Source organism: Natroniella sulfidigena, from assembly GCF_023223645.1.
Lineage (GTDB): Bacteria > Bacillota > Halanaerobiia > Halobacteroidales > Halobacteroidaceae > Natroniella > Natroniella sulfidigena.
This window is the reverse complement of record NZ_JALKBY010000001.1, coordinates 1-57,671: the sequence shown is the minus strand read 5'-3', so window position 1 is coordinate 57,671 and position 57,671 is coordinate 1. Positions and strand designations below refer to the sequence as shown.

The window sequence follows — 57,671 nt, the reverse complement described above, 5'->3', positions numbered from 1 at the left end:
AGTCTTCTCTACAACCCTTCCACCATACATAACTGCCACTTCATCTGCTACTTCAGCTATTACTCCTAAGTCATGAGTAATTAACATAATTGCAGTTTCAAACTCATCCTTCAACTCTTGCATCAATTCTAAAATTTGAGCTTGAATAGTTACATCTAAAGCAGTCGTAGGCTCATCAGCAATCAACAGTTCAGGATTACAAGCCAAAGCAATAGCAATCATCACTCTCTGTCTCATTCCACCACTCATTTGATGGGGATGTTCATGAACTCTTTGCTCAGGCGAAGGAATCCCTACCTTTTCCAACATAACTACCGCCTTCTCTAAAGCCTGTTGCTTATTTAATCCTTGATGTAATCTAAGCACCTCAGAAATTTGATCACCAACGGTATAGACAGGATTTAAAGATGTCATTGGTTCCTGAAAGATCATTGAGATCTCATTACCTCTAATCTTTCTGATTTGATCTATAGATTTATTCAGTAAATTCTGACCTTTAAAGTTTATTTCTCCACCAACAATTTCACCAGGAGGATTTGGAATTAACTGCATAATTGATGATGCTGTTACACTCTTTCCTGAACCAGATTCTCCAACAACTCCTAATGTCTGTCCTTTTTCAATACTAAAGCTAACGCCATCTACTGCTTTAACCGTTCCTTTAGATGTAAAAAAGTATGTCTGTAAATCATTCACTTCCAAAATAGTATCTCCCATCTAGTTCACCTCCCCTAATCTCTCATCTTTGGATCTAATACATCTCGCAATCCATCTCCAAATAAATTTAAGCCTAAAACAGTAATCATAATTGCTAAACCAGGAAACCACATCATGCGTGGATCACTTCTTAAATAATCTCTACCAGCATTCAACATTAATCCCCAGCTTGGCATCGGTGGCTGAGCTCCTATTCCTAAAAAGCTCAATCCAGCTTCAGCTAAAATAGCACCAGCCACTCCCAACGTAACCGTAACGATAATAGGTGCTAAACAGTTAGGAATTACATGTTTAGTCATAATTCTAAAATCTTTAGCCCCTAATGACCTTGCGGCTTCAATATACTCTTCCTCTTTTAAAGACATAACTTCTCCTCTAACTATCCGTGCTAAACCCGGCCAGGTTACCAATCCTAATGCAAGAAAGACCTGTTCAATACCTGGATCTTGAAAGACAGCCATAATAGCAATCGCAAATAACAAAAATGGAAAAGCTAAGAACACATTGATGAAATAAGAGATTACATCATCAACTATTCCTCCATAATATCCTGCCACTGATCCTAAGGTAATTCCAATTGCCAGTGCAATAAGCTGAGTTATAACTCCCACAATTAATGAAATTCTAGTCCCATAAATAATTCTACTTAATATATCACGCCCTAGTCTGTCTGTTCCTAACGGATATGATAAGCTTGGCCCTTGCATTGATAATTCAGCTTGTCCATCCTCCATTACTGGAGAATAGTACGGATCATGTGGAGCAAGCAATGGAGCAAAAATAGCAACAAAAATAACCACTAAAGTAATTCCTAAACCGATCATAGCCATCTTATTCTTCCGTAATCTCCTCCAAGCATCCTTCCACTGGCTGTATTTTTCAACCTCTTCAGTTTCTATACTTTCCTGTCTAACTTCTGGCTCAACATTCACTAGTACCCCTCCTTCTTACTTTCATTGGAATTTAAAGAATATTTATCGATTAATCATATCTAATTCGTGGGTCTAATACTCCATAACTTAAATCAACTAATAAGTTAACTATAATAAAGACTGCTGCTAAAAAGAGGACTGTTCCTTGTATCAAAGGAAAATCACGTCTAAATACTGCATCTATAGCCATTCGACCTATACCTGGCCAAGAAAAAGTAACCTCAGTTAAAACGGTTCCTCCTAATAAATAACCAAGCTGAGTCCCAATTACTGTAATAACTGGTATCATAGCATTTCTCAAAGCATGCTTGATAATAACTATTTTTTCAGCTAATCCTTTGGCCCGAGCTGTCTTAATATAATCTTTATTGATTATTTCCAACATGCTTGAACGTGTCATTCGAGCAATATAAGCTGCTTGTCTACTTCCTAAAGCTATTGCAGGCAAAATCAAGTGTCTATAACTTCCATAACCTCCTACTGGTAAAAGGTTAAAATTAACAGCAAAAATCACTATTAATACTAATCCAAGCCAATAAACAGGCATCGAAACTCCAACCATTGCTCCACTCATAAAGATATAATCCCAGAAGGAATAGGGCTTGACTGCTGAAACAATACCAGCTGTTACTCCCATTATAATCGCTATCGCCATTGCACTAGTTGCTAACATGGCCGTGGCAGGTAAACGAGATAAAATCATATCCATCACTGGTCGCCGAGTAGTATATGAAATACCTAAGTCACCTCTAGCGGCATTTCCAATAAACCTTCCATATTGCATAATTAATGGATCATTTAATCCCATCTCCTCCCTAATCGTCTCCATCGTATCAGGATCTGCATTAGTACCCATTGCAATCCGAACTGGATCGCCGGGGACAAAGACAAAGTTCAATAAAAAAGTTATTGTTGCAATACCAATCAATATCGGAATCGCCATGGCACCTTTACGTATAATATATGTTAACATTTCTACCACCTTTCTATAAGTAATTTAATATATTTATACAGCAAGTAAAAAATCAATCCTCTAGTTAAATTCAATACCTTAGAAGTTGTCCAATTAATAATTATAAATAATCATAATATTAGAAATTTTATTCAAATGAAAATTGGATAGGTCATTCCCTTGAAGACTTAAACCAGTCACAACCCTGGGTTATTTATCTAATATTTGAAATATTGAGAAAAAGGAAACAAAAGTCAGTCGTCTTACCACTGCATTCATAACTTCTCGCTTAAAGCTTGCCACCCCCTAAAAAAATATCAATTTATCTTCTTCATTTCTACAAAAAAGAACATTTTATTATAACATATATTATTATATATAGTTCTAAAACATTTGTCAAATAATTGAATTTTTATTAATTCTTTTGCAAAATTATTCAACTAGTCAGTATAAATATAACGATAAATTGAATAAGCCCGTGCAACCTTACTGACATAATTTCTTGTTTCAGCAAATGGAATCTGATTAATAGTTTCATACTCTCCATCCCACTGCTTTTCGTGTAACCACTTCTTGACGTTCCCTTGGCCCCCATTATAAGCAGCAATTACCATCGTTCGATTATCAAACTGTTGTTTCAATTCTGCTAAATACCAGCTTCCATATTTAATATTCAGTTCTGGTTCATACAGATCATCAACAGAAAATTCTTGATCATCCAGTTTTTCAGCAATCCATACACCGGTCGGAGGCATAATCTGCATCAAACCACGAGCACCTTTAGCAGAAGTGGCCTGAGGTCTGAATTTACTTTCTACATAAATAATCGAAATAATCAAGTAAGGATCTAAATCATACCTTTCTGCTTCAGAAAATATTAACTCCTGATAATCGAGAGGATAGACTAACTCCAAAATATCTTTATGTACTATAAATAATAGGCTAAATAATACTAGAAAGATTAATAGCCAAGTTATCTTTTTAAATTCAATTTTCATAGTTAACACTCCAATACTTACCGTTAGAATAATTACTTTAAAATATTATTGCTTAAAATTTAACAATATTCATTGTTAAGGTTAATTTCATTCCACAACTGCCTTAACTCTTCTTTCAACTCTTGTTCACTGAGATCATTATTAATAATCAAATCAGCATAATCTTTTTTTTCTGCAAGGGGCATCTGAGATTCAACTCTAGCCACTGCAGCTTGATAATCTAAATTATTTCTAGCCATTAACCTTTCAATTTGAGCTTCTCTAGGAAGGTATACTAACCAGACCTCTTCAAATAAATCTTCCATTCCAGCTTCTATCAATAATGGTACTTCAACTATAATTATTTCCTTTTTCTGCTCTAACCTTTTTAAAGACTCCTCTATCTCCTTAATAATAATCGGGTGGGTTAATTGATCTAATTTCTCTTTAGCATTAGGATCATTAAAGATAATCTCACCTAGTTTATTACGGTCAATCTGCTTGTTAGTCAACAATATCTCTTCTCCAAAATATTCAACAACCTTCTGCCAAGCCTCCTGTTGAGGCTCCATTAATCGATGGGCAATTTTATCAGCATCTAATACTGTAGCCCCTAATTGCTCTAAATAATCAGCTACTGTACTCTTTCCACTAGCAATCCCACCCGTTAAACCAATCTTCAATTTAAATCCTCCCTCGTATAATATAATAATTAAATGATTTTGAACTTCCTAACCCCTAATTACTAATTACTAGTCACTAATCACTAGTTACATAATTACAATAATTGAATCAACCCTAGTAAGACTAAGATTAACCCTGGTAACAACTTAATTTTATTGCCAAACCTACTCAAATTAATACTCTTACCCAATTGAATCCCTAGCAACAGTAATACAAATTTAGAGACAAAAGTAGCAATCGAAGTAAATACTGGTTGATAACCTGCCAAGCCAGCTCCAATCCCACCACCAAAGGCATCCATTGCTAAAGCAATCCCTAAAAAGATAGCCTCTTTTTTACTGATAGCTCCTGAATAATCAAAATCAGCCTTTACTGGTTCTTGTAAGATATTGATAATCAGCCCTAATGAACTGATCCTGATACTCACCAATTCTTTAAAATTTAACCCATCCTCTTCAGTTTGATCACTCCTACTTGCTAAAAAGATATGTAGTGATTGATAGAATAGCCAGATTCCAATTACAATTAAGATTAATCCTCCAATTCTTTCAGCCCAAGCTGGAGAAATAAATAAGGTCAATACATTCCCTACACTCATTGCAAGCATCATTGTAAAACCAGAAGCAATACTGATGATCAGTAGTGGTAAAATATTGATCTTGATCCCTTTTAAACCATAAGTAATCCCTACTGTAAAACCATCCAAACTGACTGCAAAAGCTAAAATAAAAGCAGCAATTAAGTTAATAATCATCCCCCCTTTTTCTTTTATGTATATGCCAAGGAGGGATAGCCTGTGATTAAATAGCCTCTTCCCAACGCTGATAATATTTTTCCAATTCTCTTTGGATTTCTTTATATTCCTCAGTCAAATCGGCTACTCCCTCAGGGTCATCATAAATATCTTCAGAACCCAACTTAACCTCTAATTCTTCAACTCGCTCCTCTAATTCCACTATCTTCTCTTCTAATCTCTCTAAGTCAACCTCATCTTGCTTCCTAGTAACCTTTCTTCCCTCTTCTTGCTTCCTTCTTTCTTTTTTAAGTTCACGCTCTAAACACTTCTGTTTTTTTAGTTCTGCTCTATAATCTGAATAATCACCTAAGTATTCAATCAATCTACCATCTTCAAGTGAGAATATTTTATCAACCAATCGATCTAAAAAGTAGCGATCATGAGAAATAACTAAGATAGTTCCTGGATAATCAGCCAATGCTTCTTCTAATAATTCCTTAGCATCAATATCTAAATGATTGGTCGGTTCATCCAATAATAAGAGATTAAAATCTTGAATAGATAATTTGGCCAATGATAACCTTGCTTTTTCCCCTCCACTCAACATTTCTACCTCTTTAAAGACATCATCTTCCTTAAATAAAAAACGGGCCAACACCTTACGAGCTTGACTGGTAGTCACTCCTTTAACCTTCTGTAACTCTTCAATTAAGTTATTCTCTAAGGTTAAATCTTCATGCTCCTGTCGATAATAACCAACCTTGACCTTACTGCCCCACTTAATTTGGCCTTCTTCTGGCTTGATATCTTCTAATAACAAGCGAAAGAGGGTCGATTTACCACTGCCATTCGGGCCAACTAAAGCAATCTTTTCACCCCGATAGATCCTAAAGTCAATTCTTTCAAATAATACTTCACTAGCAAATGACTTCTTCAAGCCTTCTACTTTTAGAACCTCTTCTCCACTAGTAGTCTCCAATTTAAATTCAATCTTAGGTCGCTCTAACTTAGGAGGTGGAGGTATCCTAACCATTCGATCTAATTGCTTCTGCCTACCTCGAGCTTGCTTAGCATCAACCCCAGCCTTATTCTTTCTAATATAAGCTTCCATCTTCGCTATTTTTTCCTGTTGTTCTTCATATTCTCGCTGCCAAGTCAATAACCTTCTTGGTTTTTCTTCCAAATAAAAAGAGTAATTGCCCTTATACTGCTCAAACCTACCTGCTTCTAGCTCCCAGATGCGATTGACAACTTGATCTAAAAAATAACGATCATGAGCAATTACTACAACTGCTCCCTCATAATCTTGTAGATAATCCTCTAACCATTCCTTAGCCGCTAAGTCAAGATGGTTTGTCGGCTCATCTAATAGTAATAAATCAGGCTGTTGTAACAATAATTTAGCTAATGCAGCCCGTGTCTTCTCTCCTCCACTGAAAGAATCTAAATTTCTTGACCAATCATCTTCAGCAAATCCTAAACCACGCAAGACCCCTTTGATCTGGCTTTGGTATTGGTAACCCTCTTTCCTTTCATACTCTTCTCGCAAGCGACTATATTTATTCATCACTTGCTCTAGAGCATTTCCCTCTACTTGACTCATCTTAGCCTCCAGTTGATTCAACTGCTCCTCTAACTCAAATAAGTCCTGATAAACTCCCAACAATTCATCATATAGCTTATTATCCAGATCAAGCCCAAAATCTTGGGCCAAATAACCAACTTCCAAATTATTAGCAGTCATAATCTCCCCTTGATCTAAAAATTCCTGACCAATCAATACCTTCATCAAGGTCGATTTGCCAGTTCCATTGGCCCCAATCAAACCGATGCGATCCCGCTTTTGAATCTGTAACGAAACATCATCAAAAATTAATTTCTCTGGATAAACTTTAGTTGCTTGCTTTAACTGTAATAATGCCATTCTAATTACTCCTCCTGTTGTTGACAATCAGGGCAGAAATAAGAACTACGCCCCCCTACCTTAATTCGTCTTAAACTACTATCACACCTCTTACATTCTTTACCTTCTCGATCATAAACCCGCAAATAATTCTGATAACTACCAGCTTGTCCACTGGCATCGACATAATCCCACTTAGTTGTACCCCGATGCTCAATTCCCTCACTCAACACCTGCCTAATTGCCTGATAAAGCTCTTCAATCTCTTTTTCAGTCAGAGTATCAGCCGTCCTTAAGGGATGGACTTGAGCTAGATATAGACTCTCATCGACATAGATATTACCTAACCCAGCTAAAAACCTTTGGTTTAATAGTAGTGGTTTGATTCTTCCCCGCCGAGAAGAGATCATCTCCTTAAACCTCTCCACTGTAAACTCTTCTGTCAGAGGTTCTGGTCCTAACTTAGTCAGACTACCAGCTTCTTGTAAGTCATTGACCAAATAAGTTCTGGTAAACTTCCTCTTACTACCTAACCTCAACTGATCACCATCCGCAAATTTCAAAAAGATATAATCATACTTATCAACTGGATCATCTTCTGTAGCATAGACAAAACGCCCGGTCATCCTCAAATGGGTCACTAAATAATAGTCATTATCAAATTCAATGATGATATACTTCCCTCTTCTACGAACCTGTTCAATCCGACTTCCTCTTAAGATCTCCTTAAATTCATCTACCTCAGGCTTAGCTATCAACTTTTCATTCTTGACCTCTACCTCTGTGATTACTTGGTCTATAATCAATGGCTGTAATGTATCGACTACCGTCTGTACTTCTGGCAATTCTGGCAATTTAATACCCCCTCGTAAGAGCAATTAATAGTTAATAATGAATAGTGAATGGTTATAAAAACAGTTAACAACTGATAACGAATAATGAATAGTTAAGTTCAAAACCTTTAGATTATATTTATAATTCATATGCATCAACTTAATACATAATTTTCTAATCATCTTACTTTTATTGATATAAAGCTTCACTTTATATCAATAGTTTATAGTTGATAATTGATAGTGGATAGTTAAAACCATAAAACATAAAAAGCACATTACCCCTAGTTATAAAGGCTTTAAAAGGGTTAAATTTTGAATTTTAACTATCAATTTTAAACTATCAATTATCAATTGAAGTTACACAATATTGTAATTTACTTTAATTTTTCTGTAACAAAGACCATAACTCTGGTTGAGCCTTCTTTAGTGATAAGGGCTTAAAATCATGATTAACAAATGGGTGGACTGTACTACCTGTCGTCAATAACTGCTCATCTTCAGCTCGGACAATTTTATAATTAAAGGTGATCTTAGTCCGTTTTAGCTCTTCAACTTCCGTATAGATATCGACCAAATCATCATAACGGGCTGGAGCATGATAGTTACAATGTGATTCTACTACTGGTAAGACTACCCCTCGCTCCTCTAATTCCTTATAACTGATTCCTAGCTGGCGTAACAGCTCAGTCCTTCCTATCTCAAACCAATGTAAGTAATTGGCATAATAAACTACCCCCATCCTATCTGTTTCTTGATAAGTAACTCTGATTTGATGACTAAATTCCATTTCTATGCCTCCTAATCAATATTCACTAACTAGTAGGGGCCAACGCCCCTACCAATCAGTAATCAAACTCATCTAATAGTCCATTCAATTCTTGATTTAATTCGATTGAAGCCTCTTCGTAACCATTAAAACCTTCTTCCTCAACTGCCGAAGTCGTAGCACAGGAAGTACAACGGACAGTTAGATAATCAGAATTAAGTCCCACTACTTCATGTAATGTATCCTCATAACAGATTGGACAATTATATAACCTTAAATCCACTCTGACCACTCCTTTCGTTTATAGCTTGCACAATTTTGAAAGGAGTATACAGGATTTAAGAACCACTAATTGCTAACTCTTTAACCCTAAAGGTAGGAGTAGCAAATGAACCGATCAATGGATTGAATTTAAGATCATTTCCTAATTGATCAATATCCTTTAAAAAATCGATTAAATTACCAGCTATCGTTATCTCACTGACAGCTCCTTTAATCTCTCCATCTTCGATCCATTGACCTGTCGCTCCTACAGAAAAATCACCTGAAATTGGGTTGGCCCCTCCAGTTACTAAACCAGAGACCTTATGGACATAAAAACCATTATCTACCCCACTAATAATATCTTCAGGATCTTGATCACCTGGTGCTAAATAGAAATTACTAGGTGATACACCAGGAATTCCTCGATAAGAACCCCGTTCAGCATTACCAGTAGATTCGACTCCATCCTTATTGGCAGTATAAGTATCATAGAGATAATTGGTCAAGACCCCATCTTTGATAATATCGGTTGGACTTGCAGGAACCCCCTCACTATCGAAAGGAGCTGTTGCTAATCCTTCTTCTAATAGACCATTATCGATAAGATTGACATTTTCAGCTGCTACAGTCTGATCTAACTTATCAGCAAAGAGAGAACGCCCTTTCTGTACTGCCTCTGCTGTCAATGCTTGGGCCAAGACATACATGAACATACTTCCAACCTTGGAGGTAAAGACAACCGGTGCCTTTTGGGATTCAACCTGTTTGGCTCCTAATAGTTCAATCGCATTTTGAGCTGCCTCTTCTCCAGTAGCAGTCGGTGTTAATTCAGCTAATGAGCGACCATATGAAAGAGCGATTCCCGTCTGTTGGTCATCACCTTGGCTAGCCTTAACATAAAGGTAAGCATAGCAATCATTCGTCTTATAACTTTCATAGAGCCCATTCGAATTGGCAATTGTTACCTCTGCGACAAAGTCACCATAGTTAGTACTTAAGACAGCATCGATCTGATCACTATAGTTTAAAGCTGCTTCTTCCATCTCTAAAGCTATTGCAATCTTATCTTCAACCTCACTCTTCTCTAAAGCTGGATCATAAATATCAAGTTGTTGATACTGATAATCCCCCTTTGGTAAAGTACGATATTGATCTGGTGTAGCTACTTCAGCATTAGCAATTGCTTCTTTAATCGCTTCTTCTAATGCATCTTGATTGAAATTAGCAGTATAGGCAAATCCCATCTTATCATCAACAAAGATTCTAATCCCTAATCCTTTAGCATGAGCTGCCTCTAAAGACTCTACCTCCCCTTGATAAACTTCAATGTCATTAGTAGTTGAAGTCTCATAATATAACTCAACATCCTCTGCTCCAAGTTGTTGGGCTTTAGTAATTAACTCTTTCAAATCAAGACTCATCTTACTCACCTTTCCTTTCTGTACCACCAACAGTAATTTCATCAACCAATAATGTCGGTTGACCAACTGCCGCTGGAATGCTTTGACCTGCTTTACCACACATTCCAGGGGCCAACTTGAGATCATTACCGACCATCGAAATCTTCTGTAAGACATCTATTCCTCTACCGATCAAGGTAGCTCCTCTAACAGGTTCAGCTAGTTGACCATTCTTAATCAAGTATCCTTCAGCAACAGTAAAGACAAACTCTCCAGTCGCCGTCTCTACCTGTCCACCACTCAACTTCTTAGCATATAATCCATCATCAACCGCAGTGATAATATCATCTGGCTCACTATCACCTGCTTCAATAAAGGTATTGCTCATCCGTGGAACTGGCAGTGATTGATAAGAGTCCCTTCTTCCATTACCAGTTGAAGCTCGCTCATCCTTTCGAGCAGCCTTTAGATCATACATATAATCCTTTAAGATCCCATCTTCAATCAATACTGTCCGCTCAGCTTGTTGGCCCTCATCATCGATCCCAAAGGAGCCCCAGCCATTCTTAATCGTTGCATCATCGACAGCAGTTACGACTTCAGAAGCAACCTGCTTACCAACTTGCCCAGCAAAGACAGAAGAATTCTTCTGAACAAGATCAGCCTCTAAACCATGACCACATGCTTCATGGAATAAAACTCCACCAAAGCCATGATTGATTACCACTGGCATCTTACCAGATGGAGCAGATTTGGCCCCAAGCATCGTTACCGCTTGTCTAGCTGCTTCCTCACCCAACTTCTGTGGCGGATGCTGATCGAATAATTCAAATCCAACCTGTAAGCCTGGACTTTCACTACCTGTCTGAATCTTCTCACCATCACTAGCAATAGCCTTGACTCTCATTCTAGTATGAATCCGTTCATCTTCAATATATAAGCCATCAGAATTAGCAATCATAATCTCTTGAGTATTATCAGCATAACTAATCATAACCTGCCTAATACTATCATCATAATTTAAAGCAGCTTGATTTGCTTCTTTCATTAACTCTGCTTTCTTCTGCTTAGCAACATCTTCAGGCCTAATCTGAACTGGATGAACTTGATTAATAGTCCCTTTTCTCAAGTCTGTAATTGTTACTTTATTTTGACCTTGACTTGCTGCTCCAGCAACCTTAGCAGTCTGTAACAAAGCCTCTTTCGATAGATCATCTGTATAAGCATAGGAGACCTTATCTCCACTTAAGACCCTAATTCCAACCCCCAGATCATAGCCTGTCTTGACTCGTTCTAGCTTGGAATTCTCCAGTACCAAGGAATTACTTTTAGAATTCTCAAAGAAGACCTCTGCAAAATCACCGCCTCCTTCTAAAGCAACCTGTAATAACTGTCTGATCAACTTAGTCGATAACATCTATTTCGCCCCCTTCAATCTCCTTCATTTGATTCCAATTAGCACCGTACTTCAGATCAACCTCTAACTCAACATCCAACTCAACTGCTTGCTCCATTCTTTCTCTTACCAGCTGAGCAACCTCCTCTAATTCAGCAGTAGGAACCTCTAAGACCAACTCATCATGAACTTGTAATAAAATTTGACTGCTAAACTCTCCATTATTAATCAAATTGAAGACATCAATCATCGCCATCTTCATAATATCGGCTGCAGTCCCTTGAATTGGAGTATTGATTGCCATTCTTTCTGCAAAACTACGTTGATGATAGTTTTTACTATTTATCTGTGGTAAGTAACGTTTTCGATCAAAGAGTGTTTTGACATAACCCTTCCTTTTAGCTTGTGCAATTGTAGTATCAATATACTCCTTAACCTGGGGGTAACGCTCAAAATAGAGCTCAATATATTCTTTGGCTTCTTGATTACCGATATTAAGTCGCTTAGCCAATCCCCAATCACTGATCCCATAGGCAATTCCAAAATTGACTGCTTTAGCTTTACGTCGCTCTTCTCTACCAACTTCATCTAGAGCCAACCCAAAGATCTCACTGGCAGTCTTAGTATGTATATCGATCCCTTGCTGATAGGCTTCCTTCAACCCTTCATCTTGGGAAATATGGGCCAACACCCTCAACTCTACCTGAGAATAATCAGCAGCAAGTAAATGCTTACCCTCTTCAGCAACAAAGACCTGCCTGATCTCACGACCTTCCTCAGTTCTGATTGGGATATTTTGCAGATTAGGCTCTGCACTGCTCAATCTTCCAGTAGCAGTCACCAATTGATTGAATGTAGTATGGATTCTTCCCGTCTCTTGATTGATATAATCACTTAATGGGTCAACATAGGTTGATTTCAACTTAGTATAAGTTCTGTACTCAGAGATCAATGGAATAATATCATGTTGGCCCTCTAGCTTCTCTAAGACACTAGCACTGGTCGAATAACCCGTCTTCGTCCTTTTAATGACAGGTAAGCCCAATTTTTCAAATAAGATAACCCCTAATTGCTTCGGTGAGTTGAGGTTAAACTCCTCTCCTGCCAACTGAAAAGCTTGCTCTTCTATAGTAGCAATCTTTTCAGCCAACTTAGTCGACAATCGCTCTAGTTCCTCAGAGCTAACCTTGATTCCTGTCAACTCCAATTGGGCCAACATACTGACCAATGGCAATTCAACCTCTCTAAACAATGATAGCAATTCATTCTCTTCTAATTTAGCAACTAACTCCTCTTCCAAATCAAATAAGAGGCTGGTCTGTAAGACCAATGACTCCTCTTCTGTAACTTCTTCAATCTCCCGTTGCAGATGGCTTGTTACCAACTCTTCAAATTCCTTCTCCTTTTCACTAGGCTTTAACAGATAATCAGCTACCAATGGCTCAAAGCTAAGCTTCTTAACCTCAATGCCCTGCTGCAATAAATATCTAATCTGTTCTTTGGCTTCTACCATTAAGACTTCCTTAGTTGTGAAAATATCTTCTAACCAATTCAATAATTCATCAGTAGCCAAATTACAATAAAAACTCTGCTCTAGAGTAGCCACTGCAACACCTGCTAACTCCTGTTTTAGCTTTGGCCCGGTCAAATCTAAAGTGATAGCAACCTCTTTTGTTAGATCTAATTTTTCTAACTCTTCTTGGTTCTCGATTAATTGATAGTCAACTACTTCTAACTTCTGATGACCACCTATCTGAGAGATCAAGCTACTGAACTCCAATTCCATAAATAGATCATAGACTTGTTGATTTTTATAATCCGATAAAACCAATTCAGAAAAATCAACTTCTAGCGGTACATCCACCTTTATTTCTGCTAGCTTCTTACTCAATTTGGCCCTATCTGCTTGCTCCCTTAAGGTAGCCTTTCTCTTTTTACCCCCTACTTGATCTATATTAGCCAAGACATTCTCTAAAGAACCAAACTCTTTTAATAATTTAGTAGATGTCTTCTTACCAATCCCATCAACACCAGGAATATTATCAGACTTATCACCCATTAAGCCCTTCTTATCGATTAACTGTTGTGGCTCTAATTCATATTCTTCTCTAAACTTTTCTAAATCATAATCAACAATATCACTGATTCCCCGCTTATTATACATCACTTGGATATTCTCAGTAATCAATTGTAAATTATCCCGATCACCGGTTACAATTGTAACCTGATAGCCTTCCTCTTCTGCTTTCTGGGCCAAAGTCCCGATTAGATCATCCGCTTCATACCCTTCCTTTTCAAAAATCGGTACCTCTAGTGCCTCTAAGACCTCTTTAGCTATTCTAAATTGAGGCTTCAATTCATCAGGTGTCTCTTTACGATTTCCTTTATACTCTTCATATTCTTGATGGCGAAAAGTAGGTGCCGGTAGATCAAAAGCAACCCCTAATAAATCCGGCTCCCGCTCTTCTAATAAACTGAATAACATCCTAGTAAAACCAAAGACAGCATTAGTCACCGTCCCATCAGATTTGGTCAAAGTAGTCGGTAAAGCATAAAAAGCACGATACAGCAAACTATTCCCATCCAGTAAAGATAACTCTTTTTTTTGCAAAAATAACTCCTCCTTAATATATATGCCTTACTAGCAATTAATTAGCCTTAATTTTTATGTGATTTAAGATAATTCTGAACCTAAATTTAATTTAACGTTTTAGACCTTACTCAAACTTAGACTTAGCCTTAAACTCAAGAACTTAAGCTACTAATTTTATTTCATCAAAAAACAGCTATCTCCTTTATTCATAGATATAAAGTGGCACCTTGCCACTTTATATCAGTTGACAGTGAACAGTTGACGGTTGACAGTAGGTAGAAAAACCATTAAAACCCTAAAATCTTAAACCATGTTAAATATTGAATACATACGTGCTTTAAACGACTTATTTTTTAAGATTTTGCATTTTAACTGTAAACTGTAAACCGTCAACTGTAAACTATAATGTGGCACAAAAGTGCCACATTATTATCATACCCACTTTAGGTTGATAATATAGAAACTGCCTACCTCTCCACAAATTACAATTAGAATTTGATAGATATTATCGATAAATTATGTTAAGATTTTAAGTACAGATAGACCATATTAGAGAGGAGTACTTACTAAGAATGCCGAAAAAAATTATACTATCAATTCTAACATTAATTCTAGTAGTCAGTTTTAGTTTACCTGTCATGGCTTTTCAACCGCAAGATGTATCTAATGATCACTGGGGACTAAATTATATTAGTTCATTGCTTGATCAAGAGATTATGTATGTTTATAATAATGGAAATTTTGAACCAAACCAAGCAATTACTCGAGGTGAGTTTGCTTATTCTTTAGCTAGAGCGATGGATTTAGAACCAGCTATCGTTTCAGAATTAACTGATATCAGTGATCATTCTGCTAAAGGTTATATTTCAGCTTTAGTTCAAGAAGAAATTATTACTGGTTATCCTGATGAAACTTTTAAACCACAAAATCCAATTACTAGAGCAGAAATTATTGCAATGCTCAGTCGAAGTCTAGGACTTGACCAAGAGGAGAACAGTATTAAAGTTGAAGGTGATTATTATTCAGACCTTTCTGATGAATACTGGGCCAAAGAACTGATCAACCTATCTTCTGAAATTGGAATGATCGAGGGTTATCCTGATGGAACTTTTAGAGCAGACAATCATGTCACTCGAGCAGAAAGTGCAAAGTTATTGACCGAATTAATGAACTTTGAAGTAATTACAGGAGATATTGTGGAGACATATCCTATCTCAGGCAAAATCAGAGTCAATTCAGAACAAGGAACTGAAACAGTTGATGTTGATCAAGACAGTTTAATTGGCAGAAATAATCGAATGGTCGACTTAGATGAAATGCTAAAATCTGATCAAGTATATTTACTCTTTGATCAAAATAGAAATAGAGCTACCTATGTTAAAGCTTATGGCTTAATTACCCAAGAAGATTTAGCTAGTCAAGCAAGCGAGTTAACTGGTGACTTCTTCAGTCCTGATGAATTAATCTCGATTGCTGATGGAGACTGGCAAAGTGTTACACCACGATTACGACAAGAGGTAACTAACAATTTACTTGAAGAAGGGCTATCAACCGAAGAGGTAACTGCTTTATTGAATACTGATTGGGATCAATTAGAAGATTTAAGTAGAGAGCGTTTAATAGAATCCATCTCTATCAGTACCAATATCTCAACTGCTTTAATTGAAGCAGCTATTGAGCAAGATTGGGATAAAGCACAGGATTTAGCTAGACAAGATGCTATTAACTCTGCAGTTACACAGATTTTAACTAGTAGCTCTTTATTATCCTAACTTATTAACAGCTAAGGCAGATGCCTTAGCTGTTTTTCATATAACCTTATGAACTTGTTTGATATTTTGAACCTGCTCCAACTTCCTGCTAAAATAATCTCTAGCTAAATCAAATCTATTCTTCTGTAATGCCGAAATAGCCTTATCACCATATACTTTCCATTCTTCTCTACAAGTATATTCCAAGTCACTATAACCCATAAAACCTAAAACATCCTTAAGTGGATAACCAAGAAAGATGCCAATCTCATGTGGAAAGCCTCCACTACCTAAATCATAATTTTTCAACTTAGTAACTAACAAATCAAGATATGATTTAAATTTATATTCTTCAGGGTAACCTAATTGCTTCAAAAAATTAAGTACCTTAACATTATCTAACTGTCTATCTAAAGCAGTTTGGTGATAAAACAAAGTTCTCCTCCGAGTAAACTCTTTATCTAATTCTATAACTCTTATTTGATCATAATAACTTAAGACTTCATTTTTACACTTTTTCCACAGCTCATAATTACCTTTATCTACCTTTATATTCTTTAATTCAGCAGGTTTGGCCCCAATTATTGTAGCTCCAATACTCTTTAAAGTATATCTAATAAAATCAGTCTCTAAATTATTATTTATATCCTCACCTCCAATAAATGCTCTTAACTAAACTATAAGAGCATTAGTAAATACTAACTCTTTCTCTACTCCTTAATTCTAGTTTTCCTACATTCCATCTAATTAATTCATAAAAAACTAATAACTTTCCAATTAAACATCTTGCTGTTATAACTTTTTGAAAACAACCTCATCTAACTTAAAATATTAATTTCGAACAAACCAAAATTAAATTAAATTTATCCTTGCAATTCAAAAACCTATATGTTATTATATTAATTGTTGAACAGGAAAGAGCCGAAGTGGCGGAATTGGCAGACGCGCTGGATTCAAAATCCAGTGATCCTTGCGATCGTGTGGGTTCGACTCCCACCTTCGGCACCATTTAACTTAATAGAGATTACAGCACTTACCGCTAAGGTAAGTTTTTTTGTTTTTATACATAAACCCTGCCGAAATCCTGACATTTACTATTTAATTATTGCTCTGAGGTTAGATTTAAATCAATACCATCTTTTTACAATAAATTGTACTACAATCATAAAAATCTACCAACTACTCTGCTGATGGATTTTATTAGTAATAACCTATTAAATTAATCTTTTTTATCTTCTCTCTATTCTTGGAATTCACCAATTCTTAAAAAATAATCAACCAATTTTGCCGTTTTTGACTTATGATGGATTTCCTTATGATCATAGGGTAAAACTACAAAGTCACTCAATCCATTATACTTAACAGAATCAACCCTCACCCGCCCATCATTTGCACCTTCTAATAATTGACCAAGTAAAAGATTATTCTTATTTCCTGCAATAGCTCCTATCTCAACCTCTTTAGCAGAAGACAAATTTAACTCTTTTACCTTCTTAGATTGTAATGAATCTAAAGTTTTAAAAACATCTGTAAATGGCTTTATTGTTGAAGCGATTTCTGCTAAATCACTCCCTTGATTTGGAGTAGCAATTAATACAACCCTACCTAAATTAAAGTTTAGCTTACTTTTAGCCAAGTAGTGTCTAATTACTAATCCCCCAGTGCTATGACCAACAAAGTTAATTCGTTCTCCTTCTTCTAAACTATCAATAATCTTTTTAACTTCTGTAGCAAAGACTTCAGTGGCATCCCTAATCTCTTCAAATCTTAAAGGCAAATCAACTAAGAAACCCTGATAACCTTCTTTTTCTAAATTATTCTTCAATGACAACATATCGCTTTGATCTTTATTATAACCATGAACTAAAATAACTTTTTCAGCCATAACTACTCCTTTCAGCTTAAAAAAGCCAACAAGTTTAAACTTGTTGGCTAGTTGATCTACTATTTTTCTAAATTGGTTACTTGATCATACTTTCTATCCAAATTCATTATATTCCTCTAGATTATTCCTCCAACATTAACTTTTCTAAACGTAATGGCTCAATGTATTCTCCATCCTTGAAAGCTCTCATATTTCCTCCTGATATTTCATCTATCAATACAATCTCTCCAGAATCTCCTACTCTACCAAACTCAAACTTGATATCATAAAGTTCAAGTCCTTTTTTACTAAGTTCATCTTTGACTACATCTGCAATCTTTTGTGTTAATTCCTTTACTGTTTCATATTCATCAGCAGTTAATATTCCCAACATATCTAAAGCATCCTTAGTTATCGGTGGATCTTTACGCTCATCATCCTTAAGAGTAATCTCCACAAAAGAGTCTAAAGGTTGTCCTTCTTCAACATACATACCATACCGCCTATAAAAACTCCCCACTGCTCTATGGCGACAGATTACTTCAATCCCTTCTCCAAATACCTCTGCAGGCATTACAGTCATAGTTGCCTTCTCAATATCTGCATCAATATAATGAGTAGGTATTCCTTCTTCTTTTAATCTTTCAAAGAATAACTTTGTCAATCTCAATCCTGCTTTACCTGCTCCTTCTATTGTCAATCCAACCTCATTTGCTCCAGGATCAAAGACACCATCCTCACCTGTTACATCATCTTTAAATTTCAACAAATAGTTTCCATCCTCTAAAGCATATACATCCTTCGTCTTCCCTGTGTAAACTAAATCCATTAATACCACCCCTTAATTTTAATATTATATACTAAATCATCGCTACTACTAATATGATGACCTCTCAACTCTACCATTTCAAAAATAAATTTGTTTTTTATTATACCATATAAAGAGACTAAGTTCATCCTTTATCTCTACAGTATCCCATTTTATCTTCTTATTTCTATAAAAACTAAGTCTGCTAAAGCAGGAATTAAATATTTTTTGATGAAAACGGTACAATAAGATAGTATATCCAAGAATAAAATCACCTTTGGTTATAGCCTAAGGCTAAGCTTAAGTAAACCATTAAAAACCTTAAAAATAAAAGTCATCCGCAATCTTTAAAAATCATAATTTCCTAAACAATAAAAATGAATATAGGAGAATAAAATTATGGAATTAATAACCTACCAAGAAGTATTAGAACAAGAATCAATAGGCTTTATTGATGTTAGAACACCTGATGAATTTAAGGAAGCAACCATTCCTGGAGCAGTCAACATTCCTATCTTTAATAATCAAGAACGGGCCAACATCGGAAATATCTACACCCAAAAAAGCCCTGCTCAAGCTAAAATGCTGGCAGTGGAGTTGGTGGCACCTAAAATACCTAAACTGTTAAAGAAGATTAAACCATTAACCGAAGAATATGAAAATACTATCATCTTTTGTGCTAGGGGTGGCTTAAGGAGTGAAAGCATCTCTCTTTTTTGTGAACTAATAGGGCTTAGCGTTTATAAATTAAAGGGGGGCTATAAATCTTATCGTCGATTCATTCTAGACCAATTAGAAAATTACAAACTAACTAGTAAATTATTAGTGATTCATGGCTTCACAGGAGTCGGTAAGACTGAGCTTCTCTATCGCTTACAGGATAGTGGACTCCCTATCATTGATCTAGAAAAGTTAGCTAACCATCGTGGTTCAGCCTTTGGCAGTATTGGATTAGGACAACCTACCAATCAAAAGCAATTTGACTCATTACTTTGGGAAGAATTAGAAAAATTAAGCGAAGCACCTCTAATCGCTATTGAATCTGAAAGTAGGAGGATTGGTATTTCCGTCTTACCAGACTTCTTATTAGAATCAATGGAAAATGGTATCCATATTTTAGTTAAGTGCTCATTAGAGAGTAGAGTCGAGCAGATCCTTACTGAATATTCAGCCAGTTACACTGAAGAAAAAACAGCTTTCATAGACCGAACTTTAGAGTCTATTTCAGTAGTCAAAAAACATCTGATCAAGAAGATAGGCAAAAAAGGCTATCAGAAGCTGATCAACCATTGCCAGAGAGGAGAGCTGGAGGAAGTAGTTAAGATTCTGCTCAGAAAATATTATGATCCTCTCTATAAGTATTCCCAGGAGCAAATCAATGACTTCTCCTTGATAATTGAAGATGACAACTTAGAGAATATAACTAACCAATTGATTAACTTTACCACTGAGCTAGAGCTGAATTAAAAAATCTAAGTGAGCTGTTGGCCCACTTAGATTAATATCTAAAGCCACTTTACTTTATTATTAGTCATTCATCTTCTCTTCTAGCTTCTTGTCAGAAGCTGCAATGATCTCCTCTAAGCCAGTTCGACCTATATTGATATTATTTTCTTCAGCTGCTTCACTAGCTGGAGAGCCCATCAGCACTTGATCACTAAACTTCCCACTTATTTGTGCTACACTATCTTTAAACTCACTTTGTTGTCCTTCCTCTACCTCTACCTGAGGCATATCAATTCTGCCTGCTTTTATATTTCCTTCCCTTGTATTTCTAGGATCAAGGTTAGCAATAATTTCTTCTGCTACATCATCTTCGGGAAAGCTCATATTTCTCTCATTCTTATCCTTATCTTCTTTCATTAAAACACCTCCTATAATATATCTTACAAATAAGGTGTACTAAAAATACTAAAACTTTTATCATTATATTTAAGCCAATTCCATACCATAAAAAACAGTATAGACACCTAACCATTATATTCTCCAATTATTCTTGCAATATCCTCCTTGAAGTTTTTCGGCTTTTCTAGATCAGTATCTACTTGAAATAAAGCTTCTCTTCTTGCTTCTACACTATACTCATTTGTCCCTCTAAGACCAAGATTATCAATGCTTCCCTCTACTTTTTCATTCTCCTCTTCCTTCATTTAAAATCACCTCCTACAGTATATTCTACAAATAAGAGGCAATAAAAATACTAGTACTTTTTATCATCTAAACTACTTCCATAACTGCCATAAAAAGTAGTATAGTTCCTGCTATATAATCAGCCCGATTACCAATCCAGCCTGTTAATCGCCCTCCTAATCGAGATCCAGACCAGATAAAAAACATACTAGCAGCTCCAGTAGCAATACTAGTAAACAATACTGGATAATCTTGCAACCCACCAGAAAATCCTAAAAACAATGAATTTACCCCTAAAGCCAACCCCAGAGTTACAATTGCATACCACGACATATACTGCCTTTCTGTTAAGTTCTCTTCAACTTTTTCTTGAGCCTCTTCTTGGTCATCACCAGTATATCCCTCCCAAAGAAACCATAGACCAAACAAAACAAAAACAGTAACACTGATATATATATCGATTCTTTCTGGAAAAAATCGAGCAAGTTGCTCTCCAATTAACAGACCAATAGCCATTGTTAATCCTGAAATAGTAGCTATTCCAAAGATTGAACGCACAGCAAGTCGCCCTTTCTTTAAACCCATAGAAAAACCTATACTTAAATCATCAAGCGTAGAAGATATTGCAAGTAAAATTGCTGCTACCATTAATTACTCCTCCTCAATCTAAAGTTATTTACTTTTATATTTCTCCATTTTGTTTTTATTTATTAAATTTTTAATAATAAAACCCGGGCCAACACCATCTGGCATCGGCTCGGGAATTAAGATTAATTCTTCTTAATATATTGAGCTAACTTCTGATCCTCTTTTTTAATATGTTCTAACAACCATCCGATAGCCATCTTATTTAACTTCATCAATGATGTAATATTATTTGACTGCTTATACTCTGTAATAACTTCTCCAACCGTACTTTTAAAAGCATCATGTAGCTTCTTATGTTCTTCATATTCAGGATATCCATAACTACGTTGAATCTCCTCTTCATCATTAAAGTGTTGCTCAATATATTCTTGTAAAAAATCTAATACCTCACCAATCTCTTCACCCGACTGTTGCTTTTTATAAACTTCAAGCAAGTAATTAGCCTTTTCAAAGATCCCTCGATGCTGCTCATCAACCTTTTCTATCCCAATCTCATACTTACTACTCCATTCATTAGCCAATACCTGATCTCCTAAATCAAATTGCCCAAGTATCTTCTTCACCTTTTTAACTTTATCTTCTAGCCCTTGTGATGAATCTTTAATCTCTTTTGACATATCACCTATATCATCGGCAGTCTCCATTAATCCTTGACTATGCTGGGCCAAATCTTGAGCAGCATAAGCTATCTGTTCAATCTGGACTGCAGTTTCATCAGTCGCTTCTTCGATCTGGAAGAATAATCGATTACTTTCTTCAGTAATTTGTTGGCCCTGTAGTGTCTTCTCTTCCACCTCTTTAATCGACTTAATAACCTTCTTAGAATTACTCCTAGTGTTATCGATCAACTCCTTAATCTCAACAGTAGCTTTCGTCGTCTCCTCTGCTAACTCTCTAATCTCCTCTGCAACGACTGTAAAGCCATGTCCTTGATTCCCATCTTCATTACTTGCTCTAGCTGCCTCTATTGCTGCATTCAAAGCCAATAAATTAGTTTGATCTGCAACATTAGTAATTAACTCAATAATACTCCCTATCTCTTCAGTATTATTATTCAACTCTTCAACTAAACTTACCGTATTCCCTACCTTATCTGAAATTTCTTCCATAATCTCTACACTATCTTCCATATTCTCCTTGCCTATCTGAGTCTGAGCGGTAGACTCCTCAGCAAAACTTGTCACCTCTTCTGAACTAGCAGAAATCTCTTCAATACTAGCCGACATACCTTCAATCAATTCATTAGTAGTCTCTATCGCCTGATCTCCTGCCTCTGTACTTGCAGATTGTATCTCACTATATAATGATAGATTTTCAGTCTCTTCTAAAACATCCTTGATTAAAAGGCTTTGTTGCTCAAGTAAATCATTAAATGCTATGTATACCTCTTCAAATCTATTCTCTTGCTCAGTATCTATTTTACTCACTAAATCGCCATTAGCTAATCGCTGTAACCCACTCTTAATTTTTTCTAATCCCTTCTCAGTCTGCTTAAAAAAATTAGTAATTATAAAGCTAATAACTGCAGTTATAATCAAAAAATTACTTATTAAAATAATCCTAATCATCCTTCTTAATCCAGCTACCTCAACACCTTCATTTCCTTCCAGAAAAGATGCAAACTCTAAATCTATCACTTTAAAATTAATCATAGTAGCTAAACCTAATATCAATATCACCAGCAATAAAACTTTATCCTTAGTATTTAATTTTACTTTATCCATGACTAATCTCCTCCTTGTTATAATTAAATTATAATAGAAAAATCTCACTATCTCTGTGATTAAAATCAAGTTAAAATATCTTCTTTATTTAACCAAGAATAATTTCCCATAAATTCAATCTATAAATATAGCTTAATTATGATAAAATAAACTATAAGTACTAAACAATCTATGATGACTTATTTACTATTATACAATAAATGAAAGGAGAAATAAATGAAATCTAAACACTTTATCGGAGTAGGTTTATTATTAGTAGTTGCTTTATTTAGCTTTGCGTTATTAAATTTAGGAGTTGGGACGGATCCAGACAATAATAATTCAGAGAATGAAACTGAAATTGCAGAAAATCAAGATGAGTCGGAGGCTGAACCTAAACTCTACAATGGAAATCCAGATGAGGATTTAGATGACGAAGTTGAAGTGGAACTGGATAATTTTAAAGAAACTATTGAAGAACAGGCAAGAAAATACCCAGAAACTTTCTTCTTAAGTGAACCAACCGAAGAAAAGGTAATTGCCCTTACCTTTGATGATGGACCAGAGCATATAAATACACCAGAAATTTTAGACATCCTAAAAGAAGAAGATATTAAAGCAACTTTCTTTGTCTTAGGACAAAATGTCAAACAATTTCCTGATATTGCTCAAAGAATAGTAGATGAAGGGCATCAAATTGCTAATCACTCTTGGGATCATGATAATTTTAAAGATTTAACAAATGAGGAGGTATTGGATAATCAAATAATACCAACTTCAGAAAAGATTGAGAAGACTACAGGGGTTTATCCTACAATTATTAGACCACCCTTTGGTGCTATCACTGATGAGACTATTGAATTCTTAGGCTATCAAGGATGGAAGTTAGTCAACTGGTCAATTGATAGCTTCGATTGGCATTATGCAGAAGATACTCATGAAGAAATCGTAGGACAAGTAGAAAGGCATTACCATCCAGGAGGAATTGTACTATTGCATAATGGTGTCATCCATAAAGAGACTGTCGAAGCTTTACCTGAAATAATAGAATTATTACAAGAGGACGGTTATGAATTTAAAACTGTTGATGAATTACTCTTTTAAATCAAATCTTCTCCAATTTAAATTATCAATGAAAATAGGCATAAGCTATCTCCTAAAGAAAAGAGATCAACTTATGCCTAATCTATCAAACTTTACTCAATTTAATAACTTATATAACTTCACCAGGTGCATCAACTTAACACATGAATTTCTAATCAACTACTTTTTATTGGCATTAAGTTTAAGGTTAAGTCTAAGTTTAAGTAAAACCTAAAATCTAATAACTATAAATCATGAGGGATGTTTCGCAGTGACATCCCTCATAGTTCAAAACAAAAGTTACACATAATTCTAATATACCAAAAAATCGTCTTAAGTTAACGGGAATAATAACTTCACGAAGTCAACTATCAATTACTAACCGTCAACTCTTCTTCACTTTCAATTCTAAGTAATCTTTTTAAGAAATTACTCAAATCATCAAGAATTGAATAAAAACAAGGTATTACAACCAAAGTCAAAATAGTAGAAAATAAAAGCCCACTAATTACAACAACTGCCATCGGTTGCTGAACCTCAGCACCATCACCCAGTCCAAGGGCCAACGGAACCAAAGCTAAAGCCGTAGTCAAAGTCGTCATCATAACCGGACGTAATCTAATTGGCCCAGCATTCAAGATTGCTTCTCGACGTGGCTCCCTTTCCCGTCGCACATTGATATAATCAACCATTACAATCGCATTATTGACCACAATACCTGCCAGCATAATTACCCCGATAATCCCTGGCACACTCAAAGGCATTCTAGCAACCACCAATCCAAGTATTGCTCCAATCAAAGCTAACGGAACAGTTAACATTATCGTAAATGGATGGAGTAACGACTCAAATTGAGAAGCCATCACCATATAAACTAAAATAACTGCTAAAATCATCGCAATACCTAAATCACCAAAAGCATCCTGTTGATCTTCAGCCTCTCCGCCATAACTGACTGTATAACCATCAGGAATATCAAGTTGATCAACCCGCTCTTCAATATCAGCTTGAACTGCTCCCAAACTTCGTTCATGAAGATGGGTACTGACTGTGATAGTCCGCTGTTGATTCTCTCTTTCAATACTGGTCAACCCTGTAGCTACCTCAACATTAGCAACTTGAGATAAAGGAACTACTGCTCCTTCTGGTGAAGTCAACTTCAGATCCATCAACTGATTAATATCCCCTCTATACTCTTCAGCCAAACGAACCCGTACATCAAACTCCTCTCCACCTTCCTTATACTGAGTAGCTACTTGACCATCCATTGCCGTTCTAACCGTTGAAGCTATCTGTTGTACATTAAACCCTAAATCTCTAGCTTGATCACGATCAATATCAATCTGTACTTCAGGACGTCCTTCATCTATACTCAATCCTACATTACGTGTTCCTTCTACTGCTTCCACTTCTGGTTCAATTTGATCGGCTAACTGGCTTAAAATATCAAGGTCCGAACCAGCAATTGTAACCTCAATCGGAGCTCCCATACCTCCGCCACCGCCCATTCCAGTAACAGGAGTAACATTAATATCTGCACCAGCAATATCAGCTACTAACCCTCTTACCTCTTCAGCAACAACAGAAGTACTCCGTTCTCTATCAGCCAAACCAACCAACTCAGCAGTGATCTCACCAGTATTAGAATTATTACCTCCAGCTTGACTGGAATAATGTCTTAACTCTGGAATCTCTTCTAATCTTCGTTCAACTTCCTGAACTACTCGATCAGTCTCCCTTAGAGCTTCTCCTTCAGGCAATTCAACCTGAATATTAAAGACACCTTGATCAGTATCAGGAAGAAACTCAGTCTCTAAAGGAATAATATCCCTTGCTACCCCAAATCCAAAGAGTAGAACAAAGATAACTAAAGATGCTAAGACTAGATAACGATAATTCAAAGATATATCTAAAAATCTTTGATACCCTTTTCTTATCCAACCAAATTCAACTTCAGTTTCATCTTCTTCAATAACTGCATCATCATTAACCTTCAAAAACTTAGCCGACAACATCGGAATAAAGGTCAAAGCAACAAGTAAAGAAGCAACTAAAGAGAAGGTTACAGACCAGGCTAAAGCACCAAAAATCTCAGAAGCCAAACCTTCAATATAAACTACAGGTAAAAATACAGCTGCTGTTGTCAATGTTGAAGCCAAAATTGCTGTTCCTACCTCAGCAGTTCCCTTCTTAGCAGCATCCACTCTACTCTTTCCTTCCTGTTGAAAACGATAAATATTCTCTAATACAACAATTGCATTATCAACCAACATACCAATTCCTAAAGCTAAACCACCTAAAGACATTAAATTCAAAGACATATCGGCAAAATACATCAAAACAATAGCTGTAACAATTGAAACTGGAATTGCAGTCCCCACAATCAGTGTACTCCGAATATTTCTTAGGAATAAAAAGAGAACAAGCATTGCTAAAAGCCCACCTAAGACTGCGTTCCGTTGAACATTAGCAATAGAATCCTCAATAAACTCAGCTTGATTCTCAACAACTGTTAACTCAAAATCATCTTCATTATTTTGAATCTGTTCTACCTCTTCTAAAACTGCATTAGCTATTTGAACTGTATTGCCTCCACTTTCATCTTGAATCTCAAGGCTAATACTCTCTTCACCATTTAAATAACTATAAACAGAGCGTTCTTTATAATCATCTTTCACTTCAGCAAACTCTGCTAAATCAACCTTAACCCCTTCTTGATTCATCAATTGAAGATCACCAATCTGTTCAACCGAGTCAAACTCACCATCAGTTCTGATTAAGAGGTCCTTAGTTCCATGATCTACAGAGCCTCCACTAATATTAACATTTTCAGCCCTTAACTGCTCAATCACATCTTGAAGACTAAATCCATAATAAATCATTCGATCTGGATCAATATCAACCTGTATCTCTCGCTCCAAACCTCCTGAAACATCAACACTAGCTACTCCAGGTACCCTTTCCAAAGAAGGTTCAACTATATCCTCAGCTAAATTTCGCAACTCTGCTAAGTCCATATCTCCACCTAGCTCTAAATTCATAATTGGCATACTATTAGGATCGAATCTGACTACCTGGGGCTTATCAGCATCATCAGGAAGATGGTCTTCAATCATCTCTACACTCTCACGCATATCCAAAGTTGCAAAATCTAAATCAGTCCCCCAATCAAACTCGATGAAGACTACCGAACGATTAGGATGAGAAGAAGAAGTAATATTGGTTACATTATCAACCACAGCAATAGTCTCCTCTATAGGGCGAGTTATACTCTCCTCAACCTCACTTGGAGTTGCACCCTCATGAGTAGTCATTACAACTGCATAGGGAAGATCCATCTCTGGCATCAAATCAACTGGCATCAACGGCAAAGAAAATGCACCCAAAATAATGATTGCCAGTACAATCATGGTAATAGTAACTGAACGATCAACAGAAAAATCAGATAGTTTCATTAGTTACCACCCCGCTCCATAATCTGGATACTATCCCCATCATTTAAATTCTCTTGGCCACGAATAATTACTTGCTCGCCAACTTCAACTCCTGATTTAATTGCTACCTTTTGATCATCCATCAAGCCAGTTTCAACTTCTCTTCTTTCCGCTTGACCATCTTGATATACAAAGACAACATCCTGATCATTATCTAAAGCAACAACTTGCTGTGGTAAAACAATCGCTTCTTCACTTCTTTCTGTTTCAAGTTTAATTCGACTATACATTCCACCTTTGAGCAGATCATTTTGATTTGTCAAATTAATCTCAATCCCGTAACTTCGATTTTCACCAGCAACTGGACTGATTTCAGTTAATTCTCCTTCATATTCTTGCTCTAAAGATGGAATTTCAATCTGACTTAGCTGGCCAACTTGAACTTGATTAATATATCTTTCACTCAAATCAGCACTTACCTTAACCTCTTCAAGATCAGCTATTGCAACAACTGGTGAATTAGCTACCATCTCTCCAGCCTCAATATTTAAATTATAAACCTGACCATCAATAGGAGCAGTCACTACTCTATTATCATACTGAATCTTGGCTCCATCTAATCCAGCTTCGGCTTGTTCTACTTCTGCTTTAGCAGCCTCAATCTCCTCATCTCTAGCTCCAATCTCAGCCATCTCCAGGTTCAACTCAGCTAATTGATACTCCTTACTAGCATTGATATACTCTAATTCACTCTGTTCAAACTGCTGATTGGAGATTGCATTTTTTTCATACAGCTCTTGTTGGCGCTGATACTCTCTTTTAACCTGTTGATATCCACTTTCAGCCTGCTCTAACTGTAATTTCAACTGTTCAATCTTCTCTTCTCGTTCCCCAGCTAAAATACGATCCAAATTAGCCTGAGCAGCTTTTAAAGTAGCTTGAGCTTGATTTAACTCAACTCGTAAAGGTTCTTCATCAATCTTAAGTAATCGCTCACCTTCTTCTACCTGCTGTCCAGTCGAAACATAAACTTCCACTACTTCCCCTTGAGCTTGAGGAGTTACTTGCACCTCTTTACTCGGCTCCGTTCGACCTCCTAAATTTATATAATTAACTACTTCTCCTATCTGTGCCTCTTCTACCTCAACAGCTACTTCTTGTTGCATATTATTTGAAGCAGTTGCCTCTTCTGCTTCTTCTCCATTGCTACAGGCAACAGTTACTAATGAAAGTAATAAAACCACTACAACTATCTTTAATTTATTCATCCTTCCTACCTCCCAATTCCTTTAACTTGATAAAGCTTAGCCACTGCTAAATTATAATCATAAATTGCACTCAGATAATCACTTTGCACCTCTTGATAAGTTGCTTCGGCCTCAAGAAGATCATTAGTAGTGATTAAGCCTTCTTGATAATTAGCTTCACTCTCTTTTAAATTTTCCTCTGCTTTTTCTAAACTCAACTCCATTAACTTAATTCCTTCTCTAGTCTCACTAATCTTTAATAATGCTTCTTCAACTTCTAACTCAATCAAATCTTTCAAATCATCAGCTCTTAAATCTAAAATATCAAGTTCCTCTTCAATCTGAGCAAGCTCAGCTCTTCGCTCTCCACCATCATACAAATTATAGCTTAAACCAAGACTTACTCTCCAATCACCATCAACTGTAAAGCTATCATCTTGAGCTTCATAATTACCACTTAAAAATAAATTTGGATGAGCTTCTCCCTTCTTTCGTTCCAAGTTCAACTCTACAACTTCACGATTGAGCTCTAATAATTCTAAATCCAAGCGATTATTAAAAGCAATTTCTTTTACTTTATCGAACTGATAATCTTTTTCTTCCCAATCCAATTCTTTGACCAACTCCACCTCAGTCTCCCGAGGAAGCTTAAGAGTATTCTTTAAAGCCAATTCAGCTAATTCAGCTCCATTTCTAGCTCTTAAAAGCCCCTGTTCAGCTTGTAGTTTCTGAGTCTGAGCTTGAAGCAGGTTAGTTCTAGTAAAAATACCAACCTCATAATTAACTTCAGCAGTCTGAACATAATCTTCAATTCGTTCTAAACTCTTTTTGCTAACTTGAACCATCTCTTCAGCCTCTAAAAGACTGTAGTATTGTTCACTGACTTGATAAGCCAATTCTTTTTTCTGCTCCTCTAGCTCCTTTTGGGCAGTCAATACCCCTTTTTCAGCTTGCTGATAACCAATGCTTCGTTGGCCCCCCGTATAAAGAGGTAATTCTAAATCAAGACTGGTAGTGAATCTATTTTGAGATAACTCTTGTTGGGTTTGAAAATCAAATGGTGCTTCCCCTAATCTCGTATAGCCAGCCCCCAAATCCAACTGTGGATAAAAGCTAGCACGAGCAATCTCAACTTGCTTTTGAGCAATCTTGACCTCTCTTCTTAAACTCTCAATCTGACTATTATTTTCTAAAGCCAACTCAATCGCTTTCTCTTCCGTTAAATTGATTGAGTCTGCTCCAAAAGCAGGCAAAGTACTAATAGCTAAAACAAGTAAAACAATCAAACTAGTCAATTTAACTCTCTGCATATGTATCCCCCTTTTTAGCTCAATAATAACTACAATCTATTTGCTAACTCCATTTAAAAATACATCTTTAATCAATTCTACCTTATCCATTAGATCATTTTGCTGATAAAGATAAGGGTTGAAAGTTCTGATCATTCCTAGCAAGATTCGGGCCAAATCTAAATTCTCCTACTTAGACTCTATCACCCTTTCTTCTTTAGCCTGCTCAACTACTTTAGCCACTATTTCAATCTGACGTTGATTAAAATCTATAATATAATCATTAAAAAATTCTTTACCAAGAGCAGTTGTACACTCTCTAAACATTTTAGAAACTCCTTTTCCCTCTTGGTAGAATTTAAGATAAGAAATAATAATTTCACTCAATTTTTCAAGTGCAGAATTTTCTACTCTAATCTTTTTCTCAAGCTCTAACTGTAAATCATCTAATTTATTGACTAAAATACTTTGAAACAACTCTTCTTTACTATCAAAATACCAATAGACAGTTCCTTTAGCTACTCCTGCTAAATCAGCAATTTCACTGACTGTAGTCTTAAAGAATCCCTGCTTTGAAAATAACTCAATCGCTGCCGAAATAACCATTTCTTCTTTATCGCTTCTTTTTTTACCCATTTATTCCCTCCTTATTAATTGACTAACTGGTCAGTCAATTAAATAGTATCAATTTAACCTTCTTTTGTCAACAAGAATTAGAAGTAAAAAAGTTGCCTCCGGCAACTCAGTTCAAGTCTAAGATTGAGTTTAAGTAAAACCAAAAAATTCCAATTAGTAAAAGCCATCCACAACCTCTAAAAAACATAATTTCCTTAATGATACAAAAGATACAGCCAGTCCAACCAGCCATACGTTTTAAGTAATGGACAGAAACCAGTATGAATCGTAAATATATTGATAATATCCAATTGCTTGCAGGAATTTGAGATATAATAGAGAAATACATCTAATACTTAGGACTAAAGTACTATTTTTAGATTTTTGTTAACTAGTCTAGAAACAATCCTTTACATTACTATTGCTTTAAAAATACTAAAGGAGGTATTTGAATAACATGTCTCTCAATTTGCCCGATAAAAAAGGACTTGACATATCAGATTTTAGTAGTCTTATTAAAAATGATTTACCCGCTTCACTGGTAACCTTTTTAGTAGCCCTTCCTCTTTCTCTTGGCATTGCACTGGCCTCTGGAGCTCCGTTGATGGCAGGGATCATTGCTGCTATTGTCGGCGGTATTGTGGTTGGTACTCTAGGAGGCGCACCACTGCAAGTTAGCGGACCGGCTGCCGGATTGAGCGTTATAATTTTTGGTTTTGTTCAGGAGCTTGGCTGGGGTGTTACCGCCGCAATGACGGTGGGAGCCGGAATTTCGCAAATAATTATAGGTAAGATTGGACTTGCTCCTATTGCTTTGGCAATCTCACCGGCAGTTATCCATGGAATGATGGCAGCTATTGGTATCCTCATTGCTATTTCCCAAATTCATGTAGTGTTTGGGGTAGAACCTGTAGGCAAAGGCATTGAAAACCTTTTTGACATTCCAAATTCTGTCATGAATTTAAATCCGGAAGCTACATTTTTGGGAGTTTTTACAATTATTATTTTAATAGTTTGGTCTATACTAAAACCCAAACGACTTCGTAACATACCTGGATCACTGGTAGCCGTTGTTGTCGCTACCATTATCTCCATAGCCTTTAGTCTCGATGTTCCACGTGTAGAGCTAGCCGGTAGCCTTATAGAATCTATTTCTCTACCGGTGTTGCCAAGTACAAATTTCGGAACTTTTATTGCTGGCATCGTAGTGCTTACATTAGTAGCAAGCGCCGAGTCATTGTTAAGTGCCGTAGCAACGGATAAGTTACACTCGGGACCCCGCTGTTGCCTTAATAAAGAATTAACTGCTCAAGGAATAGGCAACACTATTTCCGGACTGCTTGGGGGACTTCCCATTACCGGTGTCATAATCCGCAGTAAAGCAAATATCTCATCAGGAGCTAAAACTCGCCTTTCGGCAATCCTCCATGGTGTTTGGGTCTTAATTTTTGTAGTGTTTTTACCCGATGTAATAATTTTGGTTCCTTTAGCGTCACTAGCCGGACTATTAGTATATATCGGTATTGGGCTGGTAAACATAAATCATATAAAAGAACTGAAGAGATACGATGAATTGGTAGTATACTTTATCACTGTTTTTGCAATCGTTGGCATTGATTTATTAGTAGGGCTGGTTATCGGCTTTATGGTTGCATTGATTCGCTTATTGCTGAAATTTACGAGACTTAACGTCAATATTGAAAACCAGGATGATCAATGGCAAGTATCAATTACAGGTACATTAACTTGCATTGAGGTCCCTAAGCTTACCACTCATTTAAATACTATTCCTCCCGATAAAGAGGTAAAAATAAACCTGGCATTGAGGTATTTAGACCATGCAGGCTATGAGGCACTAAAGTCATGGCAGGAGAGTTATGAAAAAATTGGTGGACGTGTAGTTACTAACGATCTTGTGGAAAATAAAGAGGAAGAACAAACTAGTCAAAGCGCTCCATTAGTTAACAACTGCGTAATTGAAAATGTTTGGGCTCAATACAATAAATAGAGAATCCCGTAAACAAGGGACTGAAAAACAGTTTTTAGAATACGTTGTTCATTCATCATAGAAACCTAATTATCAGTTTAAATAAAAGTTGGCCCCTACTTTTATAGGGCCAACTTGATTTAGCTGATTACTCCATTACCTTTCCTTTTGACATAAAAGTTTCACACGCAGTATCCTTAGAATTACTAATCATATGATCTTTCACATTAGGATTAATTTCAATAGTGGATGCTTGGCAAATATCACTAGAATTATACTGACACTCTTCTACAGTACACTTAATGTTAGACATTATATCCACCTCCTCCTTCTTCTAGCTCATAGATATCTTTCCCAACAAATAATTATTTATTCAAATCATAATTTCATCTACCAATCAGCTTTATTTAATGTAAAAAAAGGTTTCTTAGCTTAAGCTAAGAAACCTTTTAAAATTAATTTAAAATACATGCCGAATAATGATCTTTTCCTACTTCTTTCATTTCATGATTACATTCTGTACACTCACTCTTAGCCATAGAACACCGTGGTTTAAATCGACATCCCTGTGGAATATCAATCTGATTAGCTACTTCATCATCAAGATCAATTCTCTTTCTATTCTCATCAGGATCAGGAACAGGCACTGCTGATAATAAGGTCTTGGTATAAGGATGTCTTGGATTCATTATTACTTCATCAGTAGGGCCAATCTCCATGATCTTTCCTAGATATAAAATTGCTATCCGATCACATAAATACTTAATTGTAGATAGATCATGAGAGATATAGACCATAGTCAGACCAAGTTCATCCCGCAAATCTCCCAATAAATTTAAAATCCCCGCTCGAATAGAAACATCCAACATAGATACAGGCTCATCAGCTACTAAGAATTTAGGCTCTAATACAATTCCTCTAGCAATAGCTACTCTCTGTCTTTGTCCTCCACTTAATTCATGAGGATATTGATTTAAATACTTTTCCGCTGGCTTCAACTCAGCTGTTTCTAATGCAGCTACTACTCTATCATAAATTTCATCTTCATCACCTAATTTATGAATTAATAGTGGTTCAGCTACAGTCTGATAAATAGTAAATCGCGGATTTAAAGTTTCATAAGGGTCTTGAAAGATCATCTGTACTTCTCTTCTGAACTTCTTCTCATCTTTTCTGGTTAATTTAGTAAAGTCATTTCCATCAAGAACTATCTTGCCTGCAGTTGGCTCCTGTAACCTCAATAGTATCTCTCCAATAGTAGTCTTTCCTGAGCCACTCTCTCCAGCTAAACCAAGAATTTCACCTTCTTTAATGTTTAAGGAAATATTATCGATCGCTTTAACATATTCTTGCGGCTTGAATATCTTTGTTACACCCGCTCCTACTGCAAAATATTTCTTTAGCCCTTCTACCTTTACCATATTATTTGCCATATTCTCACCTCCTTAGTTATCTAAACTATCTTGTTAACTGTTTTTTTATTTGGCGCTCCTTCACCCGCTCCCAAGTTTCTCTCAACTTTGCTTCTTTTCTAAATTGATCTATTTTATCAGTAAAGTGGCACGCAGAATAATGACCTGGTTTAATTTCTATTAAATCAGGCATTTCTGCATAACAAATATCTTCTACAAAAGGACATCTTGGAGCAAATCGACAACCTGGCTTAGGATTAATTAAATTAGGAGGGGAACCTGGTATTGAAATCAGCCTCTCTCCTATCTCTTTAATGCTTGGAAATGCATTTTGTAAACCTAACCCATAAGGATGATGAGTATCCTTAAAAAAGTCTCTAGTACTTCCTATCTCAGCAATTCTTCCCCCATACATTACAATAATCTGATCACAGGTTTCTGCTACTACAGAAATATCATGGGTAATAAAGACCATTGAACTATTTATTTCTTGCTGCAGCTTTATAATCTGATGCAAGATCCGATCTTGTACAACTACATCCAAAGCTGTAGTCGGTTCATCTGCAATTACTAAGGCAGGACTCAAAGCTAAAGCCATCGCAATAATTGTTCTCTGCTTCATTCCACCACTTAATTGATGTGGATAACTCTCAAGCCTTTTGCGCTCCAACCCTACTAACTCAAATAATTTAGCTGCTCGCTCTATTGCCTCTGTCTTGCTTACTTGTGGTTGATGGGTCTTAATCGCTTCTATAATTTGATCCTTTATTTTATAAACTGGATCCATTGCATTCATTGCACTTTGAGCAATCATTGAGATATCATTCCAGCGAATCTGTCTAACTTCCTCCTTTGTCATCTCTACTACATCTTGCCCTTTAAAAATAATCTCTCCTTCTGAAATAACTCCATTACTGGGTAATAATTTCATCAAAGACTTAGCAACAGTAGTCTTCCCACAACCACTCTCACCTACTAACCCTAAATTTTTTCCTTTTTCTAAAGTGAAGGAGACATCTCTAACAGCTTCTAGAGTTCCTTTTTCTGTAATATAATCTATTCCTAAATTATTTACTTCTAACAGTGGCATCAATTATCGCCTCCTCAATCTTGGATTTACAATTTCTTCAAAGGCTCTAGCAGTAAAGAAGATTGCCACTAAGACTAATACAATAGCTACTCCTGGAGGAATAACCCACCACCAGGCAGTCCTAATAGCTCCAGTCAAAAAGCTTGTATGTAAAATTTGGCCCCAGCTAATTACATCTGGATCTCCAAAACCAATAAAGCTGACACTGGCCTCAGCCAAAATAGCCCAACTAACCATAAAGGCCATTTCTAATAAAGCAATCGGAATAATATTAGGAGCAATATACTTATACATAATCCTTAAATCAGATGCTCCTGCTACTTTAGCAGCCTTAATGAATGGTCTATTAGCCACTGATAAGACCTGTGAACGAATAATCCGTGCTACAGTCCGCCAAGTAAGCAAAGAGATAGCTAAAATAATGTTCCAGATACTTGGATCTAACAGTGCTACTAATATAATCACAAAAGGTATAAATGGTAAAGCATACATAATATCTACAACTCGCATTAAAAAATTATCAATCGCTCCTCCATAATATCCAGCAATCAACCCTACATTAGTACCAATAAAAGTTACCAAAAAGGCAGCCAAAAACCCTACTAATAAAGCAATCCTAGAGCCCATTACAACTTGGCTGAATACATCTCTCCCTAAATTAGTAGTTCCAAACCAATGTTGAGCAGAAGGAGGTTCTAACCTTGCAATCGCTCCATCCTCTGTGCGGTTCATTTCATAGGGGTCATAAGGAGCAATCAGCGGAGCAAACGCAGCTACTAAAATAAAAAAGATTAATACTACAACCCCAAACATAGCCATTTTATCTCTTTTTAGTACATCCTTAAAGAGTTTAAAAGTACTTGCAAGCGATCCCCCCTTGACATCCTTTCTCTCTACTTTAACTTCTTCTAGATTTTCTACTACAGGTTCAGTCATTATATTCACCACCTTCTTACTTATAAGTTATTCTTGGATCTAAATAGCTATAAAGTAAATCAGCCAAAAAGTTCATTATCATTACCATTAACGCTATTAATAAAAAGCTTGCTTGGGCCAACGGATAATCATGCCTTTGAGCTGCTTGAATAATTTCAGTACCCAAACCAGGCCAACCAAACACATACTCAATTAATACCTGTCCACCTATCGCTTGTCCTAAAAATAAAGCACCAGTTGTTACCACAGGCAATAAAGCATTCCGTGCAGCATGACGATACAAAATAACCTTCTCTTTTAACCCTTTAGCATGACACATTTCTATAAAATCTTCACCCAACACTTCCAGCATCGTATTTCTCATCATTAATAATGGAGTTGCTAAAAAGTAAAGTCCTGCCACTACCGCCGGTAAAAATAGATGGCGTAAAAAATCTAATGAGAAAAAGACCTCAAATGTATTAGCTGCTTCATAACCAGAACTTCTCATTCCTGAGTGTGGGAACCAACCTAATCTAAAAGAAAAGAACATAATAAATAACATTCCTACCCAAAATGTAGGTGCAGACCTAAAGGTCAATGCTATTGAAATCAAAGTTGCTTCTTTCTTGCTTCCCCGCTTCCAAGCCAAATAAGCACCTACCAAAATTCCAATTACATAAGCTATAAGCATAGCAGATAACATTAACATCAAAGTATTGATTACTTTATCTCCTATTACTTCCATTACCGGTCTTCTATAATAAAATGAACGTCCTAAATCCCCTCTGACAGCATCAGATAAAAAAGAAAAATACTGTTGATATAACGGCTGATCAAGTCCTAACCGCTGGATCATTGCTTCTCTAGCTTCAGTACTAATAGAAGGATCTACTACTGCTGCTGTTGGATCTCCAGGCATCAATCTAAACATAAAAAATATAATAGTTGCTACTACTACTAAACTCAAAATAGTCTGCCCTAATCTTTTCAAAACCATCTTAATCATTTCTAGCCATCACCTCCATAGGCAATATCAATTTTATAACAAAGAAAGACAGAATAGTTAGGGCTATTCCTAACTATTCTGTTAGTTGTAATTATTTATTCTTCTGGTAGATATAATCTGCCAGTTGAATCCCAAGTATATCCTGCTTCTTCTAAGATCTCTCTAGCTCTTTCTAAATCAAATTCATAGCTAGCCATATCAGGGTTGGCCCAGAATTCATTAGCAGGAGAAAGTACTGCTCCAGCTCCACCTGCTTGTCCATAACCATGAATTAAAGCATCAATTATAGTATCATAATCGACAGTATGAGCCATCGCTTTTCTAAAGTCATGATTATCAAATGGTGCCTCTCTTAAATTGAATCCTGTATAATAATAACCAATATCAGGAGCTTCAGTTAATGTCAAATGATCTAATTCTCTTACTTGTTCAATATGAAGTGGCTCAAATCTCCAAGCATTCATATCAGCGTCCCCTTGTTCTAAAGCTCCTAAGACCCCTTCAGCATGACCATATAATACCTGAAGTAGACCATCAATCTTCGGTGGAGTAAAGTGGTCTTCATTCGCTGCTAACTTAATCTCTTCTCCTCTTCTCCAGTACTCAAACTTGAATGGTCCACTACCGATAGGCTCTGGGTTGTCCCATTCATCTGGATGAGTTATCTCTTCACCATCTACAACATCTGACCAGATATGCTCTGGTAAAATAGGTATTTGGGCCAACGTATTTGTAATGAATGGTGCATAAGGTTCAACTAAATTGAATCTAACTACATTATCAGCTACTACCTCCACACTATCTACAGGATTTAAGAAGGTATCAAAATAAGGTACACCCCATTCTAACATATAATCAAAGGTAAATTTAACATCATCTACAGTTACTGCTTCTCCATCATGAAAATCCATTCCATCTCTTAATGTAACATCTACAGTCACATCATCAACAATCTCCCAATCTTCCGCAGCTGATGGAGTAGGTTCTACATCAGGACTTAATCTTACTAACTTATCATAAACTAATCTAAGTAATTTCCACTCCCATACAGTTTGAGCCGTCATTGGATTTAAAGTATCCAAATCTTGTGTTGAAGCTATCTCAAGGACAGTATCGTCAGTCAATGGCTCAATCTCTACTGGAGTCCATTCATTATAAATTCCTTCCCCTGGCATCACAGTAAAGTTGTCAAATCTTTCATGATTGTACGCTTGATATTCATCTCTATAATAAAGTGCAATCTTCGGAATATCCTCAGCCAACATATCTTGTAATTCATGAACTATCTTTTGTCTTTCTTCAATCTCCATCTCTTCCCGTTGAGCTTCTGCTAACTGATCATACTCTTCGCTGAAATAACCATAGGCATTATTTCCTCCAGGCATGTCCTGGGAACTATGGAAGTTAGAGTACAGGAACATATCAGGATCTAATCGCTCAATTCTTCCTGACCAGCCTAAAATAAAGGCATTAAAATCCTTCTCTTCAGCATCAAAGACTCTTTCAATCAATGAATTAAACTCTAGTGGACGAACATTCACCTCTACTCCTAACTCTTCCCAATTTTCCGCTACCATAAAAGCAGCTTCATATCTTACTGGGTCATATTCAGCAGTGGTTGTATACATAGTAACTTCCGGGACTTGAGTCAATCCCTCCACTGACACATCAGCTTCATCTTCACCACAACCAACTACTATTAGCCCTAAAACTAATACCAACAAGACAGCTACAATATTTCTCTTCTTAACCATTTTTTAATCCTCTCCTCCTCCAATACTTATAATTTAAAACATTTTGAAAATTAAAAATATTATCGCCTGCTCACTCCTTTGGCCCCACCTCCTAAGTTACTTAATTAAGTTCTATTTTTTATGTTATTGAACTTATGTATTAATTAAGCCCAATAAAAATAGTACACAACGCAAAAAACTAAAACATATACTGTTCAGAATACGTTTTATTAAATTTAAACTTATCGATTTCCAGTTGAAATTTGTTTGATATTCATGTGATAATTTTATGATATTTAGTTCAATTATACAAACATTTGCTAACGTTGTCAAGAAAATTAAAAAAACTCATAAATATTAAATAAATTTAATATTTATGAGTAGATTTTACTCTGATTTATTCTCTTTGAGATTCCACCTCTGCTCTTATCCAACTAGCCAAATCACTAAAAACCCTAAAGCCCAACAATAATAAGCAAATAAACTCAGCCGTTGTCTTTCAACAATCTTTATTAATAATTTAAGTGCTACATAACCAGATATTACCGAAGTTATTGTTCCCACAATAATCTGAAAAACAGTTATCTCCCCAATGCCTACCCGCAACAAATCAACAGCCTGTAATAAGGTCGCTCCTAAAACAACAGGTATAGATAGTAAGAAAGAATAACGTACAGCTAACTCTCTATCCAACCCCTTAAGCAAACCTGCTATGATTGTAGTACCTGAACGGGAAAGCCCTGGAAAAATAGCAGCCGCCTGGGCAAAACCAACTACTAATGAATCACTAAATTCCATCTCTTCCATTTTTCGACCCTCATCATTGACTCGCTCAGAAATCCAAAGTAATGTTCCTGTAACCAATAACATCACACCAACGACTATTGTAGAAGCAAATACCTCTTCAAAAAACCCTTTAAATACAACACCAATTACCCCAGCAGGAATAATTCCAATTAAAATATACTTAGTAAACTTCCTGTATTTAAAGCTCGTTTTAAATTTAGTTATTCCAACTATATCCTGCCAAAAGACAATCATAATCGCAATCAATGTTCCAAAATGTAAAAATATACTTAGGGTTAATCGCTCTTCAATCCCAAATAAATGTTGTACAAGTACTAAATGCCCTGAACTACTGACAGGCATGGGATCCACTACTCCTTGTACAATTCCTAAAATTATAACTTCAATTAAGTCCATCTTCTTCCTCCTATACTATCAATTACTTATTTAAAAGCCATTCCATTATATCATCTTTACTAACTAAAAATCAATTTACATTATCTACTTTATTGATACATAGCTTAAGTTTAAAACTGAGTTTAAGTTTAAGTCAACCACTAGAAACATAAGGGCTTAGCTCTTACTTAGACTTAGACTCAAACTTAAACTGAATTGTAATTAAGTAACCATTAAATCACAGCTTAGCTTTTAATTTTTGAACTAACTCTTGCATCTGGTTTGAAGTTTCAGACAATTTATTAGCCGATTCAGCCAATTCATGAATAGTCGCCCCTTGCTCTTCTGTAAAAGCACTTGCCTCTTCAGTAGCAGCAGCATTATCATCTAAAGCATCTGATATATTCTCAATTAGACCTACTGTTTTTTCTGTACTACTGACTGTAGTTTCTTGAATCTCTTGTACCATTGCCCCGATTCGGTCTACAGCTTCTGTAGAATCTTCTGCTAAGTTCTTAATTTCCTGTGCTACAACTGCAAAACCACGACCATGTTCTCCTGCTCGAGCAGCCTCAATAGAAGCATTTAAAGCCAATAAATTTGTTTGACTAGCTATCTTTTCAATCGTCTTTATTGCTTCTTCAATCTTTTCCGATGTATTTTCTGACATCTCAGCTAAGTTCTTAATCTCTTCTGTTGCCTCTTGAGCATTGATTGCCTGTTCTTGACTCCGTTCCGAAATTTCAATCACATTATTCGTTAACTGGTCAGAAGCTTCTTTTAACTCATCACTAGAGTAAGCCAAATCTTCAGAGACATTCGTTACGTTAGTACTTGCTCCCTCTAAAGTATCGATTGTTGTTCCTAACTCCATAAAAGCAGCAATATACGTCTCCATTGCTACTTGCATATCTAAGTTAGTAATCCGCAAAAAAGCCATTACTGCTTCTGAAATCTTAGCAGGTTCTTCTTGAAAGTAATCAATTATTTTAGGGATCGTTAAGTTGTAATAAGTAGCATACCCACCAATATAGTACTTGGGCCCTAAATTGATCCTATCATGTACCTTGCCTATTTTAAATCTTTCTTTAAAATAGTTTACATCATAACCTCCATCAACTCCATCAACCAACTCTAAAAAATATTGTTTTTGGGTTTTACTCAATCTTTCTACGGTGCTATGTTGATCAATAATCTCCTGTAACGGGCCAAAACTATAAATATGATCATAAAATTCTTCTACTACTTGATCAACAATCTCATGAAATAAACCCTTCATCTCCTCTAATAATTCTAAATCACGATCAGTAAAGTTAACAATCTCTTTTCGATAGGCAATTTCATCTGCCGTCAGATCTTCTACCCTAGAGATACTACCCGACATTTTACTCATCATCTTGTGATAATCTTGATTCACACAATTCCCTCCCTTGAAAATTTACTCTTAATCAATCTCTTGATAGTCATCAATATCTATTATAGTCTCATCATCATCTTTCTTTCGCTTATTCCTTTGCTTAGTAGAACTTGTCCCAAAACTGAAATTACCTGAAATTATCTTTCCTTTAAATTTATTCTTAACAACCTCTCTAATTCTCACTCTAGTAATAGGTACTATTAAAGAAAATCCAGCTAAATCAGTCAATAAACCAGGCGTTAACAACATTGCTGAGCCAAGTAAGACCAATAAACCATCAACCAACTCATCTTTAGGCATCTTAGCCCGGGCCAACGTAAGCTTAGTCTGACCTATAATCGCTAATCCTTGTAATTTAGCCAAAGAAACTCCAACTATTCCTGTACTAGCCACTAAAAGAATAGTCCAACCAATTCCTACATATTCACCAACCTTAATCAAAAAAAATAGCTCTGCTAGCGGTACCAAAGTAAAGAGTAAAATTAATTTTACCATTACCAACCCACCTTCTCCAATTATAATTTATATATTCTTTATTAAGAATCATTATCCTTTATTATTTAAGCATTTAATTATATAAAAAAGTTGCCTCCGGCAACTCAGTTTAAGTCTAAGATTGAGTTTAAGTAAAACCAACAAATACAAACTAGTAAAAGTTATCCATAACCTCTAAAAATCATAATTTCCTTAATGAAAATAAAAGTGCGTAGCTTAAGCCACGCACCTTGCTCACCATAATTATAAGACTCTAGTTTCACCTTTATAGACCAGACCACGAATACTATCTACAGTTACAATATCACCAGTTTCTAATTTATCCATAATATTTTCAGCACCAACAATTACAGGAATCTCAAGCTGTAATCCTATAATTGCAGCATGAGAGGTCAATCCTCCTTCTTCTGTGATAACTGCTGAACATTTCTCCAATAGCGGAGTAAACTTTTCATCAGTCACAGAAGTAACTAAAATATCTTGCTCTTGAATCTTATCTTCTGCTGTTTCAGCATCTTCCACAACACAAACTCGTCCACTAGCAGATTTTTTCCCAATTCCTATACTCTGAGTTATTACTTCACCAACAGTATGTACTTTCAATAAATTAGTCGTACCTGTAATTCCAACTGGAGTTCCTGCAGTAATAACTACTACATCACCATTTTCAATATACTGACTACTTAATGCAGCAGTAACTGACTCTTCAATCATCTCATCAGTAGATTCTGTTTCATTAACTAATACCGGCCTAACCCCCCAAGATAAGGATAATCTATTCAATATCTTCTGACTAGGAGTTGCTGCTATAATCGGTGGATAAGGACGATATTTAGAAACCATCCGAGCAGTATAACCAGAACGAGTAGAAGTAATAATAGCTGCTGCTTCTAAATCAGATGCAGTCTTACAGGTAGCATAACTGATTGAATTTGTAGTAGATATTTGTTCTTGATTATTCATCGCTCCTAATAAATTACGTTCTAACGATTTTTCAGTCTCTAGTGCAATCCGTGCCATTGTTTTCACAGCTTCAACTGGATAATCTCCAGCAGCAGTTTCACCAGATAACATCGTAGCATCTGTACCATCATGTATTGCATTAGCAACATCACTAGCTTCAGCTCTTGTTGGTCTAGGGTTTCTGATCATTGAATCCAACATCTGAGTAGCTGTAATTACAGGCTTACCCGCCTCATTGCACCTATTAATCATCATCTTTTGAGCTGTTGGTACTCTTTCGGGAGGAATTTCAACTCCTAGATCACCTCGAGCTACCATCAACCCATCTGAGACTTCAAGAATCCCTTCAATATTTTCTACGCCTTCCTGATTTTCAATCTTAGGTATAATATAAATCCCAGAGTTATGTTCTTCTAAGATCTCTCTGATTGCCAACACATCATCAGCTTTGCGTACAAAAGAAGCAGCAATAAAATCTACTCCTTGCTCAATTCCAAATTCAATATCCGCAACATCTTTATCAGTAATAGCAGGTAATTTAACAGATATTCCTGGCAAATTAACCCCTTTTCTAGAACCTAACTTACCACCATTGATTACCTCACAAATAACCTCTGTTTCTGTTGTTTCTGTTACCTTTAGCTCAATTAACCCATCATCAATCAAGATTCTCTTGCCTTCAGAAATATCCTGCGGCAAATTTGGATAATTAACTGATACTTTACTAGCTGTTCCTTCAACCTCTTCAGTTGTTAAAGTAATTTGTTCTCCTGCTTCTAAATCTACCTTTTGATCATTTTCTAGCATCCCTGTTCTAATTTCTGGCCCTTTGGTATCCAATAAAATAGCTACTGGTCTTCCTTTCTCTCTAGCTAACTCTCTAATCAGATCAATTCGAGCTTGATGCTCTTGATGATCACCATGAGAAAAGTTTAAACGAGCTACATTCATTCCTGCATCTATTAATTTTGCTAAGGTTTCTCTATCTTCACTAGCAGGGCCAATAGTACAAACAATTTTAGTCCTTCTCATTACTCTCCACTCCTTTATTCTGTCACTACTTCTTATAATGATAATATATTAGCTAATTCATATAAATCCTCATCTACTTCTTTTTGACTCTTAATGGCCTCTTTAATTTCAGCAATCTCTACTTGATCATGGATAACACCAACCATCTTATTTGTATCTCCTGCTAACAATACATCTATAGCAGATGCTCCTAATCTAGTGGCCAATAACCTATCTTGAGCTGTTGGAGTTCCTCCCCGCTGCAAATGTCCCAAAACGGTTACTCTTGTTTCGAGACCAATTCTTTTGCTGATCTCTTCTCCTAAGGCAAATGCTTTACTTTCATTTAAGTCACGATTAGGCTTAAACTTCTCACCAATACCTTCAGCTACTAAAATGATACTATGTAACTTGCCCCGCTCATAACCAGCTTCTAACTTTTGACAGACTTGGTCAAGATCAAAGTCAAACTCAGGAATCAGAATCGATTCTGCTCCCCCTGCTAATCCAGACATTAATGTCAAAAAGCCAGAATGCCTACCCATAGCTTCAATTACAAAGGTTCTTTCATGGGAAGTGGCTGTATCTCTGATCTTATTCATAGCATCTAAAATAGTATTTAGGGCAGTATCATAGCCAATAGAATAATCAGTACAAGCAATATCATTATCTATCGTTCCTGGAATCCCAACTGTTTTGATATCTGATTCATCACTTAATAGTTGGGCTCCTTTAAATGAACCATCACCACCAATTACTACTAATCCTTCAGCACCGATATACTTTAATTGCTCGACAGCTTTTCTTCTACCTTCTTTAGTCCTAAACTCTTCACAACGAGCTGACCTTAAAACAGTTCCACCACGATGAATAATATCTGCTACTGAGCGACGCTCTAAAGGCTCAAAATCTCCTTCAATCAAACCAGCGTATCCTCTTTTAACTCCTATTACCTTCAAGCCTTCATAAATCCCTTTTCTAACAACTGCTCTGATAGCAGCATTCATCCCTGGTGCATCTCCTCCACTGGTTAAAACAGCTACCTTTTTCATCCTCTACTCCTCCTTACATTTCAACCACAATTCTCAATCGATTCATCTATCTGTTCTTCAGCTTCTTTTTTAATATAACCCATTGTTCTAAATTTATTATATCTATTCTCTAATAATTCAGCTGTTTCTAATCTTTCCAACTGATTAATTTCTTGAATAAGCTTTTCTTTTAATAAATCTGCACTGCGTTTATAATCTTTATGAGCTCCTCCAGGCGGTTCAGCAATTATATCATCAATTACCCCTAAATCTACCAAGTCTTTAGCAGTCAATTTCAAAGCCTTAGCTGCTACTTTAGCCTTATCAGAGTCCTTCCACAAGATAGCAGCACAAGCTTCTGGAGAACAGACAGAATAATAGGTATACTCTAACATAAATACTCTATCTCCAACTCCAATACCTAAGGCTCCACCACTACCTCCTTCTCCAATAACAACAACAATAATTGGTACCTCAAGGCCTGTCATTTCCATCATATTCTTAGCAATAGCTTCTGCTTGGCCACGTTCTTCAGCCCCAATTCCTGGATAAGCACCTGGCGTATTGACCAATGCTATAATTGGTCGATTAAACTTTTCAGCTTGTTTCATTAAACGTAATGCTTTTCGATACCCTTCTGGATGAGCCATCCCAAAATTACGCTTGATATTATCCTTAGTCTCTTTTCCTTTCTGATGACCTACAATCGTAACTGGTAGATTATCAATCTTACCAATACCACCAATCAAAGCTTGATCGTCTCCAAAATTACGATCACCATGTAATTCAATAAAGTCATCACAAATTAAATTAATATAGTCCATAGTAGTAGGACGCTCAACATGACGAGCTATCTTTAAAATCTGCCACGGTTCCAATTCAGAATAAATTTCTTCTCGTAACCTATTTGCCCTAGTCTCTAGTCGCTCAATCTCATCAGTCAAATTAATATCTCTTTCTTCCATAAACTTCGTCAATTCAGTAATCTTTTCTTCCAATTCAATAAGAGGTTTTTCAAATTCTAAGTTATTATTCTGTGCCATTGTTCTCTCCACCTCTCAATTTATGAATATCTATAATTCTAGCAATTACATCCTTTAAGTCTGCTCTTTCAACTACCTTATCAATCATACCATGTTCTAATAAAAACTCAGCTGTTTGAAACCCTTCCGGCAGATCCCGATTGATTGTCTGCTTAATCACCCGTGGCCCCGCAAAACCAATCTTAGCTTGTGGCTCTGCTAGATTAACATCACCTAAGGAAGCAAAGCTGGCTGAAATACCACCATAAGTCGGATCGGTTAAGACAGAAATAAAGAGCCCACCAGCTTGATCCAATCTTTTCAATGCTGCACTAGTCTTAGCCATCTGCATCAAGGACAACATCCCTTCATACATGCGAGCACCTCCGCCACCACCAGATACAATTACTAATGGCAACTCTTTTTCTAAAGCTCTTTCTATTGCTCGAGTAACCTTTTCTCCTACAACTGAATTCATACTCCCCATCAAAAATCTAGAATCAATTACAGCCAAGGAAACTTGCCAACCATTCATTTCTCCAATCCCAGTAATTACCGCCTCTTTTAAACCTGTCTGTTCTTGATATTTATCAATTTTCTGCTCATAGTCAGGAAAATCTAATGGATTTTCCGCTTGTAAATCAGCATCATACTCTTCAAATTTCTCATCATCTACCAACAAAGACAACCGCTCGGCAGCCGTCAATCTAAAGTAACTACCACATTCAGGGCATATTTTTAAACTTTTAGCCAACTTTTTATTAAAAATAATTTGCTTACAACTTTTACACTTTGTCCATAAATCATCAGGCATTTCCTTTTTATCGCTATCTTCTTTATGTTCATTTCCTTTTTCTTCAGAACGTTTCTTTCTTTCTACAGTAACATACTTAGACTTTCCTCCAAATAAATCCTTTAACACTTCTTCCACCCCACTTACTTAAAATTAAGGACTATTAAATTTAGTCAGCTCAAATTTATCTCGCCATTTTCGGCGAGACTAAATTATATTATTCCCAAGATTTAAATTATAATAATTTATGCTCCATTTTTAGTCAAATTAATTTAAATTAAGCCATTGGTTGCTAAGCAAGTACTTAAAAACACAAAAAAATATGACCAGTCTGTCAGTAGAATACTGGTCATATTATAACACAAAATTAAGAAATTGCAACTTGCTTACAAGATCAGTTTACAATGTACAATTGACAATTGACAATTAAAAACCTTAAAAACAATCAAAGATTGTTACCATAAGTCTTTTCAAAAAACTTAATCTTTTAAGATCTTGAATTGTAAATTGTACATTCCGTCAATTATCCATTATAAGGCTATTTTATAATTTGGTTAACGGCTCCTTCAAACTAGAGATAAAATCAGAAACTTTAGCTATTAATTCTTCCTTATCTCTTTCAAGCAAGTCTAAATTCTTCTCTATTCGCTCAATAATTGCACTACCTACAATTATTCCATCAGCAAATTCTCCGATCTGTTGGGCATGAGTAGGGGATGAAATACCAAAACCAACTGCTACTGGGATATCTTTAATATCTTTTATCTTAGTAACTGTCTTTTTAACCTCAGTTGATAACTCCGCTCTAGCTCCTGTCACTCCAGGAGTCGAAACAGCATAAATAAAGCCTGAAGAAAGATCAGTTACCTTTTCAATTCGAGTTTGATTACTGGTAGAAGCAAGTAACAGAATAATATCTAACTCTGTACTCAACTCCTGTAATTCTGCTCCTTCTTCTGGAGGTAAGTCAGGAATAATAACTCCATCAACTCCAGCCTCTGCACATCGCTTGACAAATTTTTCTAAACCAAAACTGAAGATGGAATTATAATAACCCATTAAAATTAGTGGCAGCTCACTTTCTTCTCTAATATCTTCTACCAACTTAAAGATAGCAGTTAAATTAGTACCCTGGGCCAAACTCCTTTGAGCTGCCTTTTGGATCGTTGGCCCGTCTGCTAAAGGAGCTGAATAAGGAATTCCTAACTCTAGTAAATCAGCTCCATTCTCTTCAGCAGTCAAGACCAACTCTTTAGTCAATTCTAAATTAGGATCTCCAGCCATCAAGAAAGGAATTAAGGCCTTCTCATTTTTTTGTTGTAACTTAGTGAAGGTATCTCCAATCCGCCCCACTAAATTTCAACTCCCAATTGATCGGCTACACTATACACATCCTTATCACCACGTCCTGATAAGTTAACAATAATTATCTGATCTTGCTCTAATTGAGGGGCCAACTGCTGAGCATAAGCAATCGCATGAGAACTCTCTAATGCAGGAATAATTCCTTCCACCTCAGATAACAATTGAAATGCTTTTAATGCTTGCTGATCAGTTACCGCTTCATACTGAGCACGTCCTGAGTCTCTCAAATGACTATGTTCAGGGCCAACACCCGGATAATCCAACCCGGCTGAAATAGAATGAACCGGCATAATCTGACCATCATCATCCTGTAAGACATAACTTTTATAACCATGAATAATTCCTTTTTCTCCCTTAGTCAAAGTCGCTGCATGCTTGTCAGTATCAACACCCAATCCTGCTGCCTCTACTCCTACCATCTTAACATCTTCATCATCAATAAAAGGATGGAATAGGCCAATTGCATTACTTCCTCCACCAATACAGGCAACTAAATAATCTGGTAACCGCTCTTCAGCAGCAAGAATCTGCTCTCGTGCCTCTTCACCAATTACAGATTGGAAATCCCGTACCATCGTTGGATAAGGATGCGGGCCAACTACAGAACCTAACAGATAGAATGTATCCTCACTATTTTCAACCCAATGCTTAATCGCTGCATCGACAGCATCGGTCAAAGTAGCAGTTCCATCCGTAATCGATCTAACTTCAGCTCCTAATAATCTCATCCGAAAAACATTCAAAGCTTGGCGTTCAACATCTTCTGCTCCCATAAAGATCTCACAATCCATCCCAAACATAGCTGCTACAGTAGCAGTAGCTACACCGTGCTGACCTGCTCCCGTCTCAGCAATCACCTTCTCTTTACCCATTCGCTTAGCCAACAATACTTGTCCTAAGGTATTATTGATCTTATGGGCTCCCATATGATTTAAATCTTCACGTTTCAAATAGATCTTAGCTCCACCTAGCTTCTTAGTCAATCTTTCTGCATAATATAATGGGTTAGCTCGCCCTACATACTCCTTTAAATAATATCTAAATTCATCTTGAAACTCCTGATCTTCCTTATACTTATCATAAGCTTCAGCTAACTCCTCTAACGCTGGAATCAACAATTCTGGAACATAAGTTCCACCAAACTCACCAAATTTTCCTTTAGACATTATCTCCACTCCCCTTTTTTTAGTTTACAGTTGACTGTTGACAGTTGACAGTTAAAACCACTTCCTTAAAACAAAAGTTCTTTAAAGATTTTTAATTGTACATTGTTCCTTGTCAATTGTACATTTGTCTCTTACTTTCTCCCTCTAGGTTCTTCGAACCCTTCGTGATGAAAAAATCAGCTCTTAAATTTTTTAATTACTCTTTATTACTTAATTTTTAACTGTACATTGTAAATTGTCAATTGCTCTTATAAATCTTTTTAATTTGTCATGATCTTTAACCCCTGGCTTGGCTTCAACTCCACTGCTGACATCAACTCCTGCGGGTTGAACAGCTTCAATCGCTTGCTTAACATTAGTTTCATCCAAACCACCTGCAATTATAACCTCTCCATACTCCTTAGCTGCTAAAGCCAACTCCCAATTAAAGGTCTGCCCACTACCACCTAACTTATCAGGATGGTAAGTATCCAGCAAGAATTTAGCTACATCATATTGAGCTAACTCTTCTAGATAACTTCGATCCTTAACTCGAAAGGCCTTAATTACTGGCAACTCAAGCTGTTGGCAATAGCTTGGAGATTCATCACCATGCAGTTGAAGATAATCCAACTGACAAGCTTCTGCGATTTGATTCACCTCTTCTAATGACTGATTAGCAAAGACACCTACCGTTTTAACCTGCTCATTAAGCTTAGAGATAATCTCTTGAACCTGCTGAACAGTGACCTGTCTAGGACTGTCAGCAAAGATAAATCCCAGTAAATCTGCTCCTAATTGGCTAGCCAGTTGAGCATCTTCTAAATTGGTCAAACCACAAATCTTAATCTGAGTCATCCTATCAACTCTTTCACTTTAACCTCAAGATCTTCACTTCTCATTAAGGCTTCCCCTACCAAAATTCCATCGACCCCTTGCTCGATTAACAATTCAACATCCGCTCGCTCCTTAATCCCACTTTCACTGACTACTATTTTATCTTGTGGAATTGATTTCTTCAACCTAATTGTCGTCTCTAAATCAACCTCAAAGACCTTTAAGTCACGATTATTGACCCCAATTATCTCTGGCTCTAACTCTAAGACCATCTCTAACTCTTGTTCGTTATGAACTTCTACTAAAATATCAAGACCTAGCCCCTTAGCCAGCTTTAAATACCGTTCTAACTCTTCAGCTGTCAAGATTGCTGCAATCAATAAAATCGCATCAGCACCATAAGCTCTAGCCTGATAGATCTGATAAGGATCAATAATGAAATCTTTACGCAATAACGGTAACTCAACTACCTCTCTTACCTGCTCTAAATAAGCCAACTCACCTTGGAAAAATTCTTGATCGGTCAAAATTGATAAAGCGTTGGCCCCTGCCTTTTGATAGTCCTTAGCAATCTCAGCAGGCTTAAAGTCTTCTCTAATAATCCCTTTAGAAGGAGAAGCTCGCTTAACCTCAGCAATTAATCCCATCCCTGCTGCACTTAAAGCCTCCTTAAAATCTCTGGTTGAATCTAGTTGAGCAATTTTTTCTTCTAACTCAGCTTGTGATTCCTCTTCTTTCTGTTCTTTAACCTCTATTTTTTTATGAGCAACAATCTTATCTAAAATCAACTTAACTCGCCTGCCTTTGTAAACTATTACTGATCTCAATCAACTGCTTTAACTTCTCTAAAGCCAGACCTTCTTCGATTACTTGCCGGGCCAACTCAATCCCCTCTTTCAAATCAGCAACTCGACCAGCAGCTGTCAGTGCTGCAGCAGCATTCAAAAGGACAATCTCTTGCTTTTTATCAGCCTTACCATTTAAGATATCTAAAGTAATTTGAGCATTCTCCTCAGGATCTCCACCTGTTAAATCATCGATTGCAACCCGTTCTAATCCTAAATCCTCTGGCTTAAGATAATAATTTCTTATCTCTCCAGCATCAAGTTGGCTAACCTTAGTCTCACCAACCGTCGATAATTCATCTAAACCTACCATCCCGTGGACTACAAAAGCTGACTCAACCCCTAAGTTCTTCAATACATGAGCAATCGGCTCAGTCAACTCAGGATCATAAACCCCTAGCAGCTGTATATCCGCACCAGCTGGATTGGTCAGTGGCCCTAACATATTAAAAATAGTTCTAACTCCTAACTCTCGCCTTGGACCAATCGCATGCTTCATTGCTCCATGAAAGGTAGGAGCATATAAAAAGCCAATCCCTATCTCATCGATACATTGGCCCACCTGTTCAGGTGTTAAATCCAAATTAACCCCCAACTCCTCTAATAGATCGGCACTACCACTCTTACTAGAGACAGAACGGTTACCATGCTTAGCCATTGCTACTCCTGCTCCTGCAACTACAAAAGCAACAGTCGTCGAAATATTAAAAGTATTTAAATCATCGCCACCTGTTCCACAGACATCGACAACCAACTCTTGGTTGGTAGTGATTGGCTCTGCCTTGGCCCGCATTACCTCCGCTGCTCCTGTAATCTCTTCAATTGTCTCTCCTTTAGTCCGTAAAGCAGTAATCAATCCTCCAATCTGTGCTGGAGTCGCCTCACCACTCATAATCAAATTCATCGCTTCCTTACTCTCAGCTACTGACAAATCCTCTCCACTAACTACCTTCTCAATCACTCTTCTCATCTCAACTCAACTCCCCTTTTTTAGTTCAGTGTACAGTTAACAGTGTACAGTTGACAGTTAAAATCAACACCTTAAAATCAAAATCTTAAAAACAATCTAAAATCTTATCATGAGGAAGGTTTCGCAGTGACATCTAAATTTTTTCGTCTAGTTTCTTGACGAACCGTAAAGTAAATCAGAGTATGAATTAGCTAATTTTCTCATCTAAATTAGCTTACTCTTATTTGCTTGGAGGTGAGTCCTAGAAACTTAGAAAAAATTTTTTAGAACGAGAAACTTTCCTCATGGTAAAGCAAATAATAATCAATCTATTAGCTAATATTTAAAAAGTTATCGACAATCTTCTCCCCTGCTTCTGACATGATCGATTCGGGATGAAACTGGAGACCATATAATTGAGCCTCACTATCTGCAACCCCCATAATCAAGCCATCCTCAGTCTCAGCAATCACTTCCAAGCTAGCTGGCAGACTGTCAGGTTCAATCATCAAGGAATGATACCTTGTAGCTTCAAACTGATCAGCCACTCCTGCTAAAACCCCTCTCTGTTGATGCTTGATCCTACTAACCTTCCCATGTACCAGCTCAGGTGCACTAACAACCTCAGCTCCATAGGCAGCACCAATAGTCTGATGGCCCAAACAGATTCCTAAGATCGGTATCTCTCCTGCTAGTTGCTCAACAACCTCCAGTGAAATTCCAGCATCCTCTGGTCGTCCTGGCCCTGGTGAAATAACAATCCGCTCTGGATTTAGCTCCCTAATCTCTGCTATCGTAATCTGATCATTACGCCTAACTTCAATCTCTACTCCTAGCTTACCAATCAACTGCACCAAATTATAGGTGAATGAATCATAATTATCAATTACTAACACCATAGGCCCCACCTCTTTCAGCTTGATAAACTGCCTTCAACAAGGCTCGGGCCTTATTTAATGTCTCTTGGTATTCCGCTTCAGGATCTGAATCAGCTACAATTCCAGCTCCAGCTTGCACATAAGCTTTATTATCTTTAAGTAAAATTGTCCTGATTGTAATACAACTATCTAAATTACCTGAATAACCAAAGTAACCGATACTTCCAGCATATGGCCCCCGTCTTGTCGTCTCCAATTCATCTATAATCTCCATTGCTCTAATCTTAGGAGCCCCTGAAACTGTTCCAGCAGGAAAGCAGGCCTGCAATCCTGAATAAATATCTTCATCTTCTCTCAGCTCACCTTGGACATTAGAGACTAAATGCATCACATGAGAATAATATTCAACTTCCATAAATTGTGTTACATCAACCTTACCATACTTGCTGACTCTACCGACATCATTTCTGCCTAGATCAACTAACATTACATGTTCGGCCTTCTCTTTCTCATCACTCAATAGATCTTCAGCCAACGCTTGATCCTCTTTAGCATCTTCGCCCCTCTTTCTGGTACCAGCAATCGGTCTATTCTCAATTAAACCATCTTCAACCCTGACCAACAGCTCTGGGGAAGATCCTACTAACTTAAGTTCTTCAAAATCAAGATAATACATATATGGTGAAGGATTGACCCTTCTTAGCTGGCGATAAATATCAAACCCCTCTGATTCAACCTCCATCTCCAATCTCTGCGAGAGAACAACTTGGAATATATCTCCTGCTTTGATATACTCTTTAGCTTGCTTAACGCTAGCTATAAACTCTTCCTTCTCTAAGTTAGATTCAAACTCTAATTGCTTATCATTAACTTTTGGTTGTTGCTGTTCTATTGTAATAGGCTGCTGCAACTTCTTAACAAGCTCGTCTATCTTAGCTTTGGCCCGTTGATAAGCCAAACTAGGATCATCCTTAACCTTAACATTGGTCACGACCTTAATTTTATGGTATAGATGATCAAAGACTAAAACTGTATCACTTAAGATAAATAACATCTCTGGCAATTGTAAGTCATTCTCTGTTTGCAGTGGTATATCTTCAAAATATCTAACTACATCATAACCTAAATAACCAACAGCCCCACCATAAAACATCGGCAACTCTTCTAACTGAACCGCTTGATAACTTTCTAAAATCTCCTGTAACTCCTCGACAGGATTTTCTGTCTGCTTCTGCTGTACAATCTGATCAGCTCGATCCTTAATTATTAACTGACCATTCTGACAACTTAATAGAGCATGATAGTCAACTCCAATAAATGAATACCGTCCTAAATTTTCTCCTTGCTCAACACTTTCTAATAAATAAGAATTCTTCTCTGCTCTAATCTTTTTAAAAGCAGATACAGGAGTCTCCAAATCAGCAGTAATCTCTCTGTACACAGGAATCAACTCTCCCTGCTTGCTCAACTTTTCAAACTCCTGGTAGCTAGGATAATACATAATCTATCACCCTTTGCTTACTAAACTCAGCTAAACTCATCTTAACTCACTCTCCTCTTGAAATTAATTACCTCTAAAATATAAAAAACCATCAGACTTGAGTCTAATGGCCTAAATTACTTATCAATAGGGGTAGATATACTTTCCCCTAGGCTCAACTCAACTCATCTTAACTATCCTCATCTCAACTTAACTAATTCAATATTCAATTTTTCTCAACTAATCTCTAGTACTAATCTATATTCTAAAATCTTACTCAGATTCAACTCTTCCATGCTTAGTAATCAATTCAGCTTTACCGCGAATCTTAATCGCAGATGTATGTTTAGTAAACTGAGCAATCATTACTTCACCTTGATCTAACTTTTCAGTATGATGAAATTTGGTCTGTTCCCCACGGGTCAATCCAATGATTGTTACTCCATCTTCTAGGGCTTTAACCATTATATAATCTTCATTACTTACTCTATCCATTACTAACCTCCTCAAATCTTACTTATTCTTTATAATATCGCAAATAAAAAGAACTGTCAATACCAAATTAAAAATTAATAATTATTATCCGACAATAACAAAATAAGAACTACTCCTAAAATAAAAGTAATAACTTCAGCTAACCCAATAGTAGTAGGAATGACACTTCTAGCCGAACCCAAGATCAACCCCGTTAGAAAGGCCATTAATAATGAACGAAATCGCTCTAATAAATAAGATAACAACCAAGAAAATAGTAATAATCCACTAGCTACCCCTATAGCAAATAAAGCTAAAACAAGCAATTCTAGCTCACTGATTGCTCCTATTACCCCTTCGTAGAGACCTAACATTACTAAAATTGTTCCTCCACTAACTCCTGGTAAAATCATCGCTATACTACCAAATAATCCTCCAGTAAAGAAGCGGCTAAGAGCAATTTCCCCTCCACTAGCTACCTGAGTAACTTCTGCAGAATAAAAGTAAGCTATAACTACCCCTAAGCCGATTAAAGCTACTGAATTTAAATTAAACTCTTCTATCTCTTGGGCTGTTATCTTGCTAGAAGCTAAAATCAATCCTAATAAAAAAGCAAATATCAGACTAGGATGGCTATCTAATAGATTGACAATCACCTTAGAACTTACAAATGCACCTACTACAGCTCCTAAACCAATAGGAGTTAAGACAACAACTTCAATTTTTTTAATCCCTCGTACCAGTCGTCCATAAATCCTTAGGATTAGAGCCATTGTTCCACCACTAACCCCAGGTAATGTATTAGCTATTCCTAAAGGAATTCCTTTTAAAAATAACTCAAGAAAGTCATTCATAAATTTCCTCCCACTTTGACATAAAAATTTTCAACTTAAACCTCTTCTAGATCACTCATATATTTCTCCTTTAAAAACTTAAACAACTTCTTTTCAGCCTTGTATTCAGCAATTGGCTTAGCTGGAGAACCAATTACAGTTATTCCTGCTTCTATCTCACTCCCAAAAGGTACGACCGCTCCAGAACCAACTGTAGCTTCATCACCTACTATGGCTGTATGAACTACCGAATTAGAACCAACCATTACCTTAGAACCTATCTTACCACCAACAATAGCTCCACTGCCAATGAAAGTTCCTGAGTCAACTACAGTTGAAATCACCCTTCTATCATCAGATGTCTCTAATTCAACCTTTTTACGACCAACATTAAAGACCCTAGACATTGGCCCGATCTTAATCTGATCTTTAATTTCTACATTACTCTCAATATTAGCTGCTGTGCCAATCGAAACATTATTACCAATCGTTACATGTCCTCTAATCGTTACATTCTCTTCAATTGTAACATTATCTCCCAATTTAACATTGTTTCCAATAATAGCTCCAGTTCCAACATGACAATTATCGCCAATCTCTGTCTGTGTTCTAACAACAACTCCACTCCCTATAAAGGTTCCTTCTCCAACCTTAACTTCTTCTTGTAAGATAGCATTACCCACTACTCTACTAAAAGAACCAACTTCAACTCCATCATATAACTCTGCTAAAGAGCTTACACTAGCTCCAGCAGCCAGTGTAAGCTCTCTGATTTCTCGCTGACAAAGTGGATTATCATAGTCTTTGACCGGCAAAATTGTTATAATCGGGTCTAAGCTATTATCTTTAATTAACTGAATGATCTTTTCTTGTTTTTGCTCAGAAATAATTGTAGAAAACTCTATCTTACGTCCATCACTCTGTCTAACTACTTTTAGCGAATAATTCAACTTTCGCTCATTAAAGATCTGTCGTAATCGATAACTGATGATTCCTCTGACTGTAGCTACAACTTGACAGTAACCCATTACACCACCTCATTTTAGGATACTTCTTTTTGTGTTAATTCCTCTTCTGCTTCTTCTTCACTCCTCTTTTGATGAGCAATTCTTGCTGCTGCAGCCGCAGCAATCCCTGCCACTAAATCATCTATAAATGTATTGACCTGTTCACCCTTAATCGTATCTAATTTCTTCATTACACCTATCTTATTCTTATCCAAGTAGCCAAAGCTTGTGAATCCAATCGTTCCGTAGATATTAGCAATTGCTAAAGCAAGGCTTTCATCAACCCCATAAAGTGGTTCATCGCGTTCAATAATACTGGCCAATGGCTCCTCTACTGCCCCTTGCTCTGTCAACTTATCTAAAGCAATTCCTGTCAATAAAGTATATTGTACTTCACGCTTATTTAAAACTTGATCAACCGAATCTATACATTTATCCATTGTTATTGTGTCATCATAAGGGCTCTGTAATTTATAAACCAAGTCTGCTATCTCCCTGATACTAACCCCTCTCTGCTCCAACCTTTTAACTATTAATTCTTTCATATTTTCTCCTCCTCTAGAAATTTTATGTCCACGCATAACTTAATTCATTACTAAAATTACCTGTTAATTTTATAATTAATCATATTAATACACTATCGTTGCATTGTTAAAAAATATAGATTTACTAACTCAATCAAATCAAATTAGCAATCAAAAATTTATAGCTTAGTAGACTTTTCAAAGCAATAATTACTTTGACAGTAGCCCTTATTCTATATTAAAAGTAAAATATAGAATATATTTCTAGATAAAAGTCTATTAACCTAGGTTTTAGGTAGTAAAATTTTATCAACTACTGTTAATCCATCTATTCCAATTGAAATCATTTGTTGTAACTAAACAGATAGAATACTTTATTTTTCTAGTGAGTTTAAGTAAACTTCCTTTAAATTTAGATTCTTTTTCAAGCAATTTTAGAATTAAAAATAAGATTACAGCACTATAAATTTGTGTTAAGACAGCATTTTTATTTTGTCCAAAGAAGCTCTTTATTTTTAGATGTTGCTTGATCCACTTGAAAAATAG

52 protein-coding genes, 1 tRNA gene and 2 pseudogenes (1 of these 55 running past the window's edge) are annotated in these 57,671 nt (G+C 36.4%); 5 read left to right on the top strand and 50 right to left on the bottom strand.

Translation table 11 applies throughout. From position 1 onward, the window contains the following. The 13 genes from MWH28_RS00270 to polA form a co-directional block, all read right to left on the bottom strand. On the bottom strand, positions 1-717 hold the 5' portion of the coding sequence (locus tag MWH28_RS00270; protein WP_248617257.1) for an ABC transporter ATP-binding protein. Its footprint begins 273 nt before the window's first position; only the first 717 of its 990 coding nucleotides appear in the window; it begins with the start codon at positions 715-717; its stop codon lies beyond the left edge, outside the window. 14 nt (positions 718-731) lie between these two features. Next, positions 732-1,649 (bottom strand): ABC transporter permease, encoded by a 918-nt coding sequence (locus MWH28_RS00265; protein WP_248617256.1) that lies wholly within the window; start codon positions 1,647-1,649, stop codon positions 732-734. 49 nt (positions 1,650-1,698) lie between these two features. Beyond that, the gene (locus MWH28_RS00260) at positions 1,699-2,622 is read right to left on the bottom strand and encodes an ABC transporter permease (RefSeq protein ID WP_248617255.1); all 924 of its coding nucleotides are present in this window, start codon (positions 2,620-2,622) and stop codon (positions 1,699-1,701) included. 419 nt (positions 2,623-3,041) lie between these two features. Continuing rightward, on the bottom strand, positions 3,042-3,599 hold the full coding sequence (locus MWH28_RS00255) for a lytic transglycosylase domain-containing protein (protein ID WP_248617254.1): 558 nt from the start codon (positions 3,597-3,599) through the stop codon (positions 3,042-3,044). Between the two features lie 59 nt (positions 3,600-3,658). After that, the gene (gene coaE, locus MWH28_RS00250) at positions 3,659-4,261 is read right to left on the bottom strand and encodes a dephospho-CoA kinase (protein WP_248617253.1); all 603 of its coding nucleotides are present in this window, start codon (positions 4,259-4,261) and stop codon (positions 3,659-3,661) included. Between the two features lie 95 nt (positions 4,262-4,356). Next, entirely contained in the window at positions 4,357-5,016 is a 660-nt protein-coding gene (ytaF, locus tag MWH28_RS00245) for a sporulation membrane protein YtaF (RefSeq protein ID WP_248617252.1), read from the bottom strand. Between the two features lie 46 nt (positions 5,017-5,062). Next, positions 5,063-6,922, bottom strand: coding sequence for an ABC-F family ATP-binding cassette domain-containing protein (locus tag MWH28_RS00240; RefSeq protein WP_248617251.1), 1,860 nt, complete (start codon positions 6,920-6,922; stop codon positions 5,063-5,065). A 5-nt stretch (positions 6,923-6,927) separates the two neighbouring features. After that, positions 6,928-7,755, bottom strand: a complete 828-nt coding sequence (mutM, locus tag MWH28_RS00235; protein WP_248617250.1) for a bifunctional DNA-formamidopyrimidine glycosylase/DNA-(apurinic or apyrimidinic site) lyase — start codon at positions 7,753-7,755, stop codon at positions 6,928-6,930. A 361-nt stretch (positions 7,756-8,116) separates the two neighbouring features. Continuing rightward, positions 8,117-8,524: an acyl-CoA thioesterase gene (locus tag MWH28_RS00230; RefSeq protein WP_248617249.1), complete on the bottom strand. Its 408-nt coding sequence runs from the start codon at positions 8,522-8,524 to the stop codon at positions 8,117-8,119. 55 nt (positions 8,525-8,579) lie between these two features. Continuing rightward, on the bottom strand, positions 8,580-8,786 hold the full coding sequence (locus MWH28_RS00225; protein WP_248617248.1) for a hypothetical protein: 207 nt from the start codon (positions 8,784-8,786) through the stop codon (positions 8,580-8,582). A 55-nt stretch (positions 8,787-8,841) separates the two neighbouring features. After that, the gene (locus tag MWH28_RS00220) at positions 8,842-10,188 is read right to left on the bottom strand and encodes a TldD/PmbA family protein (RefSeq protein ID WP_248617247.1); all 1,347 of its coding nucleotides are present in this window, start codon (positions 10,186-10,188) and stop codon (positions 8,842-8,844) included. A gap of 1 nt (position 10,189) precedes the next feature. Then, the gene (locus tag MWH28_RS00215) at positions 10,190-11,584 is read right to left on the bottom strand and encodes a TldD/PmbA family protein (RefSeq protein WP_248617246.1); all 1,395 of its coding nucleotides are present in this window, start codon (positions 11,582-11,584) and stop codon (positions 10,190-10,192) included. Continuing rightward, positions 11,571-14,174, bottom strand: a complete 2,604-nt coding sequence (polA, locus tag MWH28_RS00210) for a DNA polymerase I (protein WP_248617245.1) — start codon at positions 14,172-14,174, stop codon at positions 11,571-11,573. The genes MWH28_RS00215 and polA overlap by 14 nt, the downstream gene beginning before the upstream one ends. Before the next feature lie 554 nt (positions 14,175-14,728). On the opposite strand from polA, the gene MWH28_RS00205 reads away from it, so the two are divergent. Next, complete coding sequence (locus MWH28_RS00205; protein ID WP_248617244.1) at positions 14,729-15,928, top strand: S-layer homology domain-containing protein; 1,200 nt, start codon at positions 14,729-14,731, stop codon at positions 15,926-15,928. A 36-nt stretch (positions 15,929-15,964) separates the two neighbouring features. On the opposite strand, the gene MWH28_RS00200 is transcribed toward MWH28_RS00205, so the two are convergent. Then, positions 15,965-16,504: a DUF3793 family protein gene (locus tag MWH28_RS00200; RefSeq protein WP_486867678.1), complete on the bottom strand. Its 540-nt coding sequence runs from the start codon at positions 16,502-16,504 to the stop codon at positions 15,965-15,967. Between the two features lie 323 nt (positions 16,505-16,827). On the opposite strand from MWH28_RS00200, the gene MWH28_RS00195 reads away from it, so the two are divergent. Beyond that, positions 16,828-16,915, top strand: a tRNA-Leu gene (locus MWH28_RS00195). 232 nt (positions 16,916-17,147) lie between these two features. On the opposite strand, the gene MWH28_RS00190 is transcribed toward MWH28_RS00195, so the two are convergent. After that, positions 17,148-17,792, bottom strand: coding sequence for an alpha/beta fold hydrolase (locus MWH28_RS00190; RefSeq protein WP_248617243.1), 645 nt, complete (start codon positions 17,790-17,792; stop codon positions 17,148-17,150). A 121-nt stretch (positions 17,793-17,913) separates the two neighbouring features. After that, a complete protein-coding gene (locus tag MWH28_RS00185) occupies positions 17,914-18,600 on the bottom strand; it encodes a phosphoribosylaminoimidazolesuccinocarboxamide synthase (RefSeq protein WP_248617242.1) in 687 nt (228 codons plus the stop codon). A 378-nt stretch (positions 18,601-18,978) separates the two neighbouring features. On the opposite strand from MWH28_RS00185, the gene mnmH reads away from it, so the two are divergent. After that, on the top strand, positions 18,979-20,046 hold the full coding sequence (gene mnmH / locus MWH28_RS00180) for a tRNA 2-selenouridine(34) synthase MnmH (RefSeq protein WP_248617241.1): 1,068 nt from the start codon (positions 18,979-18,981) through the stop codon (positions 20,044-20,046). Positions 20,047-20,106: 60 nt separating this feature from the next. On the opposite strand, the gene MWH28_RS00175 is transcribed toward mnmH, so the two are convergent. The 4 genes from MWH28_RS00175 to MWH28_RS00160 form a co-directional block, all read right to left on the bottom strand. Then, the gene (locus MWH28_RS00175) at positions 20,107-20,442 is read right to left on the bottom strand and encodes a hypothetical protein (protein ID WP_248617240.1); all 336 of its coding nucleotides are present in this window, start codon (positions 20,440-20,442) and stop codon (positions 20,107-20,109) included. Between the two features lie 107 nt (positions 20,443-20,549). Beyond that, on the bottom strand, positions 20,550-20,729 hold the full coding sequence (locus tag MWH28_RS00170; RefSeq protein ID WP_248617239.1) for a hypothetical protein: 180 nt from the start codon (positions 20,727-20,729) through the stop codon (positions 20,550-20,552). A gap of 67 nt (positions 20,730-20,796) precedes the next feature. Further along, on the bottom strand, positions 20,797-21,357 hold the full coding sequence (locus tag MWH28_RS00165; protein WP_248617238.1) for a manganese efflux pump MntP: 561 nt from the start codon (positions 21,355-21,357) through the stop codon (positions 20,797-20,799). A 122-nt stretch (positions 21,358-21,479) separates the two neighbouring features. Next, positions 21,480-23,081 (bottom strand): bacteriohemerythrin, encoded by a 1,602-nt coding sequence (locus tag MWH28_RS00160; RefSeq protein ID WP_248617237.1) that lies wholly within the window; start codon positions 23,079-23,081, stop codon positions 21,480-21,482. A gap of 216 nt (positions 23,082-23,297) precedes the next feature. On the opposite strand from MWH28_RS00160, the gene MWH28_RS00155 reads away from it, so the two are divergent. Beyond that, positions 23,298-24,164: a polysaccharide deacetylase family protein gene (locus tag MWH28_RS00155; RefSeq protein WP_248617236.1), complete on the top strand. Its 867-nt coding sequence runs from the start codon at positions 23,298-23,300 to the stop codon at positions 24,162-24,164. 350 nt (positions 24,165-24,514) lie between these two features. On the opposite strand, the gene MWH28_RS00150 is transcribed toward MWH28_RS00155, so the two are convergent. From MWH28_RS00150 to MWH28_RS00135, 4 genes are all read right to left on the bottom strand, one after another. Beyond that, entirely contained in the window at positions 24,515-27,598 is a 3,084-nt protein-coding gene (locus MWH28_RS00150; RefSeq protein WP_248617235.1) for an efflux RND transporter permease subunit, read from the bottom strand. Beyond that, positions 27,598-28,845, bottom strand: a complete 1,248-nt coding sequence (locus MWH28_RS00145; RefSeq protein ID WP_248617234.1) for an efflux RND transporter periplasmic adaptor subunit — start codon at positions 28,843-28,845, stop codon at positions 27,598-27,600. Before MWH28_RS00145 ends, MWH28_RS00150 begins: the two co-directional genes overlap by 1 nt. A 5-nt stretch (positions 28,846-28,850) precedes the next feature. Then, positions 28,851-30,134 (bottom strand): TolC family protein, encoded by a 1,284-nt coding sequence (locus tag MWH28_RS00140; protein WP_248617233.1) that lies wholly within the window; start codon positions 30,132-30,134, stop codon positions 28,851-28,853. A gap of 168 nt (positions 30,135-30,302) precedes the next feature. Next, positions 30,303-30,749: a TetR/AcrR family transcriptional regulator gene (locus tag MWH28_RS00135; RefSeq protein WP_248617232.1), complete on the bottom strand. Its 447-nt coding sequence runs from the start codon at positions 30,747-30,749 to the stop codon at positions 30,303-30,305. 436 nt (positions 30,750-31,185) lie between these two features. Between MWH28_RS00135 and MWH28_RS00130 the strand changes: the two genes are divergently transcribed. Next, the gene (locus MWH28_RS00130; protein WP_248617231.1) at positions 31,186-32,736 is read left to right on the top strand and encodes a SulP family inorganic anion transporter; all 1,551 of its coding nucleotides are present in this window, start codon (positions 31,186-31,188) and stop codon (positions 32,734-32,736) included. Positions 32,737-32,863: 127 nt separating this feature from the next. On the opposite strand, the gene MWH28_RS00125 is transcribed toward MWH28_RS00130, so the two are convergent. From MWH28_RS00125 to MWH28_RS00005, 26 genes and pseudogenes are all read right to left on the bottom strand, one after another. Further along, the gene (locus tag MWH28_RS00125; RefSeq protein ID WP_248617230.1) at positions 32,864-33,028 is read right to left on the bottom strand and encodes a DUF1540 domain-containing protein; all 165 of its coding nucleotides are present in this window, start codon (positions 33,026-33,028) and stop codon (positions 32,864-32,866) included. 142 nt (positions 33,029-33,170) lie between these two features. After that, positions 33,171-34,148, bottom strand: coding sequence for an ABC transporter ATP-binding protein (locus tag MWH28_RS00120; RefSeq protein ID WP_248617229.1), 978 nt, complete (start codon positions 34,146-34,148; stop codon positions 33,171-33,173). A gap of 25 nt (positions 34,149-34,173) precedes the next feature. Next, positions 34,174-35,217 carry an ABC transporter ATP-binding protein gene (locus MWH28_RS00115; protein ID WP_248617228.1) on the bottom strand — a complete coding sequence of 348 codons (1,044 nt, stop codon included), beginning with the start codon at positions 35,215-35,217 and terminating at the stop codon, positions 34,174-34,176. A 3-nt stretch (positions 35,218-35,220) separates the two neighbouring features. Beyond that, a complete protein-coding gene (locus MWH28_RS00110) occupies positions 35,221-36,153 on the bottom strand; it encodes an ABC transporter permease (RefSeq protein ID WP_248617227.1) in 933 nt (310 codons plus the stop codon). Positions 36,154-36,169: 16 nt separating this feature from the next. Further along, a complete protein-coding gene (locus MWH28_RS00105) occupies positions 36,170-37,141 on the bottom strand; it encodes an ABC transporter permease (RefSeq protein WP_248617226.1) in 972 nt (323 codons plus the stop codon). Between the two features lie 95 nt (positions 37,142-37,236). Then, entirely contained in the window at positions 37,237-38,895 is a 1,659-nt protein-coding gene (locus MWH28_RS00100) for an ABC transporter substrate-binding protein (RefSeq protein WP_248617225.1), read from the bottom strand. Between the two features lie 405 nt (positions 38,896-39,300). Then, entirely contained in the window at positions 39,301-40,077 is a 777-nt protein-coding gene (locus MWH28_RS00095; protein WP_248617224.1) for an undecaprenyl-diphosphate phosphatase, read from the bottom strand. Positions 40,078-40,294: 217 nt separating this feature from the next. Beyond that, positions 40,295-40,930 carry a methyl-accepting chemotaxis protein gene (locus tag MWH28_RS13035; RefSeq protein WP_428323564.1) on the bottom strand — a complete coding sequence of 212 codons (636 nt, stop codon included), beginning with the start codon at positions 40,928-40,930 and terminating at the stop codon, positions 40,295-40,297. Between the two features lie 15 nt (positions 40,931-40,945). After that, a pseudogene (locus tag MWH28_RS13030) lies at positions 40,946-41,440 on the bottom strand (protoglobin domain-containing protein); the annotation flags it as partial. Between the two features lie 60 nt (positions 41,441-41,500). Further along, positions 41,501-41,968 (bottom strand): FxsA family protein, encoded by a 468-nt coding sequence (locus tag MWH28_RS00085; protein WP_248617222.1) that lies wholly within the window; start codon positions 41,966-41,968, stop codon positions 41,501-41,503. 243 nt (positions 41,969-42,211) lie between these two features. Next, positions 42,212-43,963: a pyruvate kinase gene (gene pyk / locus MWH28_RS00080; protein WP_248617221.1), complete on the bottom strand. Its 1,752-nt coding sequence runs from the start codon at positions 43,961-43,963 to the stop codon at positions 42,212-42,214. A 32-nt stretch (positions 43,964-43,995) separates the two neighbouring features. Then, positions 43,996-44,994, bottom strand: a complete 999-nt coding sequence (gene pfkA, locus MWH28_RS00075; RefSeq protein WP_248617220.1) for a 6-phosphofructokinase — start codon at positions 44,992-44,994, stop codon at positions 43,996-43,998. A gap of 20 nt (positions 44,995-45,014) precedes the next feature. Then, a complete protein-coding gene (gene accA / locus MWH28_RS00070; RefSeq protein WP_248617219.1) occupies positions 45,015-46,016 on the bottom strand; it encodes an acetyl-CoA carboxylase carboxyl transferase subunit alpha in 1,002 nt (333 codons plus the stop codon). Further along, the gene (gene accD, locus MWH28_RS00065; RefSeq protein WP_345894733.1) at positions 46,003-46,917 is read right to left on the bottom strand and encodes an acetyl-CoA carboxylase, carboxyltransferase subunit beta; all 915 of its coding nucleotides are present in this window, start codon (positions 46,915-46,917) and stop codon (positions 46,003-46,005) included. The genes accA and accD overlap by 14 nt, the downstream gene beginning before the upstream one ends. 414 nt (positions 46,918-47,331) lie before the next feature. Beyond that, positions 47,332-48,141, bottom strand: a complete 810-nt coding sequence (gene trpA, locus MWH28_RS00060; RefSeq protein WP_248617218.1) for a tryptophan synthase subunit alpha — start codon at positions 48,139-48,141, stop codon at positions 47,332-47,334. Further along, the gene (gene trpB / locus MWH28_RS00055) at positions 48,141-49,319 is read right to left on the bottom strand and encodes a tryptophan synthase subunit beta (RefSeq protein WP_248617217.1); all 1,179 of its coding nucleotides are present in this window, start codon (positions 49,317-49,319) and stop codon (positions 48,141-48,143) included. Before trpB ends, trpA begins: the two co-directional genes overlap by 1 nt. A gap of 210 nt (positions 49,320-49,529) precedes the next feature. Then, complete coding sequence (locus MWH28_RS00050) at positions 49,530-50,156, bottom strand: phosphoribosylanthranilate isomerase (protein WP_248617216.1); 627 nt, start codon at positions 50,154-50,156, stop codon at positions 49,530-49,532. After that, positions 50,153-50,923, bottom strand: a complete 771-nt coding sequence (trpC, locus tag MWH28_RS00045) for an indole-3-glycerol phosphate synthase TrpC (RefSeq protein ID WP_248617215.1) — start codon at positions 50,921-50,923, stop codon at positions 50,153-50,155. Before trpC ends, MWH28_RS00050 begins: the two co-directional genes overlap by 4 nt. Position 50,924: 1 nt before the next feature. Next, positions 50,925-51,950, bottom strand: a complete 1,026-nt coding sequence (gene trpD / locus MWH28_RS00040) for an anthranilate phosphoribosyltransferase (RefSeq protein ID WP_248617214.1) — start codon at positions 51,948-51,950, stop codon at positions 50,925-50,927. A gap of 311 nt (positions 51,951-52,261) precedes the next feature. Beyond that, the gene (locus tag MWH28_RS00035; RefSeq protein WP_248617213.1) at positions 52,262-52,828 is read right to left on the bottom strand and encodes an anthranilate synthase component II; all 567 of its coding nucleotides are present in this window, start codon (positions 52,826-52,828) and stop codon (positions 52,262-52,264) included. Then, positions 52,812-54,308, bottom strand: coding sequence for an anthranilate synthase component I (gene trpE / locus MWH28_RS00030; RefSeq protein WP_248617212.1), 1,497 nt, complete (start codon positions 54,306-54,308; stop codon positions 52,812-52,814). Before trpE ends, MWH28_RS00035 begins: the two co-directional genes overlap by 17 nt. A gap of 252 nt (positions 54,309-54,560) precedes the next feature. Continuing rightward, positions 54,561-54,782 carry a trp RNA-binding attenuation protein MtrB gene (gene mtrB, locus MWH28_RS00025; RefSeq protein ID WP_248617211.1) on the bottom strand — a complete coding sequence of 74 codons (222 nt, stop codon included), beginning with the start codon at positions 54,780-54,782 and terminating at the stop codon, positions 54,561-54,563. Positions 54,783-54,856: 74 nt separating this feature from the next. Continuing rightward, on the bottom strand, positions 54,857-55,615 hold the full coding sequence (locus MWH28_RS00020) for a DUF368 domain-containing protein (RefSeq protein ID WP_248617210.1): 759 nt from the start codon (positions 55,613-55,615) through the stop codon (positions 54,857-54,859). Positions 55,616-55,650: 35 nt separating this feature from the next. Next, the gene (locus MWH28_RS00015; protein ID WP_248617209.1) at positions 55,651-56,622 is read right to left on the bottom strand and encodes a DapH/DapD/GlmU-related protein; all 972 of its coding nucleotides are present in this window, start codon (positions 56,620-56,622) and stop codon (positions 55,651-55,653) included. 14 nt (positions 56,623-56,636) lie between these two features. Continuing rightward, positions 56,637-57,146, bottom strand: coding sequence for a phosphatidylglycerophosphatase A family protein (locus tag MWH28_RS00010; protein ID WP_248617208.1), 510 nt, complete (start codon positions 57,144-57,146; stop codon positions 56,637-56,639). A gap of 288 nt (positions 57,147-57,434) precedes the next feature. Then, positions 57,435-57,671, bottom strand: a pseudogene (locus MWH28_RS00005) (IS4 family transposase); the annotation flags it as partial.

Bases quoted from the DNA above. Each gene is read 5' to 3' on its own strand.
- MWH28_RS00010 (WP_248617208.1), bottom strand. From the start codon at position 57,146: ATGAAAGAATTAATAGTTAAAAGGTTGGAGCAGAGAGGGGTTAGTATC.
- MWH28_RS00020 (WP_248617210.1), bottom strand. From the start codon at position 55,615: ATGAATGACTTTCTTGAGTTATTTTTAAAAGGAATTCCTTTAGGAATA.
- pfkA (WP_248617220.1), bottom strand. From the start codon at position 44,994: ATGAAAAAGGTAGCTGTTTTAACCAGTGGAGGAGATGCACCAGGGATG.
- MWH28_RS00240 (WP_248617251.1), bottom strand. From the start codon at position 6,922: ATGGCATTATTACAGTTAAAGCAAGCAACTAAAGTTTATCCAGAGAAA.
- MWH28_RS00170 (WP_248617239.1), bottom strand. From the start codon at position 20,729: ATGAAGGAAGAGGAGAATGAAAAAGTAGAGGGAAGCATTGATAATCTT.
- trpD (WP_248617214.1), bottom strand. From the start codon at position 51,950: ATGAGAAGAGTGATTGAGAAGGTAGTTAGTGGAGAGGATTTGTCAGTA.
- trpB (WP_248617217.1), bottom strand. From the start codon at position 49,319: ATGTCTAAAGGAAAATTTGGTGAGTTTGGTGGAACTTATGTTCCAGAA.
- MWH28_RS00105 (WP_248617226.1), bottom strand. From the start codon at position 37,141: ATGATTAAGATGGTTTTGAAAAGATTAGGGCAGACTATTTTGAGTTTA.
- MWH28_RS00215 (WP_248617246.1), bottom strand. From the start codon at position 11,584: ATGTTATCGACTAAGTTGATCAGACAGTTATTACAGGTTGCTTTAGAA.
- MWH28_RS00150 (WP_248617235.1), bottom strand. From the start codon at position 27,598: ATGAAACTATCTGATTTTTCTGTTGATCGTTCAGTTACTATTACCATG.
- MWH28_RS13035 (WP_428323564.1), bottom strand. From the start codon at position 40,930: ATGGAGTTAGGAACAACAATCGATACTTTAGAGGGAGCAAGTACTAAC.
- MWH28_RS00050 (WP_248617216.1), bottom strand. From the start codon at position 50,156: ATGACTCAGATTAAGATTTGTGGTTTGACCAATTTAGAAGATGCTCAA.
- MWH28_RS00155 (WP_248617236.1), top strand. From the start codon at position 23,298: ATGAAATCTAAACACTTTATCGGAGTAGGTTTATTATTAGTAGTTGCT.
- MWH28_RS00015 (WP_248617209.1), bottom strand. From the start codon at position 56,622: ATGGGTTACTGTCAAGTTGTAGCTACAGTCAGAGGAATCATCAGTTAT.
- MWH28_RS00230 (WP_248617249.1), bottom strand. From the start codon at position 8,524: ATGGAATTTAGTCATCAAATCAGAGTTACTTATCAAGAAACAGATAGG.
- MWH28_RS00130 (WP_248617231.1), top strand. From the start codon at position 31,186: ATGTCTCTCAATTTGCCCGATAAAAAAGGACTTGACATATCAGATTTT.
- MWH28_RS00205 (WP_248617244.1), top strand. From the start codon at position 14,729: ATGCCGAAAAAAATTATACTATCAATTCTAACATTAATTCTAGTAGTC.
- MWH28_RS00165 (WP_248617238.1), bottom strand. From the start codon at position 21,357: ATGGTAGCAGCAATTTTACTTGCAATATCTTCTACGCTTGATGATTTA.
- MWH28_RS00175 (WP_248617240.1), bottom strand. From the start codon at position 20,442: ATGAAAGAAGATAAGGATAAGAATGAGAGAAATATGAGCTTTCCCGAA.
- MWH28_RS00125 (WP_248617230.1), bottom strand. From the start codon at position 33,028: ATGTCTAACATTAAGTGTACTGTAGAAGAGTGTCAGTATAATTCTAGT.
- MWH28_RS00260 (WP_248617255.1), bottom strand. From the start codon at position 2,622: ATGTTAACATATATTATACGTAAAGGTGCCATGGCGATTCCGATATTG.
- MWH28_RS00190 (WP_248617243.1), bottom strand. From the start codon at position 17,792: ATGGCTGAAAAAGTTATTTTAGTTCATGGTTATAATAAAGATCAAAGC.
- pyk (WP_248617221.1), bottom strand. From the start codon at position 43,963: ATGAGAAGGACTAAAATTGTTTGTACTATTGGCCCTGCTAGTGAAGAT.
- MWH28_RS00100 (WP_248617225.1), bottom strand. From the start codon at position 38,895: ATGGTTAAGAAGAGAAATATTGTAGCTGTCTTGTTGGTATTAGTTTTA.
- mtrB (WP_248617211.1), bottom strand. From the start codon at position 54,782: ATGGATAGAGTAAGTAATGAAGATTATATAATGGTTAAAGCCCTAGAA.
- trpE (WP_248617212.1), bottom strand. From the start codon at position 54,308: ATGTATTATCCTAGCTACCAGGAGTTTGAAAAGTTGAGCAAGCAGGGA.
- MWH28_RS00145 (WP_248617234.1), bottom strand. From the start codon at position 28,845: ATGAATAAATTAAAGATAGTTGTAGTGGTTTTATTACTTTCATTAGTA.
- MWH28_RS00110 (WP_248617227.1), bottom strand. From the start codon at position 36,153: ATGACTGAACCTGTAGTAGAAAATCTAGAAGAAGTTAAAGTAGAGAGA.
- MWH28_RS00085 (WP_248617222.1), bottom strand. From the start codon at position 41,968: ATGGTAAAATTAATTTTACTCTTTACTTTGGTACCGCTAGCAGAGCTA.
- MWH28_RS00160 (WP_248617237.1), bottom strand. From the start codon at position 23,081: ATGGATAAAGTAAAATTAAATACTAAGGATAAAGTTTTATTGCTGGTG.
- MWH28_RS00115 (WP_248617228.1), bottom strand. From the start codon at position 35,217: ATGCCACTGTTAGAAGTAAATAATTTAGGAATAGATTATATTACAGAA.
- MWH28_RS00120 (WP_248617229.1), bottom strand. From the start codon at position 34,148: ATGGCAAATAATATGGTAAAGGTAGAAGGGCTAAAGAAATATTTTGCA.
- MWH28_RS00220 (WP_248617247.1), bottom strand. From the start codon at position 10,188: ATGAGTCTTGATTTGAAAGAGTTAATTACTAAAGCCCAACAACTTGGA.
- MWH28_RS00255 (WP_248617254.1), bottom strand. From the start codon at position 3,599: ATGAAAATTGAATTTAAAAAGATAACTTGGCTATTAATCTTTCTAGTA.
- MWH28_RS00135 (WP_248617232.1), bottom strand. From the start codon at position 30,749: ATGGGTAAAAAAAGAAGCGATAAAGAAGAAATGGTTATTTCGGCAGCG.
- MWH28_RS00185 (WP_248617242.1), bottom strand. From the start codon at position 18,600: ATGGATTTAGTTTACACAGGGAAGACGAAGGATGTATATGCTTTAGAG.
- accA (WP_248617219.1), bottom strand. From the start codon at position 46,016: ATGGCACAGAATAATAACTTAGAATTTGAAAAACCTCTTATTGAATTG.
- mnmH (WP_248617241.1), top strand. From the start codon at position 18,979: ATGGAATTAATAACCTACCAAGAAGTATTAGAACAAGAATCAATAGGC.
- ytaF (WP_248617252.1), bottom strand. From the start codon at position 5,016: ATGATTATTAACTTAATTGCTGCTTTTATTTTAGCTTTTGCAGTCAGT.
- MWH28_RS00035 (WP_248617213.1), bottom strand. From the start codon at position 52,828: ATGGTGTTAGTAATTGATAATTATGATTCATTCACCTATAATTTGGTG.
- MWH28_RS00140 (WP_248617233.1), bottom strand. From the start codon at position 30,134: ATGCAGAGAGTTAAATTGACTAGTTTGATTGTTTTACTTGTTTTAGCT.
- MWH28_RS00095 (WP_248617224.1), bottom strand. From the start codon at position 40,077: ATGGACTTAATTGAAGTTATAATTTTAGGAATTGTACAAGGAGTAGTG.